59 protein-coding genes, 1 pseudogene and 1 riboswitch (2 of these 61 only partly in view) are annotated in these 57,472 nt (G+C 41.6%); of the genes and pseudogenes, 15 read left to right on the forward strand and 45 right to left on the reverse strand.

From position 1 onward, the window contains the following. The 7 genes from C6Y02_RS03295 to C6Y02_RS03325 form a co-directional block, all read right to left on the reverse strand. Positions 1-48, reverse strand: partial view of a hypothetical protein gene (locus tag C6Y02_RS03295; protein WP_106030640.1) — the 5' portion only. The gene continues 435 nt to the left of window position 1, outside the view; the window shows 48 of its 483 coding nt (coding positions 1-48); it begins with the start codon at positions 46-48; its stop codon lies off the left edge, out of view. 19 nt (positions 49-67) lie between these two features. After that, positions 68-658 (reverse strand): hypothetical protein, encoded by a 591-nt coding sequence (locus tag C6Y02_RS03300; protein WP_106030641.1) that lies wholly within the window; start codon positions 656-658, stop codon positions 68-70. 248 nt (positions 659-906) lie between these two features. Further along, positions 907-1,161, reverse strand: coding sequence for a hypothetical protein (locus tag C6Y02_RS03305; protein ID WP_008359596.1), 255 nt, complete (start codon positions 1,159-1,161; stop codon positions 907-909). Between the two features lie 187 nt (positions 1,162-1,348). Further along, positions 1,349-2,806, reverse strand: coding sequence for a sucrose-6-phosphate hydrolase (locus C6Y02_RS03310; protein WP_106030642.1), 1,458 nt, complete (start codon positions 2,804-2,806; stop codon positions 1,349-1,351). A gap of 19 nt (positions 2,807-2,825) precedes the next feature. After that, entirely contained in the window at positions 2,826-4,214 is a 1,389-nt protein-coding gene (locus C6Y02_RS03315; RefSeq protein ID WP_106030643.1) for a sucrose-specific PTS transporter subunit IIBC, read from the reverse strand. Between the two features lie 253 nt (positions 4,215-4,467). After that, entirely contained in the window at positions 4,468-5,301 is an 834-nt protein-coding gene (locus C6Y02_RS03320) for a PRD domain-containing protein (RefSeq protein WP_066031570.1), read from the reverse strand. Positions 5,302-5,353: 52 nt separating this feature from the next. Next, complete coding sequence (locus tag C6Y02_RS03325; RefSeq protein WP_066031569.1) at positions 5,354-5,632, reverse strand: hypothetical protein; 279 nt, start codon at positions 5,630-5,632, stop codon at positions 5,354-5,356. 500 nt (positions 5,633-6,132) lie between these two features. Between C6Y02_RS03325 and C6Y02_RS03330 the strand changes: the two genes are divergently transcribed. Beyond that, complete coding sequence (locus C6Y02_RS03330) at positions 6,133-8,559, forward strand: S8 family peptidase (protein WP_106030644.1); 2,427 nt, start codon at positions 6,133-6,135, stop codon at positions 8,557-8,559. 300 nt (positions 8,560-8,859) lie between these two features. Here the strand turns inward: C6Y02_RS03330 and C6Y02_RS03340 are convergent, their stop codons facing one another. The 3 genes from C6Y02_RS03340 to C6Y02_RS03350 all read right to left on the reverse strand — a co-directional run bounded on the left by C6Y02_RS03340 (position 8,860) and on the right by C6Y02_RS03350 (position 11,990). Continuing rightward, positions 8,860-9,864, reverse strand: coding sequence for an LLM class flavin-dependent oxidoreductase (locus C6Y02_RS03340; RefSeq protein ID WP_189318231.1), 1,005 nt, complete (start codon positions 9,862-9,864; stop codon positions 8,860-8,862). A 54-nt stretch (positions 9,865-9,918) separates the two neighbouring features. After that, positions 9,919-10,668, reverse strand: a complete 750-nt coding sequence (gene nfsA, locus C6Y02_RS03345; RefSeq protein ID WP_106030646.1) for an oxygen-insensitive NADPH nitroreductase — start codon at positions 10,666-10,668, stop codon at positions 9,919-9,921. Between the two features lie 110 nt (positions 10,669-10,778). Next, positions 10,779-11,990 carry an FtsW/RodA/SpoVE family cell cycle protein gene (locus C6Y02_RS03350; RefSeq protein WP_066031564.1) on the reverse strand — a complete coding sequence of 404 codons (1,212 nt, stop codon included), beginning with the start codon at positions 11,988-11,990 and terminating at the stop codon, positions 10,779-10,781. A gap of 476 nt (positions 11,991-12,466) precedes the next feature. On the opposite strand from C6Y02_RS03350, the gene C6Y02_RS03355 reads away from it, so the two are divergent. Further along, the gene (locus C6Y02_RS03355) at positions 12,467-12,733 is read left to right on the forward strand and encodes a spore morphogenesis/germination protein YwcE (protein WP_003215279.1); all 267 of its coding nucleotides are present in this window, start codon (positions 12,467-12,469) and stop codon (positions 12,731-12,733) included. 78 nt (positions 12,734-12,811) lie between these two features. Here C6Y02_RS03355 and qoxD read toward each other — a convergent pair whose 3' ends face one another. The 8 genes from qoxD to C6Y02_RS03395 all read right to left on the reverse strand — a co-directional run bounded on the left by qoxD (position 12,812) and on the right by C6Y02_RS03395 (position 22,082). Continuing rightward, complete coding sequence (gene qoxD, locus C6Y02_RS03360) at positions 12,812-13,192, reverse strand: cytochrome aa3 quinol oxidase subunit IV (protein WP_007497818.1); 381 nt, start codon at positions 13,190-13,192, stop codon at positions 12,812-12,814. A 1-nt stretch (position 13,193) separates the two neighbouring features. Next, positions 13,194-13,811, reverse strand: coding sequence for a cytochrome aa3 quinol oxidase subunit III (gene qoxC, locus C6Y02_RS03365; RefSeq protein WP_007497820.1), 618 nt, complete (start codon positions 13,809-13,811; stop codon positions 13,194-13,196). After that, positions 13,811-15,769: a cytochrome aa3 quinol oxidase subunit I gene (qoxB, locus tag C6Y02_RS03370; RefSeq protein ID WP_034660406.1), complete on the reverse strand. Its 1,959-nt coding sequence runs from the start codon at positions 15,767-15,769 to the stop codon at positions 13,811-13,813. Before qoxB ends, qoxC begins: the two co-directional genes overlap by 1 nt. Before the next feature lie 27 nt (positions 15,770-15,796). After that, the gene (qoxA, locus tag C6Y02_RS03375) at positions 15,797-16,753 is read right to left on the reverse strand and encodes a cytochrome aa3 quinol oxidase subunit II (protein WP_095285740.1); all 957 of its coding nucleotides are present in this window, start codon (positions 16,751-16,753) and stop codon (positions 15,797-15,799) included. Between the two features lie 515 nt (positions 16,754-17,268). Continuing rightward, positions 17,269-18,351: a M24 family metallopeptidase gene (locus tag C6Y02_RS03380; RefSeq protein ID WP_106030647.1), complete on the reverse strand. Its 1,083-nt coding sequence runs from the start codon at positions 18,349-18,351 to the stop codon at positions 17,269-17,271. A gap of 4 nt (positions 18,352-18,355) precedes the next feature. Next, positions 18,356-19,876, reverse strand: coding sequence for a UDP-glucose--hexose-1-phosphate uridylyltransferase (gene galT / locus C6Y02_RS03385; protein ID WP_106030648.1), 1,521 nt, complete (start codon positions 19,874-19,876; stop codon positions 18,356-18,358). A 35-nt stretch (positions 19,877-19,911) separates the two neighbouring features. After that, the gene (galE, locus tag C6Y02_RS03390; protein ID WP_060597554.1) at positions 19,912-20,904 is read right to left on the reverse strand and encodes a UDP-glucose 4-epimerase GalE; all 993 of its coding nucleotides are present in this window, start codon (positions 20,902-20,904) and stop codon (positions 19,912-19,914) included. After that, positions 20,904-22,082 (reverse strand): galactokinase, encoded by a 1,179-nt coding sequence (locus tag C6Y02_RS03395; RefSeq protein WP_411266002.1) that lies wholly within the window; start codon positions 22,080-22,082, stop codon positions 20,904-20,906. The genes galE and C6Y02_RS03395 overlap by 1 nt, the downstream gene beginning before the upstream one ends. A gap of 181 nt (positions 22,083-22,263) precedes the next feature. On the opposite strand from C6Y02_RS03395, the gene C6Y02_RS03400 reads away from it, so the two are divergent. Continuing rightward, the gene (locus C6Y02_RS03400; RefSeq protein WP_034660412.1) at positions 22,264-23,109 is read left to right on the forward strand and encodes an AraC family transcriptional regulator; all 846 of its coding nucleotides are present in this window, start codon (positions 22,264-22,266) and stop codon (positions 23,107-23,109) included. A 35-nt stretch (positions 23,110-23,144) separates the two neighbouring features. Here the strand turns inward: C6Y02_RS03400 and C6Y02_RS03405 are convergent, their stop codons facing one another. Both C6Y02_RS03405 and C6Y02_RS03410 read right to left on the reverse strand, forming a co-directional pair. Then, positions 23,145-23,402 carry a hypothetical protein gene (locus tag C6Y02_RS03405; protein WP_003215318.1) on the reverse strand — a complete coding sequence of 86 codons (258 nt, stop codon included), beginning with the start codon at positions 23,400-23,402 and terminating at the stop codon, positions 23,145-23,147. 27 nt (positions 23,403-23,429) lie between these two features. Next, positions 23,430-23,813, reverse strand: coding sequence for a GtrA family protein (locus C6Y02_RS03410; RefSeq protein WP_012011676.1), 384 nt, complete (start codon positions 23,811-23,813; stop codon positions 23,430-23,432). Between the two features lie 456 nt (positions 23,814-24,269). Between C6Y02_RS03410 and C6Y02_RS03415 the strand changes: the two genes are divergently transcribed. The 3 genes from C6Y02_RS03415 to C6Y02_RS03425 all read left to right on the forward strand — a co-directional run bounded on the left by C6Y02_RS03415 (position 24,270) and on the right by C6Y02_RS03425 (position 26,065). Beyond that, on the forward strand, positions 24,270-24,410 hold the full coding sequence (locus C6Y02_RS03415) for an anti-repressor SinI family protein (RefSeq protein ID WP_008345506.1): 141 nt from the start codon (positions 24,270-24,272) through the stop codon (positions 24,408-24,410). A gap of 301 nt (positions 24,411-24,711) precedes the next feature. Beyond that, on the forward strand, positions 24,712-25,401 hold the full coding sequence (locus C6Y02_RS03420) for a class I SAM-dependent methyltransferase (protein WP_106030650.1): 690 nt from the start codon (positions 24,712-24,714) through the stop codon (positions 25,399-25,401). Next, entirely contained in the window at positions 25,394-26,065 is a 672-nt protein-coding gene (locus C6Y02_RS03425) for a glycosyltransferase family protein (protein WP_034660733.1), read from the forward strand. The genes C6Y02_RS03420 and C6Y02_RS03425 overlap by 8 nt, the downstream gene beginning before the upstream one ends. Positions 26,066-26,205: 140 nt before the next feature. Here the strand turns inward: C6Y02_RS03425 and C6Y02_RS19415 are convergent. The 4 genes and pseudogenes from C6Y02_RS19415 to C6Y02_RS19260 all read right to left on the reverse strand — a co-directional run. After that, a pseudogene (locus tag C6Y02_RS19415) lies at positions 26,206-26,355 on the reverse strand (transposase); the annotation flags it as partial. A 125-nt stretch (positions 26,356-26,480) separates the two neighbouring features. Next, on the reverse strand, positions 26,481-26,765 hold the full coding sequence (locus C6Y02_RS03430; RefSeq protein ID WP_017360144.1) for a hypothetical protein: 285 nt from the start codon (positions 26,763-26,765) through the stop codon (positions 26,481-26,483). Continuing rightward, a complete protein-coding gene (locus C6Y02_RS03435) occupies positions 26,755-27,882 on the reverse strand; it encodes a Rap family tetratricopeptide repeat protein (RefSeq protein WP_106030651.1) in 1,128 nt (375 codons plus the stop codon). Before C6Y02_RS03435 ends, C6Y02_RS03430 begins: the two co-directional genes overlap by 11 nt. A 331-nt stretch (positions 27,883-28,213) precedes the next feature. Continuing rightward, on the reverse strand, positions 28,214-28,381 hold the full coding sequence (locus C6Y02_RS19260) for a hypothetical protein (protein WP_155758699.1): 168 nt from the start codon (positions 28,379-28,381) through the stop codon (positions 28,214-28,216). 607 nt (positions 28,382-28,988) lie between these two features. Here C6Y02_RS19260 and C6Y02_RS03445 point away from each other — a divergent pair. Further along, complete coding sequence (locus C6Y02_RS03445; RefSeq protein ID WP_126268974.1) at positions 28,989-29,567, forward strand: hypothetical protein; 579 nt, start codon at positions 28,989-28,991, stop codon at positions 29,565-29,567. Positions 29,568-30,033: 466 nt separating this feature from the next. On the opposite strand, the gene C6Y02_RS03450 is transcribed toward C6Y02_RS03445, so the two are convergent. Next, positions 30,034-30,411, reverse strand: a complete 378-nt coding sequence (locus C6Y02_RS03450; RefSeq protein WP_106030652.1) for a hypothetical protein — start codon at positions 30,409-30,411, stop codon at positions 30,034-30,036. A gap of 177 nt (positions 30,412-30,588) precedes the next feature. Continuing rightward, the gene (locus tag C6Y02_RS03455; RefSeq protein ID WP_106030653.1) at positions 30,589-31,377 is read right to left on the reverse strand and encodes a YkgJ family cysteine cluster protein; all 789 of its coding nucleotides are present in this window, start codon (positions 31,375-31,377) and stop codon (positions 30,589-30,591) included. A 353-nt stretch (positions 31,378-31,730) separates the two neighbouring features. Here C6Y02_RS03455 and C6Y02_RS03460 point away from each other — a divergent pair, with 353 nt between their 5' ends. Next, complete coding sequence (locus tag C6Y02_RS03460; RefSeq protein WP_034660734.1) at positions 31,731-32,045, forward strand: DUF485 domain-containing protein; 315 nt, start codon at positions 31,731-31,733, stop codon at positions 32,043-32,045. Beyond that, positions 32,042-33,583 (forward strand): solute symporter family protein, encoded by a 1,542-nt coding sequence (locus C6Y02_RS03465; protein ID WP_106030654.1) that lies wholly within the window; start codon positions 32,042-32,044, stop codon positions 33,581-33,583. The genes C6Y02_RS03460 and C6Y02_RS03465 overlap by 4 nt, the downstream gene beginning before the upstream one ends. A 26-nt stretch (positions 33,584-33,609) precedes the next feature. On the opposite strand, the gene C6Y02_RS03470 is transcribed toward C6Y02_RS03465, so the two are convergent. The 4 genes from C6Y02_RS03470 to cidR all read right to left on the reverse strand — a co-directional run bounded on the left by C6Y02_RS03470 (position 33,610) and on the right by cidR (position 36,503). Then, positions 33,610-33,984, reverse strand: coding sequence for a nuclear transport factor 2 family protein (locus C6Y02_RS03470; RefSeq protein WP_066031559.1), 375 nt, complete (start codon positions 33,982-33,984; stop codon positions 33,610-33,612). 134 nt (positions 33,985-34,118) lie between these two features. Next, positions 34,119-34,787 (reverse strand): thiamine phosphate synthase, encoded by a 669-nt coding sequence (thiE, locus tag C6Y02_RS03475; protein ID WP_066031558.1) that lies wholly within the window; start codon positions 34,785-34,787, stop codon positions 34,119-34,121. Then, on the reverse strand, positions 34,774-35,598 hold the full coding sequence (thiM, locus tag C6Y02_RS03480; RefSeq protein WP_106030655.1) for a hydroxyethylthiazole kinase: 825 nt from the start codon (positions 35,596-35,598) through the stop codon (positions 34,774-34,776). Before thiM ends, thiE begins: the two co-directional genes overlap by 14 nt. A 17-nt stretch (positions 35,599-35,615) precedes the next feature. After that, complete coding sequence (gene cidR, locus C6Y02_RS03485) at positions 35,616-36,503, reverse strand: cidABC operon transcriptional activator CidR (RefSeq protein ID WP_003214744.1); 888 nt, start codon at positions 36,501-36,503, stop codon at positions 35,616-35,618. Between the two features lie 165 nt (positions 36,504-36,668). Between cidR and C6Y02_RS03490 the strand changes: the two genes are divergently transcribed. Next, positions 36,669-37,052 (forward strand): CidA/LrgA family holin-like protein, encoded by a 384-nt coding sequence (locus tag C6Y02_RS03490; RefSeq protein ID WP_012011691.1) that lies wholly within the window; start codon positions 36,669-36,671, stop codon positions 37,050-37,052. After that, entirely contained in the window at positions 37,046-37,726 is a 681-nt protein-coding gene (locus C6Y02_RS03495) for a CidB/LrgB family autolysis modulator (protein ID WP_034660418.1), read from the forward strand. Before C6Y02_RS03490 ends, C6Y02_RS03495 begins: the two co-directional genes overlap by 7 nt. 35 nt (positions 37,727-37,761) lie before the next feature. Here the strand turns inward: C6Y02_RS03495 and C6Y02_RS03500 are convergent, their stop codons facing one another. After that, entirely contained in the window at positions 37,762-38,943 is a 1,182-nt protein-coding gene (locus C6Y02_RS03500; RefSeq protein WP_106030656.1) for a class I SAM-dependent rRNA methyltransferase, read from the reverse strand. 118 nt (positions 38,944-39,061) lie between these two features. On the opposite strand from C6Y02_RS03500, the gene glxA reads away from it, so the two are divergent. Then, positions 39,062-39,445, forward strand: coding sequence for a glyoxalase GlxA (gene glxA, locus C6Y02_RS03505; protein ID WP_034660421.1), 384 nt, complete (start codon positions 39,062-39,064; stop codon positions 39,443-39,445). A gap of 110 nt (positions 39,446-39,555) precedes the next feature. Here glxA and C6Y02_RS03510 read toward each other — a convergent pair whose 3' ends face one another. The 3 genes from C6Y02_RS03510 to C6Y02_RS03520 form a co-directional block, all read right to left on the reverse strand. Then, the gene (locus C6Y02_RS03510) at positions 39,556-40,284 is read right to left on the reverse strand and encodes an amino acid ABC transporter ATP-binding protein (RefSeq protein ID WP_060597561.1); all 729 of its coding nucleotides are present in this window, start codon (positions 40,282-40,284) and stop codon (positions 39,556-39,558) included. Then, positions 40,281-40,925: an amino acid ABC transporter permease gene (locus tag C6Y02_RS03515; protein WP_003215015.1), complete on the reverse strand. Its 645-nt coding sequence runs from the start codon at positions 40,923-40,925 to the stop codon at positions 40,281-40,283. The genes C6Y02_RS03510 and C6Y02_RS03515 overlap by 4 nt, the downstream gene beginning before the upstream one ends. Positions 40,926-40,994: 69 nt before the next feature. Beyond that, positions 40,995-41,759: a transporter substrate-binding domain-containing protein gene (locus C6Y02_RS03520; RefSeq protein ID WP_034660424.1), complete on the reverse strand. Its 765-nt coding sequence runs from the start codon at positions 41,757-41,759 to the stop codon at positions 40,995-40,997. Between the two features lie 528 nt (positions 41,760-42,287). Between C6Y02_RS03520 and C6Y02_RS03530 the strand changes: the two genes are divergently transcribed. Continuing rightward, entirely contained in the window at positions 42,288-43,373 is a 1,086-nt protein-coding gene (locus C6Y02_RS03530; protein WP_060597562.1) for a Rap family tetratricopeptide repeat protein, read from the forward strand. Between the two features lie 19 nt (positions 43,374-43,392). Next, entirely contained in the window at positions 43,393-43,533 is a 141-nt protein-coding gene (locus C6Y02_RS19265; protein ID WP_162839379.1) for a hypothetical protein, read from the forward strand. Between the two features lie 48 nt (positions 43,534-43,581). Here the strand turns inward: C6Y02_RS19265 and ywaC are convergent, their stop codons facing one another. The 5 genes from ywaC to C6Y02_RS03555 form a co-directional block, all read right to left on the reverse strand. Next, entirely contained in the window at positions 43,582-44,214 is a 633-nt protein-coding gene (gene ywaC, locus C6Y02_RS03535; protein ID WP_003215004.1) for a GTP pyrophosphokinase YwaC, read from the reverse strand. A gap of 94 nt (positions 44,215-44,308) precedes the next feature. After that, complete coding sequence (locus tag C6Y02_RS03540; protein WP_106030657.1) at positions 44,309-45,322, reverse strand: ABC transporter permease; 1,014 nt, start codon at positions 45,320-45,322, stop codon at positions 44,309-44,311. Next, positions 45,319-46,815, reverse strand: coding sequence for a sugar ABC transporter ATP-binding protein (locus C6Y02_RS03545; protein WP_106030658.1), 1,497 nt, complete (start codon positions 46,813-46,815; stop codon positions 45,319-45,321). The genes C6Y02_RS03540 and C6Y02_RS03545 overlap by 4 nt, the downstream gene beginning before the upstream one ends. Before the next feature lie 69 nt (positions 46,816-46,884). Further along, entirely contained in the window at positions 46,885-48,003 is a 1,119-nt protein-coding gene (locus C6Y02_RS03550) for a sugar ABC transporter substrate-binding protein (protein ID WP_106030659.1), read from the reverse strand. A gap of 168 nt (positions 48,004-48,171) precedes the next feature. Further along, positions 48,172-48,281: riboswitch (SAM riboswitch) on the reverse strand. Positions 48,282-48,397: 116 nt separating this feature from the next. Next, a complete protein-coding gene (locus tag C6Y02_RS03555) occupies positions 48,398-49,825 on the reverse strand; it encodes a right-handed parallel beta-helix repeat-containing protein (protein ID WP_106030736.1) in 1,428 nt (475 codons plus the stop codon). 368 nt (positions 49,826-50,193) lie between these two features. On the opposite strand from C6Y02_RS03555, the gene C6Y02_RS03560 reads away from it, so the two are divergent. After that, the gene (locus C6Y02_RS03560; RefSeq protein WP_003215056.1) at positions 50,194-51,285 is read left to right on the forward strand and encodes a branched-chain amino acid aminotransferase; all 1,092 of its coding nucleotides are present in this window, start codon (positions 50,194-50,196) and stop codon (positions 51,283-51,285) included. A 314-nt stretch (positions 51,286-51,599) separates the two neighbouring features. Here the strand turns inward: C6Y02_RS03560 and C6Y02_RS03570 are convergent, their stop codons facing one another. The 6 genes from C6Y02_RS03570 to C6Y02_RS03595 all read right to left on the reverse strand — a co-directional run. Then, on the reverse strand, positions 51,600-51,998 hold the full coding sequence (locus C6Y02_RS03570) for a hypothetical protein (RefSeq protein ID WP_034660737.1): 399 nt from the start codon (positions 51,996-51,998) through the stop codon (positions 51,600-51,602). Positions 51,999-52,116: 118 nt separating this feature from the next. After that, the gene (locus C6Y02_RS03575; RefSeq protein WP_106030661.1) at positions 52,117-53,445 is read right to left on the reverse strand and encodes a 6-phospho-beta-glucosidase; all 1,329 of its coding nucleotides are present in this window, start codon (positions 53,443-53,445) and stop codon (positions 52,117-52,119) included. Further along, complete coding sequence (locus C6Y02_RS03580; RefSeq protein WP_034660431.1) at positions 53,442-53,768, reverse strand: PTS lactose/cellobiose transporter subunit IIA; 327 nt, start codon at positions 53,766-53,768, stop codon at positions 53,442-53,444. Before C6Y02_RS03580 ends, C6Y02_RS03575 begins: the two co-directional genes overlap by 4 nt. A gap of 26 nt (positions 53,769-53,794) precedes the next feature. Beyond that, on the reverse strand, positions 53,795-55,144 hold the full coding sequence (gene celB, locus C6Y02_RS03585; RefSeq protein ID WP_060597567.1) for a PTS cellobiose transporter subunit IIC: 1,350 nt from the start codon (positions 55,142-55,144) through the stop codon (positions 53,795-53,797). Positions 55,145-55,158: 14 nt separating this feature from the next. Next, positions 55,159-55,464, reverse strand: a complete 306-nt coding sequence (locus C6Y02_RS03590; RefSeq protein WP_034660433.1) for a PTS sugar transporter subunit IIB — start codon at positions 55,462-55,464, stop codon at positions 55,159-55,161. A gap of 122 nt (positions 55,465-55,586) precedes the next feature. After that, a protein-coding gene (locus tag C6Y02_RS03595) for a BglG family transcription antiterminator (RefSeq protein ID WP_095285630.1) crosses the window boundary here: on the reverse strand, positions 55,587-57,472 show its 3' portion. Its footprint extends 58 nt past the window's final position; only the last 1,886 of its 1,944 coding nucleotides appear in the window; the start codon falls outside the window, past its right edge; its stop codon occupies positions 55,587-55,589.

The following is a 57,472-nucleotide window of genomic DNA, read 5'->3' on the forward strand; positions in this document are numbered from 1 at the left end:
TACATATCTCTCTTCATTTTCTATATAAATATATGTTTTAATTTTCACCTTATAATCTCCTTTAACATTAAGATTTAGGATATAACTGACGCATATGACCATTAGAAACGCCTAGGACATATTTCACTCCATCTACTTTACCTTCTACTTGTCCTGAAACTTTTATTTTTGATAACTTCGTTCTATTTTGTTTTGCCACATTAATTGCTATACGTTCTATATCCTTAACAGAAAGTCGACTATCAAAAAAAGTTTGGGTCTTTTTAGATGTTCCATTCCAATACTTAGGATGATGCCTTTCTAACATATGCTTCATATCACTCTTCGTTATCTTATACGTTTTTGATCCTGCTTTATATGTAGCACCTTTATAATTTTTCAAACTATTTACAACTTTTGACTTAGGTGCTTTTTTAAACGTTTTCGTTCCTACTTTAATTAATTTAGAGCCACCTTGCAATACTAAACGACCGACTAACACCCAAAATGCGTCAGTTTCTTTATAGCCAATTTCCAAATGACTATTTTCTTGACCGAGAACTAAAGCCATTTTTGATGGCGGCATCGAGTAGTCATCATTTTCTTTAAGATAAACAGAAGGTGCAAATAAAGAAATCATTAAAGTAAACAAAAGAACGACAGCTATTTTTTTTCTCATTAATACTACCTCTTTCTTAAAATAGTGAAAAACAAAACTACAAATTATTCCCTACCATTTTAGGTAAATATTAATTTTAACATATTCGTAAAAAAAGCCCAAATCATATAATTTTATGAATTGGGCTTTCTCTCTCTTTTCTAACTAAAATGAAAAATCTTAATGATAAATCACAGGCTAAGATAGTTATAAATAATTTTTTTCCACACTATAACTTAAATAAAAATGAAACAAAACATCACATTTCGTTACTTTTGCTGATCAGATTCTTTCGCCATTTTTCGAATAAAGGCTTCAATGGATTCAACAAATAAGGCATATTCTTTCATTTGTTTATACGTATCTGACAGCTTCTCTTTTAATTCTTCCTGCTCTAGAGAAGGTTCACCGAGAATAGATTGGACTTGAATGAGCAATTCTTTATATTCTTCACGTTTATCTTCAACATGATCTGCCATTGTCTCCAAGCGTTTTCTAGTCGTCGGCTGCTGTTTTGAATTCAAGTAAACAACCCCTTTTTGTCCTTCCGCATTTGGATAAACGTCAGCCTCAGCTGTATATATTTTAAAATGATACCATAATTCCACTTGTTATCATATATGTAAAACGTCATCAAACCGCTTCAGACCACCCTTGTATATACACGTTATAGGTTCTAAGATACAGGCGGATTTCACTAGAAAAAGCAGATCATTGATCTGCTTTTCTTTGTAAATGCCATGTTTTCAGTTTCAGCTTTGTTTCATTTCTGCCACTGATCGAGATTGATTTATTTCCCGGGGAAGGAAAGTAACGTGCAGTAAATACTTCTCGGCCTCCGTTTACAAAAATCTCAATCGACGATGCATCGATAAAGATGTGAAGGTCGTGTAATTCCTCTATTGCCACTTCTCGAACTTCTTTTGTTCGATCTTCAAATCGATCTCGCTCTAATGTTAATTTGCCTTCATCTTTATCATAAATGATACGGGCTGCCGCTCGAATACAGCATTCAAACCCTTTTTGTGTGTCAATTTGATCAATGAATACCTCTGCGCTTGTAATATCATCTACAGGAATCGATTGGACGGAGCGTTTGATATGAAAAACATTCTCTTGTTCATTGGTTCTCATCGCCTGGAGCTCAGTGACTGGTTTTTGAATCAGATGTCCGTTATCATCTAAACGCAGCTCTCTCGGGATCGTGAGGCAGTGTATCCATTGATACGAAATCGTTGGATGATGCTCTTCTCCTTGATCAGGCACCCCCATCCATCCGATTAAAAGACGTCTGCCTGATTCGTCTAGAAAGGTTTGCTGCGCATAGAAGTCAAAGCCGCGGTCCAGCTCCTCAAACGCTCCGTGCGTATATTGATAGGTATGATCATCCAATCTCCCAACAAAATAGCCTGATTGATGTGTATTATGATATTTTAAGCCATCCGACTTTAACCCTTGCGGCGACACAATCAATACTTCCCGGCCATCTAATTCAAATAGATCTGGACATTCCCACATATAACCGAAATCCTCTAATCCATTTTTTCCACTGCCAGCAATCATGCCTTGAAACGTCCAATTGTCTAAAGTATCAGAGGTAAACAAGACGAGATTCCCTTTCAGGTCCAGGCTTTGTGCACCAAGAACCATGTACCACTGGCCATTTCGCTTCCATACTTTCGGATCACGAAAATGGGCGGTGAATCCTTCTGGCAGCGTCGCCACGACACCTTTTTTCTGAAAATGAATGCCATCTTCTGAAACAGCTAAACATTGATATGTCTCACGGTTTCCTTGTTCATCGCGAACGTTTCCAGTGTACATCACATACATCTGTCCATCGTCAATGACTGCGCTGCCAGAATAACAGCCGTTTTGATCAAACCAATCACTTGGGGCAAGGGCGGCTTCCTCGTGCTGCCAATTCACTAGATCTGTCGATGTGTAATGGCCCCAAAATTTTGCGCCGTGTCCCGTTTTGAATGGCTGCCACTGATAAAAAACGTGGTAAACCCCTTTCCACTGAATCAACCCATTCGGGTCATTTAAAAGACCAACTGGCGGCATTAAATGAAAATGCTGACGGTACACATCTTTTTTCACCAAATGCTCATAGTTTCGAATACGGTCTGCTACCTTTTGACGAAGTGCTGCGTCAGTTGTTGTCATGACTGTGACCACTCCTTGATTATTTTTCTACTTCTTTTACTTTAAAGATGATGGTGAGAGTAAATGAAACAGCAACAGCGATTAACATACCAATCACATAATTCACCACATTCTGCACACCGTATGGCGCGGCAATCGCAATCATCGGAATACCCGTTAAACCATAGGCGTTGGCTGCAACCTTCGTGAAGACAACAAATGCCCCGCCTAATGCGCCTCCGATCATCGCGGCAATAAACGGCTTACGATAGCGGAGGTTGACACCGAATATGACAGGCTCGGTAATACCTAGGAAAGCTGAGAAAGCTGCAGGAAGTGCGATTTCTTTTGTTTTCGCGCGTTTCGCTAAGAAAAAGACAGCCAATCCCGCCCCGCCTTGAGCTACGTTGGACATGGCCCAAATTGGCAGCAAATAGTTACGCCCAATATCATTCAGCAGTCCTGCTTCAATCGCATGGAAGCTATGATGAACCCCTGTGAGCACAATGAGAGAGTAGGCTCCTCCGAAAATGAGTCCTGCTAAGAAGCCTGCATGATCATAAATAAATGTCAATGCATTCGAAATTCCAGTACCGAGCATTCTTCCAAGCGGTCCAACTGCAATAAACGTCACAAATCCAGTCACAATCACCGTCACAAACGGGGTCACAAGTAAATCAATACTGTTCGGAACCACTTTTCTTAAATTCTTTTCAACAAGACACATGATGTACACAGTCAATAAGACTGGAATGACTGTTCCTTGGTAACCAAGAAGAGCAATATCAAAATTGAATAAATGCATATACTCTGGTTTCGCATCCGTCAGCCCCCACGGGTTGAGCAGGTTCGGGTGAATCATAATCCCCCCAATAACGGCTCCTAAATACGGATTTCCACCAAACTCTTTCGCTGCACTGACCCCAATTAAAATCGGCAAAATGATAAAGGCTGCACTTGAGAACATATCAAGCATTTGGAAGATCGCAGAGCTTGGGTCAGCCCATTTGAAGGCTTTCATCATGCCTAATAGGCCCATTAATAAACCGCTTGCAACAATTGCTGGAATGATCGGTACAAAAATATTTGATAACGTCTTTGCAAAACGTGCAAGTGGATTCATTTTTTGTTTCACTGCTTCATCATGGCTGACAGGCTTTTGTTTCTCGTCTCCTGTCTCAAGACCAGTCTCACGAGCAAATGGTTCATATACTTTGTTGACTGCCCCCGTTCCAAAAATGATTTGGAATTGTCCCGAGCTTGAGAAAGCCCCCTTCACCCCTTCAAGTTCCTCAATGGCTTCTTTGTCAATCAGTTCCTCATCTTTTATCACCAATCTGAGTCTTGTTGCACAATGCGTGGCACTGATGACATTTTCTTTGCCGCCTAATCGTTTTGTTAATTCTTTGGCTGTTTTTTGATAATCCATGTTGTCTCCTCCTTTTTAAAGCAAAAAAGACCTAAAATTCACCAACGATAAAAGGACATACACGTCCCCTCGTTACGCAAATTTTAGGTCTTGCCTGCCTGGCAGTCACAATCCCACGATATCAAATTTTGATTACGCTTTCATCATAGTATAAGAGAGAGACGTGCGTCAACCTCTTTTTTCGAATCAATTGACCCATATACACTAATAAGAGTAGTGTGCATAAAAAAAAGCCTGCATGCAGGCACAACCACTAAACCAATTCGGCATCCTGCAGACGCTGGACATGCAGCGTGATGTAGCCGATCTCCGATTCAGGGAGATGAAGTTCATATTCATTTTTCAACAAATCAGCGAGTCCACGTGCACACCGGTAAGCCAAATCATACTTTGTTTGGATAAAACTCAGCATGTCATCGTCCATGATTTGAAATGCCTCATTTGATTCCAACCTGCCTAATGCATACCTCAAATGTGTCACAAGCCGCTGATAGGAAATACTATCCTCATCAATTGAATGCTGAAAATAGCTTTCTATATGCTCGATCATTTCTTTGATCATCGTTGTATATTTCACGGTCTTTTTCATAGACTCCGTATTCATTTTGGCCGTATGAATATGGAGTGCCACATATCCTGCCTCATCGTCCGGCAGTTCAACCCCAAGCCGATCCTTTACATAACGAATGGCATACTTTCCAATATCATATTCCTGCTTATATAAGACTTTGATCTCACCAAGCAATTTATTATATAGCACAATGCCCTTTTGAATGCGCTCAATGGCAAAGGATAAATGGTCAGTCAGTGATATATGAATATGATCACTAAGCGGCATCATCAGTTCACCCTCTGCATAACTGATGATATGCTCTGCCACCTCAATATGCGCTTCTGGCAATGTCGCAAGAATTTGTTTGAATTTCTCATTTTCTTCACGCACAACAAAGATTTTCTCTATTTTTTGAACGGGAACGACGTCATTTTTCCCCTTCTGAAAAGCAATTCCAGGCCCCATCACAATTTTCTCCTGATCACCTTCCTTTACAATCACTGCATTGTTATTCAATATCTTATATATCTTCAAGGGGTATCCTCTCCCACCAGATAACGTTTCTTATGTGGGATTTTACCCTGTTTCATCTCCCATGTAAAGGTAAGAGCGGACCAGCACGCGCCTCTCTCGCCGTCTTCTCATCAAGCATCATCAGACTTTGCTTAAACGCTCTCTCTGACCTGCGCTTCTTCTTCTTTTCTTCTGCCAGCTTCTCTAGCTCTCTCTCTTTCACGACTTGAAAGAAACGATCATCCACCGCGGCCGCCTGAAAACGTTGCTGCTTCATCATCACACTAGGATTCACAAGCACATTCATCATGAAACCAAACCATACACTCAACCAGTTTTTGAATTTCCTCACTGAACATCCCTCCGCTTTTCTTAGAATCTAGCAGTTCTAGCAAAACAACTGCTCCTATCATATCCCGAGAAAAAAGAGAGGTTTGTCACAATCTGGGTGAAAAAACAAACTAGTTTTCAGAAGTTTTGTTGAAAAGTGCAGAAGATCATCACGTACGATGATGTTTGAATAAAAATTTTATACACACACTATCCAAAAGATAAGCACACCTTATCAACAGAGTTTATCCACATATCAACACCCCATTACTAGATTTTGTGTATGCGATTTTTTTATTTTCCATATATATATCTAAATAATTGAGTTATCAACAGGAGTTTGTGCATAAGTGAGACTTTATAAACAAAATAGCTCTTTATAACTATGTAAAATAAGACCATTTTAGTAAAGGAATTGTTTTCATCGTATTGAATACTTAATAACGGGCAGTGAATCTTTCCTATTTATCCACAAAAAGAAAGGCTATCTCCCTAAAAACACAGCTAGAAAGGGGAAAATTAATGAAAAAGGTCATCTCTCGTTCTTCTGTTCTATTGTTCTCTACTATTTTTATTTTATCCACATTCTTTACAGGTCAACAGGCTGCTGCCGCTCCATCGAACAAACAGGTGGAACTAGAAAAAGCAGAAATCTTCGGTGAAATCAATGTCAACTCTAGAAAACACACCACTGTCATTGTTGAATTAAAGGAAAAATCCTTAGTTGAAGCCAAGCAAGAAGGCAAAGCTCAAACAAAGGCCTCCCTCAAAAAATCTCGAACAAAAGTAAAAAATGCAGCACTCAAAGAAATTGATAAAGCGAGTGTTCGTCAAGAATATGAAAAAGTCTTCTCTGGTTTCTCTATGAAACTTCCTGCAAACGAAATTCCGAAGCTGCTCGCAGTTGACGGAGTAAAAGCCGTTTATCCGGATGTTACATATAAAACAGATGAAGTGAAAAAGGAAAGCATTCAACTTCCAAATGAAGATGTCTCCCCTCTTATGGATAAAAGCGCTCCATTTATCGGTGCACCAAAAGCTTGGGATGCCGGCTACTCTGGAAAAGGGGTAAAAGTCGCTGTCATTGATACTGGAGTAGACTATACCCACCCTGATTTAAAAGGAAACTTTGGTTTATACAAAGGCTATGATTTTGTTGATAACGATTATTCTCCGCAAGAGACGCCTAAAGGAGACCCTAGAGGTGAATCGACAGACCATGGCACACACGTCGCAGGAACAATTGCTGCCAATGGACAAATTAAAGGTGTCGCAAAGGATGCCACACTTCTTGCGTACCGTGTACTTGGACCAGGCGGGTCTGGGACAACTGAGAACGTTCTTGCAGGCATCGACCGCGCTGTTACTGATGGAGCAGATGTCATGAACCTCTCTCTCGGAAACAGTGTGAATAACCCTGATTATGCCACAAGCATCGCACTCGATTGGGCCATGTCTGAAGGCGTTGTCGCTGTCACATCGAATGGAAACAGCGGACCGAACAGCTGGACAGTCGGTTCTCCCGGCACGTCAAGAGATGCCATTTCTGTCGGAGCAACTCAACTTCCGTACAGCCTTTATAGTGTGAAATTCCCGAACTATTCTACTGCAAAAGTGATGGGCTACTACCAAGAGAGTGATTTAAAAGCACTTGACCAAAAACAAGTCACACTCGTCCATGCAGGTATCGGTGACGAAAAAGCATTTGAAGACATCGATATTAAAGGAAAGGTTGCCGTGATCGAACGAGGAGCCATTGCCTTTGTTGATAAAGTAGACAATGCAAAAGCTGCTGGTGCAATCGGCGTTGTGATGTATAACAACACCGATGGAGAAATTCCAGTCGATGTACCGGGTCTCGCTCTTCCTACGATTAAGCTTTCAAAAGCTGAAGGAACGGCGCTTGTCAAAGCCATTGAGGCTGGAAACAATACAACAACTTTCTCCATTCAATTTGTCAAAGAACTTAGTGAGCAAGTCGCTGACTTCTCATCTCGCGGACCAGTTGTGGATACTTGGATGATTAAGCCTGATTTATCAGCACCTGGCGTCAGCATTGTGAGTACGATTCCAACGCATAACCCTTCTCAGCCTTATGGATATGGCTCAAAGCAAGGAACAAGCATGGCTTCACCGCATGTGGCAGGGGTCGCAGCGATCATCAAGCAAGCAAAACCATCGTACACAACTGAACAGATCAAAGCACTGATGATGAATACAGCAGAAAAACTATTTGATGCAAATGGCAGCCCATTCCCTCATAACACACAAGGGACAGGCAGTGTTCGAATCATCGAATCACTCCAAGCGTCATCTATCGTTTCTGATGCCAGCTATTCTTACGGCACTTTCTTGAAAGAAAAAGGCGTTCAAATCAAAACGAAGAAATTCAAGGTAGAAAACCTTTCAAAAGCACCGAAAACGTATACCATTGATTACAAATTCAATGGCAGCGGCATCAGCACAAACGGAACGAAAAAAATCACTGTCAAAGGGAATTCCACTGGGTCCTTTACTTCCGCGGTACAAGTGAAATACGGTAAAACCAAAAAAGGAACGTACCAAGGCAGCATTACCCTTCGTGAAAATGGCAGAAAGGTCACAGAGATTCCTACTTTATTGATTGTAAAAGAGCCTGATTATCCGCGCGTCACTTCGGTTTCCGTCGAGCCGGATAACCGTGCTGGAAGCTATGTCATTAGCAGCTATCTGCCTGGTGGCGCTGAGAACCTTGCATTTCTCGTCTACTCGACAGATGGAGAGTATATAGGTGAAGCAGGTGTTTATCAACATGTTGATAAAGGAGAACACCGCGTAAAATGGAATGGCACGATCAATCAAGGTCAAAAGCTGGAACCTGGTGAGTATACAATGCTTGCGTATGCAAGTTTGAAAGGGAAATCAGACACTGTTCAAACGAAGGAACCCTTCGATATTTATCCTGAATAAACGTGAATCACAAGAAAAGCCTTGTATGAGCGGATTAGCTCATCAAGGCTTTTCGATTATATATGGAGGAAAGAGAGTCTGATGTTGATATTGCTATGGATCGTTTCTTTTTTGACTGCTTTTTTTCTAACGATCACTTTGGTGTATTTTTTCACCCTTTTACACGCGAAACATCCTCGTCCTTTTCATCAAGCATGCGAGCTGACGGTCTATGTGTCCTTCATTTACCCGCTTAGTTTGCTGGTGACAGCCGCGTTTATTTTCATCATGATGCTCCTTTTCCCCCTAGACATACATACGTTATGCATCAAAGGCTTCTTTTAATAAACGATACGATGTGAGCCGGTCTTGCATGTGGTGAGTGATCGTCACAGCGATTACTTCATTTGTACGATACGCTTTCGCTAGTGCCGTCAGCTGCTTTTTCACAGAAGATGGCGTTCCAACCACCATCCTTTGACGATTGGCAGCCACTCGTTTTTGTTCATATGGACTGTAGGAATAAGCTTGTGCCTTTTCATATGAAGGAAAGCCCCCGAGGTTTTGCCCCTGTTCATTGGCGAGTAAGGATAAATCTAAGCTGACTGCCAGTTTTTCTGCCTGTTCCTCTGTTTCAGCACATAAAACGAAGACCGCAAGACTGACGCGCGGCTCATCACCGAATGCTGAAGGTTCGAACCGGTTGATGTATTGCTCCACAGAATCTTCTCCGCCTTCGCCATTGATAAATAGAGCAAACGTATAGCCTGCACCTGCTTTCGCCGCAAGTCTTGCACTCCCTCCAGAGGAACCAAGCATCCATACCTCTGGTGCAGTCTCTACCTTCGGAGAAGCGGTTAAATGGGGCAGCGGGTAAAATTCATCCGCTAGGTCGTGTAAATAGACCTTCAATTCTTCTACCTGCTCAGGATATTGATCACCTAGTCGTTTTCGTTCACCATGATGAAGGGCAATGGAGGAAATGGGCATACCACCAGGAGCACGTCCAATCCCAAGATCAATTCTGCCAGGAGCCATTGCTTCGAGAACCCTGAAGTTCTCTGCTACTTTATAGGCACTATAGTGAGGCAGCATCACACCGCCTGAGCCAATACGAATATGTGACGTAACGGCTGATAAATGACCGAGAAGCACCTCTGGACTCGACCCTGCAAGCCGGTTTGAAAAGTGATGCTCTGATACCCAAAAACGGTGATAGCCCCACTTCTCTGCCTGCTTTGCCAATTCAACCGTTTGCTTCAATGCTTCAGCAGGTGTTGCATCTCCGATCAAAGGAGATTGATCCAGTATACTTAATTTCATCATGCTGCACCTCTTACAGAAATCCCCCTCTCTCAATCGAAAGGGGGGATGTCTTATTTATTTTCGATTAAAGCCCTTCTCTTTAACAAATTCTCCAAGGAAGGCACGCTTTGGCTGACTAAAGCCGCGAAGCATCTGCTTAGACCAAGTATCTTTTCTCTCTCCGTTTGTTCGTTCTTCATAATATGATGAAATACGATCATCGTATTCTTTTAAATAACGAGCCACATGCGCTTCATCTTGTTGATATGCATTTTCATGATAAATGAGTTCAACTGGCAGCCGTTCCTTTTGTGACGATTGACTCGCTGGATGTCCGACAGCCAGACCAAATAACGGCAGCACATAAGATGGCGTTTCAAGTAATTCAGACACTTCTTTCAGTTGATTACGCAGACCGCCAATATAGCAGATCCCAAGTCCCATTGATTCTGCGGCTACACTCATATTTTGCGCAGCGAGCGCCGTATCAATGACGCTAATGAGAAAGGCTTCCGTATTCTCAAGCGCCTCTTGATGATTTTCCCCTGCTTTTTTTGCAATATCATCATGGCGTTTCAAGTCTGCACAGAAGACAAAGAAATGCCCATTCTTCTTAACGTATGGCTGATTCCCGGCTAGTTCAGCAAGCTTGGCCTTCTTCTCTTGATTTGTCACACCAATAATACTGTACGCCTGTACATAGCTTGATGTCGAAGCAGCCTGTGCACTTTTAATGAGTGTCAGCACCTCTTCTTCGGACAAACGCTCGTCTGTAAACGAACGGATGGACCGATGATTTAATATCGTTTCTATCGTTTTGTTCAATTCGAAGACCTCCTTCACTTGTACTATCATATGACAAAGACATATGGCTTTTCAAAAATTAAAACTCGCATGAAAAAAGACAGTCTATACTTAGACTGCCCTTACCCGTTTTATTTAAATAAATAACTTTGGTATTTCGTTAATTGAACACTTGCGTTATAAGCAATCCCGAATCCAATAAGGACAGATAAGACAGAGCTTCCTCCGAAGCTGATAAATAGGAGCGGAATCCCTGTTACAGGCATCACGCCTATGTTCATTCCAATGTTCTGGAACGTATGGATCACAATCAGTGCTGTATATCCTACACAGAAGAATGACGCAAACCGGCTATATGGATGGATACGGTCGATCAGCACGACAAGCCGGTAGATCAAGAAGAAGAACATGATCACAACAAACGCACATCCGACAAAGCCAAAGGCTTCTCCTATAATGGAGAAAATCATATCTGTTTGTGCTTCTGGGACATAGACTTTTAAGTTTTTAACCCCATTCCCAAAAATCTGTCCAGCACCAATAGCCATAATGGCCTGGTCTACTTGATATTTATCAGACCCAGACGCATCCTGAGTCTGCGCTTGGTTGGCTGACGTAGAGCTATCAGGCAGCCAAGCGGTAATCCGGTTAATCTGATACTGCTGAATGCCAATTGTTTTCGCAACATCAGGGAAGAGAATGATCACGGCTAACACAGCGGCAACTAAAAGCACAACCACAGAACCGATGAGAGAAATCAGCTTCCAATTGACCCCTGATAAAAACACCATCACAACGACAATAAACATACAGACAGCTGCCGTACCTGCATCCTGTAAGAAAATCAGTCCAACTGGAACGGCTGCTACACCGGCAATTTTTAATAGTAGGAAGATATCATCTTCTAATGTCCGTTTTCCTCTAGGGCTTGACTTACCGATGACAGATGCAAGCATCATAATCAAACCAATTTTCATAAACTCTGAAGGCTGAAGTGTCCCAATCCCTGGTATCACAAACCAGCTTTTTGCACCATTTTTAATTGGAGCAAAATCATGACCTCCGATTTGTGCAGGAGCGACTTTCAGAAAAAGTAACAACAGTATGCCACCTATAAAAATATAGAGGCTTAGCTTCTCTAATTGCTCCAAATCAAAGTAATTTATGGCTACAATACATATAACTCCGACCATGTAGTAAATAATCTGCCTCGTCCATGCATTAGATCCATACTGTCCAAATTGACCCGCAGCATAAATCGCAATGACACTGATGGCAAAGAAGGCTAAAAATATAAAAATTAAATCCCCTTGATAGTACGGAGATGTATTCTGCTTGTTCATGAACTAACCACCCTTATTACAAAACATAAAAGCCCTTATTTATATTAGATTGAATTTTTCACAAAAGCAACTCACCTTAAATATGACGGAAGATACATCCGAAAGGTTCCAATCATTTTTCAAAAAATGAAATACTTTTCTTTCTAACAATAGGAAAAAATTCCTCTATACTCTTTCCATTCATCCGATCATGAGTCCTTTAAAAAGATTATTTTACAGATATTAAGGGGAAAATTCAATGACCTATGTGGCGATATGACAAGCAATTATCAAGCCAGCATAAGCTGTACGGAGAGAAAAGGAAAAAGCCACTTTCTACGGAATAAGGCCCATTTTCCAATTATTGAGTTTACTTCAAAGTCAATTGTGGTATAATACTTGTAACAAAATGTTCACAATATCTCCTAAAAACAGACACAATTGCATCCTGACCTCTCATTTGATTTGGATATCAACTTACAAAGGAGTTGGATACGATGGATATGTTCTTTGCGTACCTATGTATTGCAACGGCTACACCCCTGTTTTTATGGCTTGAAAACAGAAAAATTGCACTAGCTTCTATTCCACCCATTATGATTATGTGGATTTTCTTCGGTCTTTACATGACGAGCAGTTTATCTCCAGCAGGACATACCTTCATGATCGCATTCTTTGCCATTAACGTCATTTTGGCACACATTGCAGCGTTTCTCATTTATGGACTTCCATTCATTCGCAAAAGATTCAGCAGCACCAGATAAATCACGCACCACCTATTGGAGGCGTAATCAACATCATGATAAAAACCACTCACCTTTGAGGGATGAGTGGTTTTTTTATTATTTCTCTGAATGCTCAGACTGCTTTGGCGCAGAAGGTGAATAACCGTCTTTGCTGTTCTCTCCGTGGCTGTAGTGAGCCGCAAAGATCCAAACAGATCCGATAACGAAGATAATCGCACAAAACAGACCAAACAATGTATTTCCGACTTGAACAGTTCCGTTCTCGCTTTCTGTCATGTGCATAAACATGAATAGCTGCAAGAACGCTTGAATGAAGGCAAAACCAAAGATAATCCATAGTTTTGCAGAACTGCCAATTTCAGCTCCAATGGCAATCCAGAATGCTAAGATTGTTAGCACAATGGATAGGATGAAGCCAACTACGTGTTTCCAAGGGAAGTGTTCGTGCTCTGCTGAGGAATGTGTTTTTCCAGCCATATCACAAAAGCCCCCCTAATCCGATCAAGTAAACAGCTGTGAAGATGAAAATCCATACAACATCAAGGAAATGCCAGTATAGACTTGAGATAAAAATCTTCGCTGCTGTTTGTGGAGTTAATCCACGTTTTTTAATTTGGAACAAGACCCCGGTAATCCAGAAGATACCGATGGATACGTGTAGTCCGTGAGTTCCTAAGAGTACAAAGAATGCAGACCAATACGCACTTGTATGGATACTCGCACCCTCATGTACATAATGGAAGAACTCGAAAATCTCAAAGCCAACGAAGCCTGCACCTAGAAGCAGTGTCAGAATCGTCCAAATGACAACCCCTTTTGTACTTCCACGGCGCATTTCATGAACAGCAATCCCGCATGTAAATGAACTAACCAATAACAGGAATGTCATGATCAATACAAGCTTCATATCAAACAGTTCAGCTGGTAAAACGCCGCCAGCTGTTCTGCCATGAAGAACAAAGTAGGTCGCAAAAAGTGTTGAGAATAACACGATTTCCGCGCCAAGGAATATCCAGAAACCAAGGATGTTTAAACGTCCTGTTTCAGACTGATATTCAAGCGGTGCATTTGCATAGCTGCTATCATTATGTCCCATTACTTCTGCGCCTCCTTATTCTTTTTCTCTGTTTCAATCACTTCTTCAACAGGAATATAGTAGCCATCGTCATATTCAAATGAGCGTAAAATCATTGTTGCGAATACACCGATTAAGCCAATAACGCCAATCCAGTACCATTCAAATACAAGACCGAATGCACCAAGTCCGAAGAATGCAGACATGATGAGTGGTCTGCCTGAATTGTGCGGCATGTGAATTTTCTTGAATTCTTTTTCAGGATGAACGTCTACGTTGTTTTGCTTCCAATGATGGAATGCATCTGGTGTTGTCACTTCTGGAAGTGCTGCAAAGTTATAATGCGGCGGAATTGCAGAAGATGTCGCCCAGTCAAGAGTACGTCCATCTCCCCAGCTGTCTCCAGACACTTCACGTTTCGCGTGTCTCCAGCTGTAGTAGATGTTGTAGCAAAGGATGATGAATCCGATACCCATCATAAATGCACCAATTGTTGAAATAAAGTTTAGTGCAGTCCAGCCATCTTCTGGTCCATACGTATAAATACGTCTTGGCATTCCTTGCAGTCCTAAGAAGTACTGCGGGAAGAAACAGATGTTAAATCCGATCATGAATACCCAGAAGAACCATTTGCCGATTCTTTCGTTTAACTTGTAACCAAACATTTTTGGATACCAGAAAACAAGGCCAGCAAAACAAGCAAAAACAGTACCTGCGATTAATACATAGTGGAAGTGGGATACAAGGAAGTACGTGTTATGGTACTGGTAATCCGCAGCTGCCATCGCAAGCATAACCCCAGTGACACCACCGATAACGAAGTTCGGGATGAAACCAAGTGCCCAAAGCATTGGTGAAGTAAAGCTGATACGGCCTCGATACATCGTAAAGAGCCAGTTAAAGATTTTCACACCTGTTGGTACAGAAATCGCCATTGTTGTAATCGAGAAGAATGAGTTAACCGCTGCACTGTTCCCCATTGTAAAGAAGTGGTGAACCCACACAAGAAAACTAAGAACAGAGATTGCCACAATCGATACAACCATCGCTTTGTAACCAAACAGCTGTTTTCTTGAGAACGTCGCAAAGATTTCTGAGAAAATACCGAAAGCCGGCAGGATGACAATATATACCTCAGGATGTCCCCAAATCCAGAAAAGGTTCGCCCAAAGCATTGGCATACCGCCTGCTTCGAGTGTAAAGAATGCAGAACCGAATAAACGATCAAATGTCATAAGTGCTAAAGCAACTGTTAATACAGGGAATGCGAATACGATGATGACAGACGTAATCAATGTTGTCCATGTAAACATTGGCATACGCATAAGTGTCATACCTTTTGTACGCATTTTTAAGATGGTCACCATGAAGTTAATACCTGTCATAAGTGTACCAATACCTGCAATTTGGAGCCCGAGCAAGTAATAGTTCTGTCCAGGTCCTGGTGAGAAATCATTTCCGGCTAGCGGCATGTAACTCGTCCAGCCTGCACTTGGTGATCCTCCAATGACGAAGGAAATGTTGAACAGCATCGCTCCAACCATGAATGTCCAGAAGCTAAGGTTGTTCAAATAAGGGAATGCAACGTCACGTGCACCAATTTGAAGAGGAACAACGACGTTGATTAAACCAATTAAAAATGGCATCGCCATGAATAGAATCATGATCGTACCATGCGTTGTGAAAATTTCATTATAGTGGTTGGAATCTAAAAACGTATTATTAGGAAGCGCCAGCTGTGCGCGCATCATCAGTCCGTCTACCCCACCGCGGAAGAACATAATCACAGCAGCAAGGATATACATGATCCCAAGCTTTTTATGATCAACTGATGTTAGCCATTCTTTCCAGAGCCATTTCCACTTTTTAAAGTAGGTTAAAACAAACACGATAGCAATGGAAGTAAGAGCGATAGAAATTTGCGCACCAAGAATTAATGGGTCTCCAGTTACAAAAAACTCATCCCATTTCAAATGCATAACGGCCTCCTCCTTTCCTTAGTCAGTTTATTCATTATCTAGTTTTCTTTTATAGTTCTTCACATTCTCGAAAGGATCTGTTTTGGAATGCGGAGAAACTGATTGGTAACCTAAACGTTTGCGTGCTTGGAGTGCGTATTCAGAATCCTCTCCATGCTTCGCAAAGGATAAATGTGTTGATGAGAATGTCTGCACATCTGCAGCATCCGGAAGCATCAAGTAGTCATACGTTTTCTTCGTTAACTTTGGTGCTTCTTTCTTCGTTTTGCTTACCCATTTATCATAGTCAGACTGCGTCATCGCATTGACTTTGAATTTTTGCTGAGCAAAGCCCTCGCCTGTGAAGTTGGCGTTTCTTCCTTCATATGTGCCAACTTGATCAGCTTGAAGATATTGTTCCATCTCCATTCCAGCCATCGCATACTTCTCCCCGCCTAGCTGAGGAATCCATAGTGATGCCATTGTATCAGCGGAAGTGATTTTGAATAAAACCGGCTGATCTTTTGGAATGTTTAAGTAGTTCACTGTCTCAATATTTTCCTCTGGATAGCTAAAGATCCATTTCCAATCAACAGCTGTAGCATAAACGACAAGTGGATCTTTATGGCTTGTTGCTTGAGGTGCCTCTTCCAAAGAGTAAATTGTTTTTACAGTTGGAACCGAAAGGGCAGCAACGATTAATATTGGGATCACTGTCCAGATAACTTCTAGAAGCGTATTCCCGTGTAGTTCTGGGTTATAAGAGGCGTTTCCAACGTCCTTACGCTCACGGTATTTAACCAAAATGATGGTAAACAGTACAAATACCGCACCAACGATAAAGAGCATGAATCCAATGGATAAAAGGATTAAGTCTTTTTGTTGTGCTGCGACAGGTCCTTTAGGATCTAAAACAGCGATATTGCTGCAACCTCCTAATAAAAAAACACTCACGAGCATCGCTAATAAAAGCATAGGTTTAATGGCTCTGAACAAGAAGATCACCATCCTTCCTTAGATAATGTATAAATTGCTGAATAATTGTGAAAAGCCATCTGCCTTCGAAAACTTTTCTTCCCTTTGTAATGCTATCAAAATCTGTTAGAGTTAGCTTCCCTTTTTTCAAAAGTTCATTTATTTTTCAACAGATTTCTATTAAAATGTCATAAATTCGACATAAATTTATATTATTGCACACACAATAAATTTCTAGGATTTTGAAAAGTTGAGAGTTGAAGGCAAAGGACAAACAATCAAGAACTTTGTCAAATTTAGGTTTACCACAATAAAAAAGTTTGGTCGAATTTCAATTTAACTTAATGAAATTTTATCTAGGTAAACAATTTTGAAATAGGTATCCCCACATTTAACAAAAACCTTACTCATTTTAACGCAAGTTCACAAGAAAAGAAAGTATCGATTCTCTGCGATACGCTGTAAGAATTGGTAATGATGCTGAATTAATGGAATCTCGCTAAAGACTTCCAGCAAAAAACCGGCTCAGCGCCGGCACTCTGCATTTATTCATCTCTCACTAAGATGTCAGGTCGTCTATAGATCTCTCCCTCATGTTCAATGTCCATGTACGTCCACTTGCCTGTATAGGTTAAAAAGCGGTTGCCCTCTTTTTCTACTACTATCGTATCCTCTGATTTCAGTCCAGGCAATGAAGGATTCCACGTAAACACTTGATGTAGCTGAATTTCTTCCTTCGATGAGGGAACAGCAATGATTTCCCTAGATACAAATCCCGTCTTTCCCCCTTGATGAAGCTTTTTCCAGCTATCAGGGAAGCCCTCTTTTTCATACTGAGCAATACCTGCTTTCAGTACATCTCCTAATGTTTTACCAGGACGTGTGGCGGCATTCATGACTGTATCAATTCGTGCAAGCCGCTCTTTGTTCTCTTCAAGCTCCTTTGGAAGCTGACCAAAGTAAACAGACCTTGTGACATTCGCTACGAGCCCGTGCCGTTCTGCACAGAGGACAACAAGCGCGTGCTTTTGAAGTGCTTTCTCTGTTGGAATCGGGTGACGGTATTGATGGATCCGGTCATCCGTTGCCACAAGCAGGACTTCTATCGTCATCCCTTGTGCAATGGCTCTTTGAGCAATAAGCGAAGCAATTTCGTGTTCGGTCTGCCCTGGCACGATTTCTTGACAGACACTTTCTACAATGACCGCTGTTTCATGACAAAGGATTTCATATTGACTGAGCAGCGAGGCAGTAAGGATCGATCGAACATGTGACAAATCCGGCTCGATCCATTCGAATCCATCCATTTGAATGTCCGCCCCAATTCGTTTACCTTTTGTGAGTTCTTGAATGTAGGGGGTCTCATCCTCATACCAATCCATTGTGACCACCTGAAAGGGATGATCGACATACGCCATTTCCTCTTCAATGATCCGCTTTTCTTCCATTTGATTCACAATGAGGACGAGGTCGTCTTTTAAGACGAGCAGCTGGCACACGCCCTCTGGCGTATTTAACACAATGTGATTCCTTCTTCCGCCTGTCAGCCAGGAGAAGTTATTTCGCTTTTGAATCAAGACACCATCAAGCTGCTTTTCTTCCATTAGCTCTCTTACTTGTTCAATCATCTAATCACCTGCCTGTATGAAGTGTTTGAATGAAACGGTTAAAAGCTGTTTTCCCTTGCTCAGTTCTTTTAAACACACCCGCCTGCGAGAGAATTCGAGAAAAAATAGAGCCAATTTCTTGTTGTAAAATGGTTTCGATATTGTCCTCTGTAAAGGTGTTCTCTTCAAGCAGTCGCTTTGCCCATGTTTCGTGTTTCATGATAGCAGGACGGGCTTTGATTTCTTCAAGAGGACTTTCGGATAGCAGTGCCTCTTTTAATTGGCTTAACTCCTCTGCTAATCTGCCAGGAAGGACAGCAAGGCCCATGACTTCAATTAATCCGATATTCTCTTTTTTAATATGGTGGACTTCTTCGTGCGGATGGAAAATGCCGTCTGGGTGCCGCTTGTCTGTACGGTTATTACGCAGCACTAAATCTAATTCATAGTCATCCCCGTGGCGTCGCGCAATAGGTGTAATGGTATTGTGCGGAGTCTCTCCTGTATGAGCGATCAGCCCCACCTCTTCATCTGAATACAATTTCCACTCATGTAAGATAAAGTCTGCTGCGTCCGCGAGCGACTGCCGCTCGCTGCTTCGAAGGCGGATCACAGACATCGGCCATTTCACAATGCCAGCTCGCACATCCGGAAAGGCTTTGAGAGAAAAGACTTCTTCCATCTCTGCTTTCGCCATCGGAAATTCATGTGCACCGCCCTGAAAATGGTCATGACTTAATATACTGCCTCCGACAATCGGAAGGTCGGCGTTCGACCCGATGAAATAGTGCGGGTATATAGATATGAAGGAAAGCAGTCGTTCAAAGGTTTTTTTGGTGATGCTCATTGGCTCATGTTTACCTTTGAACACTATGCAGTGCTCGTTGTAATACACATAAGGTGAAAATTGCAGAAACCACGATTCACCTGAGAGTGTCACAGGAATAATCCGGTGATTCTGTCTCGCTGGATGGTTGATCCGCCCCTCGAAGCCAACGTTTTCTTTACAAAGGAGACAAAGAGGGTATTGCTTTTGACTGAGCTTCTTAGCTTCAGCGATGGCTTTGGGGTCCTTTTCCGGTTTTGATAGATTAATGGTGATCTCCAGCACACCATCGTCTGTTGGTGTAAACCACTGTACATTTTTGGCGATCCTGCCTGTATGAATATAGTGGGCATGCTGCTGCATCGCATAGAACCAGCTTGTAGCTGCCTCTGGTCCCTCATGTTGGCGTTTTTCTTCAAACTTCGCATAGATGACACTTGGAGGTGCCACCAAGCAGCCCATGATTTTCGCATCTAGTAAATCACGATACGTATCCGTCCCCTCAGGAATAAGGCCTGTTTCTACTGCCCAATCCAGCATCGGCATTAAAATGTCTTCAAGGTCTCCTTCTCCTGAGACTGTTCTTGCTTCAGCGTCATCGAGCCCGAGCACCTCAAGCAGCCGATTTCTCGTATAATCGATATCTAGTGATGTCATCAGCTCTTTATTGATCCCGTATTGAATCAGCTGTTCCAATTTTTCAAAAATATCAATCGCCATTCCCTCTGTCCCCTCTCTTGCCTGCCTGTTACGCTTTATTCACTTTGGTAGCCATCTGGATGCTTCTGAAACCAATCCCACGCGCTCTGAATGATCGTGTGAAGGTCAGCATATTGAGGTGTCCATCCCAATTCTTGCAGCGCTTTTTCAGAAGAAGCAATCAGCTTTGCTGGATCTCCCGCGCGTCTTTTTGCCACTTGTGCCGGGATGGCATGCCCCGTGACTTTTCTGACAGCTTCTACGACCTGCTTCACGGAGAAACCTGTTCCATTCCCTAAGTTGTAGGTAGCACTGCCTTTTCCAGCACGCAGCCGATCAACGGCTAAGATGTGTGCCTCTACTAAGTCCATCACATGAATGTAATCTCTAATACACGTGCCGTCCTCTGTCTCATAATCATCACCGTAAATCATGATCTGATCCCGTTTTCCTAAAGCAACTTGCAGAATAATTGGAATGAGATGTGTCTCAGGCTGATGATCCTCTCCGACAAGTCCTTCTGTATGGGCACCAGCTACATTAAAGTACCGAAGCACCACGTATTCTATTCCATACGCTTGCTCAGACCACTTCAGCATTTTTTCAATCGCTAATTTTGTTTCTCCATAAGGATTCGTTGGGTTCGTTTCATCCGTTTCAACAATCGGCACGCACTTCGGTTCACCGTATGCAGCAGCAGTTGAAGAAAAGACGATGTGTTTCACATCAAATTCATTCATTATTTGTAGTAAAGCGGTTGCTCCGCCGACGTTGTTGTCATAGTACTTAAGCGGGTCTGTCACACTCTCCCCGACAAGTGAATCTGCCGCAAAGTGCATGACCGCTTCTATTTGATGCGTTTTGAAAACCTGTCTTAAAAAGACGTGATCCCGTAAATCTCCCTCCTCTAAGACAGCTCCTTCCAAAACAGCTTCTTTGTGGCCTGTCTGCAAATTATCCACTACCACTACTCGTTCACCTTTCGCTAGAAGAGCCGCCACCGCATGACTACCTATGTACCCTGCTCCTCCACAAACTAAAATTGTCATCACACTTCCTCCTTTGTGAGTTCTCTTGCGCCGCCTCCAATTCCAGCTGTGTAAAAAGAGGCTTGAATGCCTGTTTTCTCTTGATATATCGCACCAGTTTCTTCTATAAATGAACCCAGCAGTTCTTCTTTCACAATGCTGATCGTGCATCCGCCAAAGCCTGCACCTGTCATACGGGAGCCAATCGTCCCCGGGTGCCGCCAAGCTGCTTCAGCCAGTGCATCTAGTTCAAGTCCTGTTACTTCATAATCATTCTTTAAAGAAAGATGAGAAGCCTTCATGAGCCCACCTAGTTCTTCCATTTTATCATCTTTCAGAAAATTTACTGCTTTCATCGTCCGCTCGTTTTCCGTCACGACATGTCTTGCCCGTTTGCGGCATATGTCATCTTCAATCAAGTGGGCATGTGCTGCAAATTCATCCGCAGTGAGCTCACATAAGTGGGTGATGTCGATTTTTTTCCGAAGATCATTTAAAGCTGATTGACACTCTACCCGACGCTCATTGTATTTGGAATCAGCCAGTGTCCGCTTTTTATTTGTATTGGCGATGACAAGCGCCAGTCCCTCTTGCCGAAAAGGACTGTATTCAAAGGCAAGGGTGTCACAATTGAGCAAAATGGCGTGATCTTCTTTTCCAAGGGAAATCGAAAACTGATCCATGATCCCGCAATTGACGCCAATAAATTCATTTTCTGCACGCTGTGAGAGGAGGGCAAGACGGGCATTTGAAACGCTGAATGAATGCCATTCGTTGATGAGAACAGCGGTGACAAGCTCAATGGAGGCAGAGGAAGACAGACCTGCGCCATTTGGAATATTGCCGCTGTACACAATGTCAAAGCCTTCTTCTATCTTCATCCCTGCTTCTATAAACTGATTGAACACACCCTTCGGATAATTCGCCCAGCTGTCCGATTCCACGTAAGCGATTTCATAAAGGTTGAATTCTTTCACACCATCGCTATCAAAGTTCAAGGAATACATTCTCACGCGGCCATCTGAACGCTTCGCACAAGCAGCATACGTTCCGAGAGTAAGTGCGCATGGAAACACATGGCCTCCATTGTAATCTGTATGTTCACCAATCAAGTTCACTCTTCCTGGGGCAAAAAAATAGCGAAGTTCTTCTCCATCTCCAAATTGCTGGTGAAATGCCGCGCGTAACGTCTCGATCATATCCATTCCCCTTTTCTCTTCTGATACTTTTATTTTAGTTGTCCCAGCAGCATCAGTTCAATGGTAAAAAAACCGTTAAAAAATACCCTTTTTTTGCTGTGAATGGTACGATGTGATATGAGGTGTAACATGATTCTAAATAGAAAAAGGTTGTTTTTTGCTGTGAAGGAGGGTTTCCAATTTGAAGAAGGAAGCATTTGCATTTCGTTTTCACCATTCTGATGTGACATTGCCGGCGCAAATATGGTCTGTTGGCTGGGAAGTACAATCATCTTCGTTATATAGCTGGAATGGCGTGGAGCGGAAAGATCAGGGCAAGTGCATCTTTCAGCTCACACTGTCTGGACATGGCATGATTGAAATCGGAGAGAAACGTTTCAAAGTGTTGCCGGGTCAGGCCTTTCTCGTGAAAAGCCCAAGTGCCTATCAATATTATTTTCCAGAGGACAGTGAGCATTGGGAATTCCTTTATTTAACGCTTTACGGGGAAGCCTGCGATCTTTGCTTTGACCAATTTATTGACCAAGGAAAGCAGGTCATGCGTTTTCACCCAAATTCCAGACCGATCCGCCTGCTCAAGAACATTTATGATGAAGCCAGTGAAAGACGGATTACCAATCCATTTGAGGGGTCTAGCCTTGCTTATCAATTTGTCATGGAACTATATTCATATTTGCCAAAGCTTGAGGGACAAATGGAGAAATGGCCCGAGCCCATCGTTCAAGCTGCCTTGTTTGCCAGCCATCATTTTCACGAGGAAATTGGCCCGGACGATATGGCAGCTGCGGCACGTTTATCCAAAAGTCATTTTACGAGGGAATTCAAAAAGGCCACTGGCTTCACACCTATTCACTATCTAACCAATATCCGGTTAGAAAAGGCGGAAACGTTACTGAAAACAACAAAATACTCGATTGAAGAAATCGCCATACAGTGCGGCTACCGAAATGCGAATTACTTGAATAAAGTCTTTCGAAAGAAAATCGGCATGTCTCCAAAGCAACTGCGGGAAACAAGCGATGCATAATAAAAAGCAGCCGCTTTCACAATTGGCTGCTTCTTTTACGCTTTCGTCAGGTCAACATGAATTCTCCCTTGTCTTAAAACAATGGTCATTTGCGTGTCAGGTGTCATTAAGTTTTCTAAAATGTCCGTTGCCGTTTGAAGCGCAATGTCCATTCGGTTGATCTTTTCCTTTTCTTGTTCCGAAAACGCTTCTGGATGTGCGGTCATTTCTTTGACTAGCCTCAGCACTTGTTCATGCTGCTTTTCTGTTTGCTGATATATAACATCATATAATTCGTCTGGCCTGCTGCTCATTTCACATCACCTATCTTTTTTCATGTGTTAAATCGCATCTTCTTTTGTTTTCTTGAAGACGAACCATTTACTGGCGACATAATTCACGACCACAATCACAAAGTTGACAAGAATTTTTGCGACGGTTTCATTGAGCGCCATTTGGCTCACAAATAAAATCATCAGCCCCAGATCTACACCTAGAGACATGAGACGAACACTAAAAAATGAAGAAAGCTCACGCATAAGGCTTTTCGTATCACGAGCCTTTTGCTTGAAGACATACTTCTTATTGGTGATATAAGCAAAGAGAACAGCAAATACCCATGAAACAACTGTAGCTGTTTTATAATCCATGGAAAACATCTCAACGAATAAGTAGAAGCTGACTATGTTGACAATGGTTGTACACACACCCATCACAAGATACATGACAACTTCTTGATACTTTTGAAAAAGGCTATACATGTCTTTCTTCATTCCTTCTTGGTGGTTTCTGTTTCTTTTAGAATACCATCTTGAGAAGAACTTCCCAAACGAACAATATGTACGTCCTGCACAGATGAAATTTGTTCTACTTGATGGCAAATGTCAACCTAATTGGTTTATATAAGCCAAATGATTTAGGTCTTTTTCATTATTTTAATTTATAATCTTTTAACTGACTTTACAATTGTTTATTATTAGAAGTAAGAAATCAATATTTATGGGTTTTTTAGTCATTTTTTTAGGAACGTGGTAGGTGATAGATTTTACAAAATAGGTTAAATGTCATCATTTTTCGACAAAATCTATTTTGCGCTGTTTTCATCCACACGTACAGTTACTAGACGGTTTGTTCAAGTCATTGGTTGCAGATGAATATGTCTTATTGAACTGGAGGATATTATGGATACGCAAGTGAAAAGAAGAGTTGACGAAGAGTGGGTTTATTTGATTCAGGAAGCGAAAAAAATTGGACTAGGCATCGAAGAAATACAAGCTTTTTTAACATCCAACGGTGATCAGAAGATGATAAACAAACCGTAAATCAACGCCGTTATCCTTTGTCTTTCAGACTGCTTTGGCTAAAAGTTCTGACTTGTCAATTGACCTTTTGAAAATCCTTTCATGACGATACGCTACAGTAATTGAACACCCCTTCATACCAATCCCTTCCACTCATGGGGTTCTGTCTTTCTATATTAGGAGGACAGTCCGTTTCCCGTTCTTTATATGATCCCTTTATAGCCGCTATTCATGAAAATTGTCATTCTCACGTTATAAAACCAAGCTCCCCACCCATATATTAAGCATGAAAACAATGAGAAAGCAGAAAGGTGGGTAGAGCGTGAGTTCAGATTCCCTTTCCTATTATCACCAAAAAAAGGATCAGTATTATCATGGCTTGAACCCGGTCATTGTCAGCCGTATTCGTGAGGAATGGACGTCTTTATTGGATATCGGATGCGGCACAGGCAAACTTGGAAAAGTCCTGAAACAAAAGGGCCGGACCATTTATGGAATTGAATCGTTTGAGGATGCAGCAAAAGATGCTGAGCAAGAGCTAGATCATGTTCTATGCGGAAATATTGAACAGATGACTCTCCCTTACGAACATGAACACTTTGACTGCATCATTTTCGGAGATGTCCTTGAACATTTATTGGATCCGTGGGCCGTTTTAAAGAAGGTCAAACCCTTCCTTAAAAAAGAAGGAGCCATCCTGTCATCCATTCCGAATATCGGTCACATATCAACAGTTTTAGAATTACTAGCCGGCAGATTCACTTATACAGATGCAGGATTAATGGATCAAACACATTTACGTTTCTTCACCCTTCATGAAATTCATGCACTCTTTCATTCAGCAGGCTTTCGTATTCGCGAACTCGAAACCATTCGCGTACAGCATCCTTCCTATGCAAGCGTGATGAGTGATTTACATGAATTACTCATCAAGCATGGCATTCGTTCAGATTTTCACGAGGCCGCTACCGCCTATCAGTATGTGGTTGAGGCGGTTCAGCTTCATGAGTAACCCCACCATCCTGTTTGTTTTATGTGTAAATGATGAGTCCATGTTTCAGGCTTGCTTTCGGCAGCTCGCTTCACTTCCTGCTCCTCATGGATATCATGTAGAGGTTTTGCCGATTAGACATGCATCCAGTATGACCTCTGCTTATAATGAAGCGATCACCCATCCAGCTCAGTTTAAAATTTATCTTCATCAAGATACATTGATTGTCAAACAGCATATGCTGCTTGAGTTGATCCCGCTTTTTTTACAGCATCCATCACTTGGGATGGTTGGGGTCATAGGTGCAGAAAGCGTGCCTGACAATGGGATTTGGTGGGAGAGTTCTCATTGCAGGGGGAAAGTCATTGAATATCGTCACGACACCTATCAGCTGCTTTCGTTTGAAAGAGGTCGTCAACAACAGGCGGAAACACAAGATTATATCAACGCTTCGGCGATTGATGGTCTTTTCATGGCGACGCAGTATGATGTGAAGTGGCGTGAGGATCTCTTTGATGGCTTTCATTTTTATGATGTTTCGCAGTCCTTTGAATTCGTCCAGCAGGGCTATGAGGTTGGAATTGCGAGACAAGAAGAGCCTTGGTGTATCCACAAATGCGGAGATCATTTTGATGCAGAAACATATGAAAAAGCGAGACAAACATTTCTTGCGAATTATCGATAGAAAGCACCCTTTTCGGGTGACCAGAATGTAGAGAAACTCATGTTTTTCTACATTCTTTTTTATTTTCCACGTCATGATGTTAGGTACCCGAAAAACATCATTTTGAACAAAATAAGTGGATCGAGAGAAGGACGACCTTATTTCTCACTATAATACGGTTTTACTTTATCTATGATAAATGAAAAATCAATGTACTGATCAATTTTACGAAGCAAGTGATCGTGTTCAACCAATTGATCTAGTCATACAAATTCAGCTTCGTGCTGAGAAGAATGTCTAATGTGGAACATGAGAAAAACACCTTCCTTTAATATGCTTTTCTCTATTATAAAATGGGGAAATGTAAATTTTAAGGGGGAAAATAAAGCTGTCGAGATTTTCTCGACAGCCTGACCCTAAAGGTCTGTTTGATTCATCAAGTAGATAATCTAGAATCACGTGTTCCAAAACGAACATCAGGATTTTCACTAGAACGGGTTCCATTCCTCACAGCAAAATCGTTATCTTGTTGAGATAAAGTTATAAGAGGAAAATCCTCAGTAGTAACGCTACTGCCTGTAGCATTCCTTACAGTCAGATCAGTGGATTCTGGAGAAGTAGCATTTCTTGAATTCACATCAAAATCGACAGATGATAAAGAGATCACACCTAGCAATGCTGAAGCACTCAAAAAACCAGTAAGAACCGTTTTAAAATTCATATGAACAGTCGCCCCTTTGGATTTGTTTTCGGGCGTACATCACTTTTTCATACATTTTTACAGATTCATCCATACGCCCATTCTCATTATAGTACCGAGCCGCTTCAAGCGCTAGGTCTTCCATATATGGATAACCCCTCTCATTCTCTAATTTTTCCAACGAGCTCAAGACTTCACTTAGGTTTGCTGTTTTTAAAAATAAAATTTCCAATACCATCAGCAACGATAAAAACAGATCATTTTTTCTATTCTTCGCTTCTTCCAAGCCTCTTTTGAAAAATCTTTCACCCTCAATAAATTCCTTTTGACTCAAATGAAATAACGATAATTCATAAAAAACCAAAAGCAACTCTGTAGCATTAATAGGCTCTCCTTCTAGAATAACCTGATTAAAATAAGCTAGTGCCCTATTAAAATCACCTAATCCTTTATAACAACACCCAATATTAAATAATGACTTCACAATCATTGGCTTATTAGAAATTGCCTTAGATTTTTCTAAAGCTGACAATAAATGAGGAAGCGCCTTTTCTCTGCATTCAAAATCAATGAAATTACCTGCCATAACAGTTAGACAATTAATTTCTCGAATCATATAAAGGGAATTGCTCTTATGCGCCTTATAAGTATCATAAGAAAGACCAACGTAATACATAGACACATGTGTCTGTTTCATGTGATAAAACACTTCAGATAATTTGTAATAAAATTCCGCTCTTTCTAACTCATCCCCTACTTGCTCCAGGCGCTTTTCCGAGCGCTTATAGAACACAATAGCTCTAATAAACTCACCATTTTTGAATTCATACATGCCTTGAAAAAAATTAAAATAGTATTCAAGAATGGCTGACATCTTTTTTCCTTGTCCTTCTACAGCTTTCAAGTAATCCGATTTTTCAAGTGGTTCTTTAGAAGGCTGCACATAGTCTGTCATCAATTGATGACGAAACTCCATCAACTGAAAATAAAGAACCGCCTGTTCATCTTCTTCCATGACATCTATATCTTTTCTAACCTCTTCCCTTAGCATCTGGGCCTCTTTAACATTGAATCTTTTTATATGCTTATACCATTCATTTATCTTGATCGCTACAACTGGAGACGGTATAGACGCCATCTACAATCCCCCCCTAGAAAACCAATTTTTAATAAATGTTAGCACAAGAATTCCTAATAAAACCCTATTTATCCATTCATATGTAAAATTTTCGGCATGACGCAAACACTTTTTAAGCAAGTAGGACACAAGACATATCGGTTTTTAGATGCTATCACAGCAGTTAACGCATTTAAATCCCATATAAGCGTTCTTGAAGCATCACACTATGAAAAACCCGAGCATAAATAAAGATGCTTAGAAACGAATATGAACGCTCTTGGTGGTGTTTTTAAAATAGGTGCCATGTTTTTTAAGAAACAAAAAAACAGGCTCTTTAGCCTGTTCTTTATTATCCAGTGATGACCATATTGATGAATGGGACACTCAGTAAAAAGTAAACAACGGCAAAAACAACTTTATAACCCATCTCTTTTTCTTTATTATTCTTACGTTTTTTCATATAAACAGCAAAATAAGAAGCACCAATTAACATCATCAATACTGGTATTACAGTCATCATAAATTATCCTCCCTAATAAAAGAACCTATATTGCGGTCACCGCAACCCAAAAAGAAACTTTCCATCACATTACCAATTATCAAGAAATAAATGGTAGCATGGAAATATATCAAAGAAAGTGAGTGATTCTTATAAATCCATGTCTCCTATGCTTCTTTATGCAACCATTTTTTTGACTCTCTTATGATCCCCCAAAATAGGAACCTGTACAGAATTACAAGCAAGAAAAAAGTATAAACAAACTCAAAGGGAGAGAATGGTTCATAATCAATTATGTATGCATTAATAAACACTATTACCAAAGAAAACAATTCCATCAAAGAATCTATAAATCTGTTTTCTTTGAACACGTCCCTTGTCTTTTTGAAATTAAAGATGTCTTTAATTTCCACACTAGAAAGTCCTTTGATTAAAGCTAAACCTATCAAGTACACACCAAAAGACATCTCAAAGGAAAAACTCAACATCTGTGTGATTACACAATAAATCAAAGTGAATAAGAATAAATACATTTTATTACTCTCCTTAACCTCTAAGTATTCCACCCCAATAGAAGGAAATATCATGTATGCGTTACCCCAAAAAACAAATAGGAGTGGTACGTATGTTTAAAAAATTTCTAGTAGTGTTATGTGTGCTTACTATTACATTTGGTTTCTCTTCTCCAATGATTAGTCATGCCAGTCAAGGTAATAATGAGACCCCTCCAGTCAGTGTAGATAAAAAACAATTGGAATTAGCAGAGAAACTATCTAATTACTTCGAATTAGATAAGGATGGAAATATTCATTTTACAGCTGATAAAGAAACCCTTATGGAAATGGGAATTTCAGAACACGACAGTCTACTAATGACTTCAATGAAGTCAGAAGAATTTAGCTTTGAAGAGAATGAGAAAAAAGGTGACATGCAGACTTTAGGTTTTGTAGGTTTACACCTCAAATTAGGACCGAAAGTTAGAAGCATGAATGCCATAGTAGCAGGTGGATTTGCAGCCGGATATATCGGTTGGTACACAAGTCGAATTGCTGCTGCCGGACCATGGGGTGCTGGAGCAGCTGCGGCTATTACTGCTGGAACTTCTGGTGCTGTTGCATGGGCAGTTAAAAACAAATATAAGAAAGTTGATGTAGGCGTAAATATTATGTTTGTTAATTTAGCATATACTGTAAAAATACCTTAAAAATAACTGTTAAGCAACAATAAATAAAAAAAGCAGGCTCCAGTAAGAGCCTGCTTACTCTTAATATAAGACTTCAACACAAAATTTTTGAAATTCCTGAAAATATTTTGGTTCTGCATTAATTAGTGGTAAGCGTATAGAAAGTGTTGCAGCGTGCAGACGATCGGTAAGCCCTCACATTCTTCTCCTAGTAAAACAACCCTTTTTACATAAAAAAGAAGCCATTAACGGCTTCTTATGTTGATTTTCACTTTTCCACTATTTTATATCCGAAATCTATAAGGCACAGTTGAAAACCTCTCTGGAATGAATTTTTATCATCTTTATCTAACATACCATCCTTGTATGTTTCAATAAAGATTATAGCGCGCGACTATTCCATTTCGGGTATGCCGGCGTGTACCGGTACTAATTTATATTCCATAATACGATTTTCTCCTTGATCCTCGACTTCAAAATACCCTTTTTATAAAGCTATTTCAATTACGGCCACATCTTCACCATTGGACTTTGTTATGAAAGAAACCTCTTCTTCTGGAATTCCCACATTTATTAAAAATGACTGAAAAGCGTGGCTGCCTTCGCCGTTATAATTACTGGCTAAACCTTGGTAAATAAATAATTTATAGGCAACAGTCTCCACATACGTATAATATCTCACTTTTTGACCATTTCTAAAATGCGTAATACGTGTGACCTTTCCTAATGTCGGCAACAATGCTAAAGCAAAGTCTAAAGTCGGTTGGCTACTCTGTTCCTGAATAATGATTGTTGCTTCTTCCTTTTGAAATGGTGGTTTAAATTCTGTATGCTGCTCTAAATATTGTTCTTTAATAATTGCCATGTCTAAATCCTCCTTTAAGTTTCATGTTAAAATAACGAATTTCAGTTTTTTGTTGTGTGGAGAGAATGCGAACAAAACAGCTGCCCTGGAAGATCCAAAATGAGCTAAAACACGAATGAAAAAGTGTGGCCAACTATACAAGCGAAACGATTTCACGAATATTGTCTTTTATCTCGTTTAAATCAGATTAAATCCTTTTAAAGTGTATAAGTTTGCCTGTTCAAGTGACTGATTAAAATTGATTGGGCTATCATAATGATTATACTGCGCTTCTTTTTTTCCGGTCCGATCGAAGAAAATCTTAAACCAGTAATAGATCGGATAGGGCCTTTGTTGAATTGTACTTCCGTCTGGCAAACGTAAATGTACATATTCAACAGTCTCTGCCGTTTCATCTTCAACATTAGGAGTCATTGCAGCGTGTTCCACAGAATCAGGTATATACTCGCATATCTCAACACGAGTATCTTGATTGATGCTATGATGAGTCGAACCAAAAGAACGGCAAATCAGAGGGCGAGAATCGTAAATTGAACATGATTTTGTTTCTGGATCAAGTAGTGGACAAGGAAAGCTATTCCGTCCAACTGCCATGTGCTTCTTCATTTGTTCAACAATTATTGTGCCATCGTTCGTTGTATATATCTCCAAATTTCTCCATGTGTCAGGTCTTTCATTTTTAATTGTTTCACACTGATCCAAAGCAGTATCATATATTTTTTCTGCTCGATCTTTGCTCCAAGTCTTCAACTCACGCATAATAAATTCAAACTCAATTTCAGTTATAGAAAAATCCTCATAGCAGCAGTTATAACACCCCTCTTGACATGGAGGAATATTACCTGTTGATTTTTGATAATCCTCTATTTTTCGTTCGTACTTTTTTTGTGTTTGGATAAGCCGTGCAGCTCTTGATTCAGGATGAATGTCACTATGACACTTTTTATATACAGAAACACGGGTCATTTCTTGAGATTGCCTTAACCATTTGCCTTTCCCCCTCTAACAACCGGATAAACCCATTAATTCCCAAACAATTTTATCATAGATTACTAAACCAGTACGAAGCAAAAAATACCGTCTTGCGCCTGCAAGACGGTCAGTAACCTTTCCATATTTCACTCTTCCAAGGCCGATATTTCATATAATAGAATGCTTGCCCCTTCTCGACTTAACACAATACCTCAAGATAAAGTCATGTTTTGATCAGGCTCAGCACCCTTTTCGGGTGCCTTTTTTATGATATACTGTCATAAACAACCAGATCGTCTCATATGCATTGGAGTACCTTGTCCCTAATTCGTACAAAGGAGGAAACAATGGCAGACAAAAAAGTTCATTATAAGAAGGTTGCCGCTTCAGAGGATTTTCGAAAACTTCTCGAGGAAAAACGCAGATTTATCGTACCGATGACGATTTTCTTTTTTCTCTTTTACTTTTCACTTCCGGTTGCTACATCCTACTTCACCTTTTTGAACACGCCGGCAATTGGCGCGATCTCATGGGCTTGGTTATTCGCCCTCACACAATTTGTGATGACCTGGGTATTATGTGGACTTTATGCGAGAAAAGCAGCTCAGTTTGACAAATATGTAAGCGCTTTAAAAACTGAATCAAGAGGTGATGACGAATGAGCATGACCGCTTTTATTTTATTCATAGCGATCGTAGGGCTCACATTGGTCATCACATATTTTGCTGCGAAAAAAACGAGCAATGCGAGCGATTTTTACACAGCAGGCGGAGGTTTGACTGGGTTTCAGAACGGCCTTGCCATCGCCGGGGACTATATGTCTGCCGCATCATTTTTAGGGATCGCTGGAATGATCGCGTTAAATGGATTTGACGGCTTTTTCTATAGCATTGGCTTTCTAGTGGCGTATCTTGTCGTTCTTTACGTTGTGGCCGAACCGCTTCGAAATCTAGGGAAATATACGATGGCCGATATGATTGCTGCACGATTTAAGCGTCCTGCCATTCGAGGGGTTGCCGCGTTTAACACAATCACAGTCTCTACTTTTTATATGATTGCACAGCTTGTTGGGGCAGGTGCATTAATCAAACTGCTTCTTGGCATTGATTACTGGATTGCTGTGCTGGTCGTAGGTGTCTTGATGACCATTTATGTCGTGTTTGGCGGCATGATCGCTACCAGCTGGGTACAGATCACAAAGGCTGTGCTTCTCATGCTTGGGACCCTGATTATTTCACTGCTTGTATTTGCAAAGTTTGATTTTAGTCTGCTGAAGATGTTTGAGGAGATGAAAACAGCGACCCCGCTCGGTGGGGCATTTCTTCACCCGGGAAATAAATATGATGTGCCTTTAGAGACACTGTCTTTGAACCTTGCTTTAGTGCTTGGGACAGCAGGTTTGCCGCACATTTTGATCCGGTTTTATACGGTAAAGGATGCCATTTCTGCGCGTAAATCTGTTTTATCCGCTACGTGGATCATCGGCATTTTTTATTTAATGACGGTTTTCCTTGGCTTCGGTGCTGCTGCCTTTGTTGGAACAGAAGCGATCACAGCAGCAGATGCAGCAGGAAATATGGCCGCTCCTCTGCTCGCCCAAGCCCTTGGAGGTGATTTATTATTTGCCTTTGTTTCCGCTATTGCCTTTGCGACCATTTTGGCAGTGGTAACTGGTCTCGTCTTATCCGCAGCGTCTGCCTTTGCCCATGACTTTTATAGTCAGATCATCCGCAAAGGGAAAGCGAGTGAACGGGAACAGGTGAAGGCGGCACGCTTTGCTTCCATAGGCGTGGCCATTCTTTCCATCATTCTTGCATTATTTGCCCAATCCTTAAACGTCGCTTTTCTTGTGTCACTTGCCTTCGCCGTGGCAGCAAGTGCAAATTTACCATTGATTATCTTCACTGTCTTTTGGAAACGATTTAATTCTACGGGTGCCATTGCAGGGAGCTTAGTAGGACTGTTGAGCGCACTGATCATCGTCTCGCTCAGTCCAAGCGTCTGGGACCCATCGGGAACAGCCATCTTTACAGGAGATCCGCTCATCCCGCTGTCGAACCCTGGAATTATCTCGATCCCACTCGGATTCCTTGCCGCTTACTTAGGCACGATATTCTCCTCTGAAAAAGCAGATGATGACACCTTTACGGAAATTCAAGTAAAGGCACATACAGGCATGCATATGGATACTGATTCATAAGGAAAAGCCGGCAGCGAGCCGGCTTTTTAATAGCGCTGAAATAACTCTGGATTTTTCGGAACGTTTTCTAAATAAACGATCTTTCCTTTGTCGTCCAGTTCTGCAATGTCAATTCCTTCTGCTGTATAGACACGGCCATCCGAAAGTTTCCCGCAAACAGCCCAGTTCGTTTCATACTTTCCGTCTTCTCTTTTTTTCCATCCATCCCACATATGCTTGATGTCTTCATGCACGTGGAAAAACGTGTTTAAAAACTGTGTAAACGCTTGGATGCCAGGCTTCTCGGCACCATTTAAGACAATCATGACATCGTCAGAAAACAATGCTAGCAATTCATTCAATTGCTCCTGTCCTTTTCCTGCTTCATCGTAGCGGCGAAAATACGTATCGAGCACTTCCATTGTTCATTCTCCTTTATTTACCTGTCATTTCGAAAATAATCGAACAATTTAATTGTACACAATTGTTTCTCACCTGTCTATTTTCCCAGAAATCAGAAAAGACATGAATTGAGTCAATCCATGTCTCCTACAGGTTAAAGAGATGCTTTTTCTGATGCAACAAGTGCTTTCAATTTTTCTGCTGCTTTTTTTGGATCAGCGCTCTGGCTAATGGCGCTAATGATGCTAATACCATCTGCCCCTGCTTGGATGACTGGTGCAGCATTGTCGTATGTGATACCCCCGATGCCAACAATTGGAATATGAAGACCATGACGACGTACTTCAGTGATCAAAGATACTCCTTGGACACTGCGTGTATCCTTTTTCGTTTCTGTTGGATAAACTGGGCCCATGCCGACATAATCTGCGCCGTCCTTCATGGCTTGTTTCACTTCATCTAGGTTATGCGTAGACACACCTAATATTTTATTCCCGATCCGTTGTCTGACGTCTTCTGCATTTGTGTCTTCCTGTCCAACATGAACGCCATCTGCATTAAGGTCTATCGCTAGCTGTACATCATCATTCACAATAAAAGGAACATTTGCTTCTTGGCAAAGCACTTGAAGTTGACGAGCCAATTGTTTCTTCTCTCCTCCTTGCAAGGCTCCCTCGCCCTTTTCTCGAAATTGAAACATGGTGATTCCGCCTTGAATGGCTTCTTTTACGACATCAAGCGGCGGTCTGCTTGTATTCGATGTTCCCATAATAAAATAAACCGATAATTGCTGTTTGATTTGCTGTTGATCAGCCTTTGTCATGTGAAATTCCCCCTATTCTCCCCAATGTCAACACATCATCGCCATTTGTTTGTGAGAGTGCATTTAAAAATTCCATTTGAAAAGTTCCTGGTCCTTTATCCTTTGTGTACTGAGCTGCCCTTTCAGCTGCGACACCATAAAACAGTAATGCAGCTGCTGACGCATGAATAGGCCGTTCACCCACTGCACAAAATGCCCCGATGACAGACGTCAGTAAACAGCCGGTTCCCGTCACCTTGGTGAGCCATTCATGTCCATTATGAATAGGCAACACGTCCTCTCCATCTGACACCACATCGACTTTTCCTGTGATCACCACAACGGTCTGAAGTGTCCTTGCCGCTTGTTTGGCTAGTGCCGATACATCTCCGTTCGCTGCTTTCGCATCAACGCCTTTTGACTCCCAGCCATCCACTCCAAGTAAATGAGCCATTTCTGCAGCATTTCCTCTGACAACGGTCATGTTCACTTGCTCTAACAGCTGTTTTGCCGCTTTCGTTCGAAACGTTGTCGCACCGACGCCGACAGGATCTAATAGAACAGGTACACCATTTTCATTGGCAGCTTGTCCAGCCAGAACCATGGCCTCCACCGTGTCCTTTGTCAATGTGCCGATATTGAGCACAAGTGCATCCGCCAACTGCGCCATTTCAGCCACTTCTTCTTTGGCATTTGCCATGACTGGCGAAGCGCCTAAAGCAAGCAGACCATTCGCTGTAAAATTCGTCACGACTTGATTGGTGATATTATGAACGAGTGGATTTTCCGCTCGAACCCTCTCCAATAAATGAGACACGCAGCTTGTTTTCATCCGTATCGTCCTCCCTTTTACTCTGCTCCCCACACATAGGATTTAGTATGCTTTAACCATTCTCTTGCCGCAAACGACAAATAGCGATCCTTTCGCCAAATGACTCCTAAATGCCACGGGATCGACGTGTTTAAGGAAATGACTTTCACCTTTTCAGGATCAAGATCACGGCAGATCCGCTCAGGCAGAAGACCAATTCCCAAGTTCTCGGCTACCATCTCACTAATGAAATCCCATTGAGACGTTTCATAAATGACATTGGGCCGGAATCCCGCATTCATACATTCATTCAATATCCGGCTATGCAGAACAAAATCTTCTCGAAAGAAAATAAAAGACTCTTCCTTTAAATCAGCTAAATCAACCTTATCACGACCTGCCATCGGATGTGATGGATGCGTCACGAGCTTCATGTCTTCTTTAATAATGGTGTACGTATGAAAAATTTTATCATTTGCAGGCAGAACAATGACACCAATATCTAACGAACCATCTTCGACCCCTTCCTCTACTTTAATAGAGCCGTGCTCCACCAATTGAAATGTGACATCTGGATACTGCTGGCGGAATTCTCCCATGACATTCGGGAAAAAACTCGATCCAATCATCGGCGGCAGCCCGATGCGAATATGTCCTTTTTTGACATTCATTAAATCATTTAGCTCGCTCGTTAAATTCTGAAATGATTGTGTGATTTCACTCGCCTGTGTATACATCGTTTGTCCAGCATCTGTCATTTCAACCTGCCGGCCATTTCGATAAAACAACTGCACCCCCAGCTCATCCTCGAGATTTTTGACCATCTTGGAAATGGTAGGCTGCGACACATAAAGAGATTGTGATGCTTTTGTGAAGCTTTTTAACCTCGCCACTTCTAAGAAATATGTTAAATGTCTAATGTCCACATGACTCACCCTTCCTATAGACAAAAGGAATACTAACTATTCGATATATGTATTTTACCTATAACTGAACGTGCTGTACACTTTAAAGTAAGCTAATCAATTGGAACGTTGTCATGTTTTTGTGAAACAGTGAACAATTTATATAAAAAAAGGAGTGAACAGAAAGTGAAATTGCTCAAAACGCCGCTGATTGCTGTCCTTCAGATTATGGCTTTGTTTGTTTTTGCGAAATTGATGAATGTGCTCGCGGCCTTTTTGCATTTAAGAATTCCGGGCACGATTTTAGGCATTCTGGTCATTTTCTTATTACTTCATTTTAAAATTATTCAATTAAAATGGATTGAACTTGGCGCCGTATGGCTGCTTGGAGAACTGCTGCTATTCTTTATCCCGTCAGCAGTTGGTGTCATTGATTATGGAACATTGCTTTCTCAATCTGGCACAAGTATTGTCCTTGTCGTCTTACTTAGTACCTTTGTCGTCATGCTCTCGACTGGTATCATGACGCAAATGATTGCGAAAAGAAAGGAGCGAAAAAAGCTATGTTAGTTGGCGCACTATTTCTGATCTTAACGGTTCTTTTATATCTCGGATCAAAAGCGGTGTATAAACGGCATCCGAAGGTCTATGTCTCCCCATTACTTGTGACGCCGCTTGTCCTTGTCGTCTTGCTATTAATCGTCAACATTCCTTACGATGCATACAATCAAGGCGGTAAATGGCTCACGAATATGCTTCAGCCTGCGACTGTTGCTTTTGCCATTCCTTTATATAAGTATTTTCACATTCTGAAGAAGCATGCAGTGGAAATTATTTTGAATGTGGCTTGTGGTTCTGTCATTGCGATCCTATCAACAGCATTTATCGCCAAGTTGTTTCATTTGGATACAGGCCTTATTGAAAGTCTTGTCCCAAGGTCGGTCACAACACCGGTGGCGATGAGTGTGTCAGAAATGATTGGCGGCATGCCGTCCGTTACGGCTGTATTCGTCATTTTAACCGCACTGTTTGGGTCAATCATCGGTCCAATGGTCATTCGTTATTTCCGTATTGATAATGACATTGCCATGGGCGTCCTGCTTGGAACAGGTGCACACGGGGCAGGAACATCGAAGGCATTTGAAATGAGCTCCGTCTCAGGGACGATCTCAAGTGTGTCGATGATTCTTTCAGCTATTATTACATTATGTGCAGCGCCTCTCCTCATGTCGTTTGCCTTATAAAAAAGCCATTTCCTTTATCGGAAAATGGCTTTTTCTTATGCTTGGATAAAGACAACCTTTAAATAATTTCCTTCAGGATAATTCTTCGTTGTACGGAAATCCTCAGGAAGTGTATATTCTTCAAGGATACGATAGGTTTGCCCTGATTCTTTAAAGGCCTGCGCAATAAATCCTTTGAATTTCTTCATACCAAATGCACTGCTATTCGTTGATGCCACAATGACGCCGTTCTCAGCTGTGATTTGGATGGCTTCTTTTAATAGCTTCTTATAATCCTTCGCCGCACTGAATGTGTGCTTTTTCGTGCGTGCAAAGGATGGCGGGTCTAAGATGACAAGATCATAAGTCCATCCTTTTTTCGCAGCAAACGGAAAATATTTAAAGACGTCCATGACTTTCATATCCTGCCCGTCCACATCTATATCGTTGACTTCAAACTGTTCAGCTGTTTTTTTCAAACTGCGGTTTGCGACATCTACACTTGTCGTCCGGCTCGCTCCGCCAAGCGCTGCTGCCACGGAGAAAGCGCCTGTGTAAGAAAATGTATTAAGCACGCTCTTTCCTTTTGCATAACGATCTCGAATCGCTTTTCTCACATGACGTTGATCAAGAAAAATGCCTGTCATCGCACCATCATTTAAGTAAACCGCTACGTTCATGCCATTTTCTTTCACGATGAGAGGAAATTCACCTTTCTCTCCCTTCACAAAATCATCATCTTCTATATACTGTCCAGACGTATCAAATCGTTTCTTTTCATAAATGCCTTTATAGTCTGGATATACTTGCTCAAGTGCAGCCAATACTTCCGCCTTTAATGTATAGACTCCTTCGCTATACCATTGGATGAGATAGAAACCGTCATAATGATCAATCTTGAAGCCGCCAATTCCATCACCCTCTCCGTTGAACACACGGAAAGCAGTCGTCTGCGCATCACGAAATAAATGCGTTCTGCTTTTCGCTGCCTGCTCAAGCTTGGAGACAAAAAAGGCTTGGTCTATTTTTTCGTTGGCATCAAATGTGAGTACCCAGCCGATTCCTTTATTTTGTACACCATAATATCCTTTTCCTAAAAAGGCGCCTCGCTCATCCACCCATTCAATCAGCTCGCCTTCTTTCACACCGCTTACATGAGATACAGCATCTTTGGAAATGAGCGGATATCCCTTTTTCACTTGTTCTGCAAATGTTTGTTTTAATGAGATTTTTTTCATTTGTGTCATCCTTATCCTAAATTGACTCTCTCTATCCTATCATATGAATGTATACGTTACTCCTATTATGATAAGATGAGGAGAAAAATATCAACACACCATAGAGGAGGCTCTTTTTTTGACGACATTACGATTAGATCATACAGGTATTATGGTCACAAATATTGATCAGTCCATTGATTTTTATGAAAAGGTCGTGGGCATGAAATTAAAGGATCGCATCACTCATACAAACGGAGTCATTGAGCTTGCATTTCTCGGTTTTAAAGATGAAACAGAAACGGAAATTGAGCTCATCCAAGGGTACAGCAGCGACCTGCCATCTGAAGGAAAGGTCCATCACCTTGCCTTTACAACAGACAATATTCATGCTGAATTCAATCGTATTCAAAAGCTGCAAATCGAATTAATTGATGAAGAAATTACGACGTTACCAAATGGATACTGCTACTTCTTTTTCAGAGGCCCAGACCAAGAATGGATCGAATTCTTCCAGCGCTAATATTTCCTAGGAAATGGGGCCAGTTACCTTTATCATCATATAAACTGCGATATTTCTTAGGCTCCATAAAAGAAAAAGAGTAAGAGCATCCATATGCCCTTACTCTTTTTTTATAACACCTTACTAAGAAATGATTTTGTCCGCTCATGCTGCGGGTTTCCAAAGAGAGCCTCCGGTTTGTCTTCTTCGACAATATATCCGCCATCCATAAAGAGCACGCGGTCTCCTACCTCTCTCGCAAAGCCCATTTCATGTGTGACCACAATCATTGTCATGCCTTCGACGGCTAATTGTTTCATAACTGCTAATACATCCCCGACGACTTCAGGGTCAAGAGCAGATGTCGGTTCATCGAATAATAACACTTTCGGGTCCATTGCCAAGGCTCTTGCAATGGCGACACGCTGTTTTTGTCCACCAGATAATTGGTTAGGGTAGCTTTTGGCTTTGTCTTTTAAGCCGACCTTTTCAAGCAGGTCTATTGCTTTATCGACTGCCGCCTTCTTGTCGGCGCCTTTTACCTTCATCGGTGCGATCGTGATGTTTTCTAAAACGGTTTTATGAGGAAATAAATTAAAGTGCTGAAACACCATCCCCACTTCTTGTCGTACTTTATTGATATTCACCTTTGGATCTGTAATCGTATGTCCGTGGACAACGACTTCGCCAGCCGTAATATCTTCTAATTTATTGAGACATCTTAGAAACGTGCTTTTGCCTGATCCAGAAGGACCAATCACACACACTACTTCCTTTTCCTCGATGACTGCATTAATGTCCTTTAACACTTCGTGATCGCCAAAGGATTTCTTTAAATTTTTCACCGTAATCATACTCATTTGATATCAAATCTCCTTTCTGCGTAGCTAGCCAGTAGAGAAAGTAAATAAATGATCACGAAATAAATGATACCGACAATGAGCCAGACATTCAAAGGATCAAATGTTGCCGATGCTTGTACTTGTCCCCGCTGCATAATATCGGCGATTCCAATAATCGATAAGAGAGACGTGTCCTTCAAGCTGATGATGGCTTGGTTTGTAATCGCTGGAAGCATGCGGCGGAATGCCTGCGGAAGGACGATAAAGCGCATGTTTTGTCCCCCTGTAAAACCTAAGGAACGTGCAGCTTCTGTTTGTCCTTTATCAATGGACTGAATTCCTGCACGAATAATTTCTGAGAAATAAGCCCCTGCATTAATCGCTACTGTAATAATCCCTGCCGGCACTCGATCAAGCGATATGAATTCAAGTGTATTCAAACCAAAGTAAATGAAGAATAGCTGTACGATAAATGGTGTGCCTCGAATGGCATTGACAAAGACAAGTGCGATGAAGTTTAAGATTTTAAAAGGTGACAGACGGAATAATGCCACAATCAAACCGATGATAAATCCTAAAATGATGGCAACAACAAAGATATATAAAGTGGTTTGCAAACCATCCATTAAATATGGAAATGCATTAATAATCGTGTCCATGTTTCTCCCTCCCTAATTCACATACGGTGCCACATAAAGAAAGCGCGCTCGGAGCGCGCCTCGCTTGTGTTATGACTTCAAATATTTATCAATAATTTTGTCATATTCACCGTTTTTCTTTAGGTTCTCTAGACCTTTATTGATCTTTTTCAATAGGTCTTGGTTTTTCCCCTTCATCACAGAAATACCATACTGGTCTCCATTCAATCGGTCTCCAACTGTTTTCAATTTTAAATCTTGTTGTGCGATTGCATACGTAATGACAGGATAATCCTCTATTAAGGCATCTGCATTTCCGTTTGAAACTTCTTGGAACATCGATGGGCTGTCATTAAATTGAACCACTTCATACCCATATTTATCTGCGTTATCTGATGCAAATTTTGCACCTGTCGTCCCATTTTTAACAGCTAGCTTTTTCCCCTTTAAATCATCAATTGATTTGATGCTGCTGTCCTTTTTCACAACAACTGTCAGTCCAGCGTCGAAGTATGGATCTGAGAAATCTACCTTCTTCTTACGCTCATCTGTAATACTCATCCCGCCCATTCCTACATCAAGCTGGCCTGCCTGCATTGCTGGAATAATGCCTGAGAAGTCCATAGCTTCAAGTTTCACTTTGAAGTCTTGGTCTTTCGCGATTGCGTTAATCAGATCAACGTCTATTCCTTCATATTTACCGCCCTTTTCAAATTCAAACGGCGGATATGTTGTATCTATCCCTATTTTATATGTGCCTTTGCCTTCTCCCGAACCGCTGTCAGATTTTGATCCACAGGCTGCCATGACGAGCACAACAATGAGTCCCATGATCAGTAACATCGATTTTTTCATAAAACACGACCCCCTATTATCAGTTTTGTCTAAATATTCGCAATACCAATAATACTATACCACGCTAAATCTATAGCGTGTGATATTTTTTATCAATACCAAAGATCCATACAATACTAGATCAATAGTCTCTTTAAATTTTACTTTTTTGCGAATAACTCATTTTATTCTAAAAGAAGAGTGATTCACAATCATGATGTGAGATAATCTTACGAAAAAACGAGACATCACCTTGAAAATCTCCGTTTTTTCTAACATACGAAAACAGACTCTTGAATTACCTTCTTCTCTCTATTGATATCGTAATATATTTTTTCCAAAACCCTCTTTTTACCTAAAAATATGTAAACGCATACAAAAAGATGGATGATCCCTATTTCTTTCACAACTGGTTGAATTTACATCAAAAAACATGTTTTACAAATTGCAAGAGAGCGCTTAAAATATAAGAAGATACTGAATATGGAAAGTGAATTCAGATGAATGGACATCGAACTAGATGGATAGATGAAGAAAGGAGGATATAAATTGGCCGAAACAGGTGTTTTGTCGTCCGTTGATGTAGCGAATATGTTAAATGACTGGTATGTCATGATGAAAAAAAGAGAAATACAAGGTGCGATCCAGCTAAAAGAAGAGATTCTTCAAGCGTTTGATCGAATGGAAGAGAATCAAGACGTCTTACTTTACTATCAATTGCTAGAGTACCGTTTTAAGGATCTCATCGAAGATACAGCTTCGTTGGATCATAGTCTTTTTGTTGATGAAAATGCGATCCGTACAGATGACATGCTCAGTTACTATTTCTATTTCTTTAAAGGGATGTATGAAATGCGCAGAGGCAATCAGGATACGGCATTTCACCTTTTAAAATTGGCCGAGGATAAATTAGATCTCGTGCACGATGACATTGAAAAAGCAGAATTTCATTATAAAACAGGGTGTCTTTACTATAATATAAGGTCCACGCTTCTCTCCATACACCACTTAAAGATGGCTTCATCTATTTATGACGCAGATCCATGTTATGTGAAAAAATCAATCAGCTGTCAAATGATGCTCGCTTTGAATTATGCTGATCAATCGAAATATGATGAGGCAGAGTCATTATTTGAAGAAGTGATTCATTCACTAGAACAAATGGAAGACCCAGATTTACTTGGTCACGCGTATTGCAATGCAGCTTTTATTAAAAGTCTTAGAAATGAATACAGTGAAGCTGTGCCGCTCCTAGAAAAAGCTTTATTGATCGAGACATTTGAAACGTCTTCTCCAGGCGGCTACTTACTTGCCATGTATGCCTATACAAAAGCACTGTTCAAGCTGAAAAAGCCTGGTTTGTTCCACTATTATGTACAGCTTTCACTACAAAAAGCAGAAAATTTAAAACAACGAAACATTTCACTTAAATTATCCATTTTAGAAACACTTATGCTTCAGCCAGACAACATGATGGAGCAAATCAAATCTTATTGTGATCAATTAGAATCTATGAATTTCCTTGTCGATCTTGAAGCCATCTGTCAGGATGCAGCTGCTTACTTAACGGATCTTGGACTTCATGAAGAATCCACTTATTTCTGGAACAAGGCGTTGTCCTTAAAAACTTGTTAAAAATATGGAGTGATGTATGATGAAAAAATGGTTTATCACAACTGCGATTTTGACACTCTTGATAACAGGTGTTTCCATTGGCGCTTCTATCCAAAAAGACAGCCAATCTGCACAATCTCAAGATATCATTCAAAAGAGAGACCGCGGCACCAATCCTTAAAAATGAAAAAGAGCAGCTGTGAATATAACAGCTGCTCTTTTCTATGCGCTAATCAATTTCTCGTTTAATATTTTGCATTTTTTCATCTAAGTAATGGGCGATATCTGCCGCTTCCTTCAATTCATCGGTCAGCTGATGAGGAACATCGTTTTGCAGTTTATAATAGATTTTATGTTCAAGGCTCGCCCAAAAATCCATCGCTATGGTCCGCACCTGAATCTCAACCTTCACATGCTCCACACGATTCGTTAAGTACACAGGGATTTCCACAATTAAATGAAGACTTCTGTAGCCATTTGGTTTTGGATGTTGAATGTAATCCTTCACTTCAAGGATTTTTAGATCCTCTCTTTGCCTCAATACATCCATAATATTATAGATATCTTGAATAAAAGAGCAGATGATACGGACACCTGCGATATCATGGATATACTCCTTGGCACATTGTGTTGTGATGTCGCATCCTTTTCTTGCTAATTTATTTACAATGCTTTCAAAGGATTTGATTCGTGATTTTGTATGCTCTATTGGATTGTGTCCATGGATTAAATTATATTCCTGGCTGATAATTGAAAACTTTGTATCCATTTCATCTAATGCAAATTTATATACTAATAATTCATTTTTCCAGTCTTCCATGACGTTTTTCAAATCTTCTACATGAGTTGCTGACATATTCATTTCTTTTTGTCATCTCCTTTTGGGAAACGGCGGCTGCACCGCTTTCCGTTTACTAGACGGAGAAAAGACTCAAAAGGTTTTAAAAAATACGTCGTCAGCCTCGCTGTTTGTAATACGTTAACGCCAGCGCAAGCGCGAGTACAGAGCCTTTCACAATATCCATCGCGTAATAAGGGACAGACATCATCACAAGTCCATTTTGCAAAATACCGATGAGCACAGCCCCAATAAACGTACCAAATGCATTTGGCTTTCCTGCTCCCATGACGGAAAAACCGATAAAAGCTGCCGCTACGCCATCCATTAAATAAGGTGCGCCAGCATTTATTTCCGCTGTCATCACCCTTGATGCCAGCACAATACCACCGATTGCTGCAAATAAAGCCGAGAGCAGATATGCTGCGATTTTATATTTGTTTACATGAATACCGGACAATCGAGCCGCTTCCTTATTCCCTCCAATAATGTACATAAATCGGCCGTGCTTTGTGTAGGTCATGAAAACATGTGCAAATAGCACAATGGCTGCCATTAAGAGAATGATATATGGCACCTGGCCGATTTTGCTGAAAAAGGCGGGGATTGTGCCCGTTGAGAATGTACCGTCAGACAGCACCATGTTTTCAGAAATGGTCGCCCCTTTCGTATACGTTTGAGCCAGTCCTTGAATGATAAACATCATAGCTAATGTCATGAGCATATCTGGAATTTTCATTTTGACAATCATCAAGGCATTGAGTAAACCAACAATAAGGGCAGCCGCTAGCGCAGAGAGGATCGCAATCAGCGGGTTTTGCGAAAACCACACGAACATAGAAATCACAATTGCATTCGATAACGTTGCGACTGATCCGACTGATAAATCAAAGCCGTTTACTGCCAATGAGATGGTAAGGCCCACCGCAATAATGGTCACAATGGAGATAGACCGTAATATATTGATGATATTCCCTGATTGCAAAAACGCTGGATTCGCTGCCGCAAATACCACAATCAATACGACAATGGTTAAGATCGTGCCATATCGATAAAAGAAATCAAATAGATGAAAGGATGGCCGCTGTTTTTTCATTTGCTGCACAGGGACTGGAATTTGTCGTTCACTCATAATTGTCCTCCTGTTGAATGATATAAAAGCTCTTCCTCAGTCGTTGGCGCAGTCATTTCCCGGGCAATGCTGCCATCATACAGCACGTAGACTCGGTCTGCGATACCTGCAATCTCCGACAGCTCACTTGACGCATAAATCACAGATTTCCCGCGGGCGGCAAGCTCTGCAATCAGGGTGAAAATATCTTTTTTCGCTCCAACGTCAACGCCTTTTGTTGGTTCATCAAAGAGATAGATATCCGCTTCAGCCAGCAGCCATTTTCCTATGGAAATCTTCTGTTGATTTCCACCGGATAGATGCTTCACCTTTGCTTCAAGAGATGGGGTTTTGACACCAAGCCGTTTGACGATTACGTCTGCTTCCCGCTTTTCCTTCGAACGATGTAAGAAGCTGAACACTCTTGAGAATGAACGAAGACTTGCAGCCGTTAAGTTCCATCCCACGCTCTCTTCTGTTAGAACCCCTTCCTTTCTACGTTCTTCCGGCACAAGGGCCATTCCAGCTCTCACGGCTTGATGAGGCGATGTGATGCGAACGGTTTGACCATGAAGCTGCACAGTTCCCGTCTTTTTTTCTGAGGCGCCGAAAAGGGCTTTACACAATTCCGTTTTTCCAGCACCGACAAGGCCTGCAATTCCGAGAATTTCTCCCTTTTTCACGTGAAGATGAATGTTGCGTAATTTATGCTGGTCGTTTAGCTGCTTCACTTCAAGCACAATAGGTGCATCCTTCAAAGGTGTACGGAGCGGGAATTGCTCCTCTAATGGCGCACCTAGCATTTCTTCAATAATCTGCTGCGGATTTGTATCTTGAACGAGGTGTTTTGCGACATCGGTTCCATTTCGCATCACTGTCAGTTCATCACAGATGGTGAAAATTTCAGGCATGCGATGGGAGATAAACACAATGCCCGTTCCATTCTGTTTCAGCCGATCAATCATTGAGAATAACTTGCTTGTTTCTGTATGACTAAGAGGGGCCGTTGGTTCATCTAAGATTAAAATGCTGCATTTAATCGAAACGGCCTTGGCAATGAGCACCATCTGTTTTTCTGCAAGGGTCAGATCACTCACAAGGCGTTTTGTGGAGATGTCGATGTCCATTTCTTTTAATAGTTGAGCTGCCTTACGGTGCAGCTCTTTCCAGCCGACAAATGTTTTTTTCTCAATCTGATGCATCATCATATTCTCACCAACACTTAAGTAGGGAACTAGCGCCGTATCCACTTCTTGATGGACCGTCTGCACACCATATGAGGCCGCATTCTTTGGGGTTTGAATGGATGCCGCCTGACCATTGATATGGATGCTTCCTTCATAGTGCGAATGAGCGCCAGAAAGAACTTTCATTAACGTGGACTTCCCAGCACCATTCGCTCCAATCAGCGCATGAACCGTCCCTTTTTTTAATGTAAAATTCACTTGATCTAACGCTTTTACTCCTGGGAATTCAATCGAAATATGTTTCATACAAACAAGCGGCGAAGTCATAGGTGTCCTCCTTCTCATGATCATCATCTGAAAAACGAAACACCCTCTATGGAAGAGAGTGCACGTCGTTTATTTTGTATAATGCTTCTTCAAGGTCTTCATCCAATCTTCTTCAAAAGCAGTCGATGAGCCGAACCCCTTCACTTCGTCTGCAAGATTGACCATATTGATGGCTTTTCCTGCTTGTTGAAGCTGATTTTGCGAGATGAGAGAGGCCTCAAGGTCATAGGAAGATGGTGTTTTCTCGCCCGCTATTTTCTTCGCAAGAATTCTCACGTCAACAGCGCCGATGAGCTTCGGATCAACCGCTGCTGTGTACTTCCATGGACTTTCTTTCGCTGTCATTTCTTGAAGATCAGCATTTGACACATCAATCCCGTAAATCTTCACCTCTGTTCTTCCTGCTTCCTTTAGCGCTCTTGCTGCGCCAATGGCAAAGGCATCCCACGTGGCAAAAATAGCGTCAAGTTTACCCTTTGGATATTTATTCAGCATGGCTGCTACTGCATTTTGCGTTTGAACAGACGTATCAGAGGAAGCAATGCCAAAGCGGTCAAGTTCCTTGATCCCTTTGTGTTGGTTGAGCGTTTCTTGATAGACCTTGTTTCGTCTCACCATTGGCGGGAACCCATCTACCCAGAGGTATGCAATATTTGCTTTTCCTTTAAAATCAGACACGAGTGCGTCTAGTGATTTTTTCGCTAATTGTTCGTCATCTTGAGACGTCACTGTGACCCCTTTGATGTCCTTCAGCTTAGGATTCGAATCAAACGCTACGACTGGAATGCCCTTCGCTGTGATCTTTTTCACGTCAGCGACGGTCGCCTCGTCGTCCCCATGAGAGATGATAAAGCCATCATAATTTTCTTCCAGCGCCTGAGAGATCGCATCATGGAATTTCGCTGTATCCCCGTTTGCGGTGTAGACATCTACCGTAAAGCCAAGCGCTTCACCTTCTGCCTTCGTCCCAGCTAAAAACTGCGCTGTATGATCATCTCCTCCGATTTTACGGATGACTTTAATTTTTGCTCCCTGTCCCTTTGCAAATCGCTTCGGTACATTGTCAAAGGAGACCTTTTCGTTCGCATTTGCCTTTGAGCCTGCACTTGATCCAGTGCCGCAGCCCGTTAATAGGATTGTCAATACCATTAATAATATAAGACATGATGTAAAATGCTTACGCTTCATTGCTGTTCCTCCTCAAGTTGTTTTTATTTTTCACATCGGAAAACTAGGTAAAACAGTGGGAAAACGCCAGTAAACTGTTCTTTCATTTGAAAAAGAGACGAAAAAAGCCTCTCCTGGAAAGAGAGGCTTGATCACCGTTGCATGAAACATGTATCGGGAAATCTTCCTCTCTTATCTGTCAAAGCTGTAACAGCTTTGCAGGAATTAGCACCAATTTCTATAGTAGAAACGGTTGCCGGGCGTCATAGGGCCAGTCCCTCTGCCTCTCTTGATAAGAGATCCGTTATGAAATTTTGTTTTAGTTAAAATGTCTTCTTTACCTTAATGTGATGTGACAACAATGTCAATGATTTTTTTGAAAATTTAAAACAATACATTTGTGGTTCATACATGCTTAACTTCCGATGATTTTCTTAGCAGGTGATGATTTCTTCAGGCGAAAGTCATATTTTTTCTCATTCACAAATTGTGGATTGAGGTGTGCTGATCCTTTATCTTGGCCGCTTTTCAAGAGATACGTTTTGTAGCCTTCCATCCATTTCCCGCGCCATACCCACTGTGATGCCTTTGCACCTTTTCGGTCGTCATACACGTTCTTCTGGAAGGTATTCTTTTGATTCACTCCATAAAGATTCACGACTAAGTAATGCGACGCACTCGCTGTCATAATATTATTCGTGATTCGATTGTTCACCGCTTGATATTGCATCAACAATTGACCGCCTTCTAAGCCGGCTGTGTCATTTTTGTACAAAATATTATGTGAGATCGTCGTATTTGTTGTTCCGCCTCGCTTTTTATCATAGCCGCCAATTGAAATACCTGTATAACGGTTCAAATACACTTGATTGTGTTCGATGCGAATGCGATCTGCCATTTTTCCTTTATGTTCACTTGTGACTTCAATCCCCAGGTCATTGTGATGTGTGATGTTATGATCAATCACAATGTCCTTTCCGCCATCAACATAAATTCCGCCAGCGGAGATGTCTTTGCCATAGGCTGGATTCCCTGCACTCGTAATCTCATATACTTTGTTTTTAGATACGACACCATTTCTGACTTGATCGTACTTTTTAGAAGGTGCTACGTTCTCAAAACCAATTAAATCAATGCCTATATTATCTGTGTGGCGAACCGTGTTATGTGTCACACGGAATTTTTTGACGTTCCCATTTAGCACAAGCGCTTCACTGAAGCCAAGCTTTAATTTTTCAACAGTGTTTCCTTTGATTTCAATGTCTTCAATGGCCGCAGGAGCTTTTGTTCCATAGACCGCAATACCGTGCGCATTCCCATTTTTGTGTGTCGTCTGAATGTCATACACTCGGTTGTTGAGCAGTTTGACGCCTTTGCCGCTTCCTTTGATGAAAATACCGACTGGTGTCACATCTTCCTTATTCGTCTTGAGATGTCCCACCGTCAGACCTTTGAGGGTGATGTAGCTTTTTTGATCGATCGTGACAAGACCGCCATCTGCTTGATTTCCCTTAAGAGAAGCCCCGCTAATGACAGGTTTTTCTTTTCCGTAAGCTTGAAAGATAACGGGTGCTTTCTTTGTACCTGAATGGCGGACAATCAATTTCTCTTTGTATGTGCCGCCTCTCATGTAAATGGCTGCCCCGGCTTTCGCCATACTTGCCGCTTTTTTCAGCGTGCGAAAAGGTTTTTGCTTCGTTCCTGGGTTTTTGTCGTTTCCGTTTGTCGCTACGTAATAGGCTGTGCTTTGCTTAGCGCCAGCCTCCTCTGTCATCGCTTGACAGCCGAAGCTGATCACGGTCATGAATAAAATAAGTAAAATGCCTAGTATCGCTCGTTTCATCTTCTTGTTTGCTCCTTTCACTTCTCTTCTTCCTTTATCGGTTAAAAAAAAGAGGATTAAAATATGAGAATGCCCCTTGCAATGTACTAGTCAAAAGGTGTATGGTTGAAAGAATATCTTACAGGAAAATCATCCGCTTTTAAATTGTCAGATTAATCAGTTAATAATGCATTTGGATTTTATTTCTTTATTAAAAAGGGGTGACATGAGGCAGACTGACGGCAGAGAGAAGGAAAGCGCTTTAACAGATTTTTCTTATCTGAATTCCAGAAAACCTATTGCTAATATTTTGTGAAGGTATAGAATAGAATCATAATTATTTCATATTATTAGAATTTTCAAATAATCAAACAGCAAGGAGATTTACGATGCCAAAACAACCCATCCGTGTTGAACTTAGTTCAACAAAAAAACCAAAACCTCAATCTGATCAACTTGAATTCGGAAAAATCTTCACAGATCACATGTTTGTGATGGATTATTCCATTGATCAAGGCTGGTACGATCCCAGAATTATACCTTATCAGGCCATTCCAATGGACCCAGCTTCGATGGTCTACCATTATGGGCAATCTGTTTTTGAAGGCTTAAAAGCTTATGTTTCTGAGGATCAGAAAATTCTCTTATTCCGTCCGGAAAAGAACATGGAACGCTTAAACAGATCCAATGACCGCCTGTGTATCCCGCAAATTGATACAGAAACGGTTTTAGAGGGCTTAAATGAACTCATTCGCATTGATAAGGATTGGGTACCTGATGCAGAGGGCACTTCCTTGTATATCCGTCCATTCATTATTTCCACTGAGCCGTATTTAGGCGTTGCGCCGTCAAGCACGTATAAGCTGCTGATTATCTTATCTCCAGTGGGATCTTACTATAAAGAAGGCATCCACCCGGTCAAAATTGCAGTTGAAAACGAATTTGTCCGTGCCGTTAAGGGCGGGACAGGAAATGCCAAAACAGCTGGAAACTACGCCTCAAGCCTCAAGGCACAGCAAGTCGCTGAAACCAAAGGCTTTTCACAGGTTCTTTGGCTTGATGGAGTCGAGAAAAAGTACATTGAAGAAGTCGGGAGTATGAATATCTTCTTTAAAATCAATGGAGAAATCGTGACGCCTGAATTGAACGGCAGCATTTTAGAAGGCATCACCCGTAACTCTGTACTTGAGCTGTTAAAACATTGGGGTATTCCAGTGACAGAGCGTAAAATTTCGATTGATGAGTTAATTGAAGCACATCAATCAGGTGAGCTTGAAGAAATCTTTGGAACTGGAACGGCGGCCGTCATCTCTCCTGTCGGGGAATTAATTTATCACGATCAGCCATATGTGATTCAAGATGGTCAAACAGGTGAAGTATCGAAGAAATTGTATGAGGCCATTACCGGTATTCAAAAAGGAACACAGCCAGATATCTTCGGCTGGACAGTAGAAGTCGACTCGGTCGTCAAGCAGGCATAAGCATGTAAAAGAACCTTTCAGTCATGAAGGGTTCTTTTTTTGTTTATTTACCCCTCCAATATACCTTATAATGGTAATCATACGTATAAGGAGTGATGGTATGTTTTTTACTTATCTACTAGCGTTCTTAGGTATTTGCATCGGATCGATGATCATAGCTACAGGTTTCGACGATTCACCGTTCCTCACCCGGTTTCTATTTAAGGTTCTCGGGATTTTTATCCTTGTTCTTTCCATTACTTTTGTAAAGGTTAGACGAAAGAGGCTACACAAAAAAAAGGCGAAATAGACTCAGATGTCCAGTCAGCCGCCCATCAAATCGTGCACCAAAACAAGACCGATACCCCCACAATCGCCCCTGCATATATCCACTGTTTCCTTTTTATGCTCCGCTTTCTTTCGATCAGTAAAAAGATCTCTGGTAAAAAGACGATGATGATTTCTAGGATAAAGACAAGATAATAAACAAGCGGCATGGGCTGGAAATCAAAGTCTCTTTCATCTCCACCAATCGTTGCGAAATACATCAACAGGTTGGTCACTGGAATGGTAAAACAAACGAGCAGGCGGAGAACATAAATCCACACATACTGTCTATGACGAATAAGACCAATAAATGAAGCAATGATGCCATACAAAAACAAGACCACTGTGCCGTAACTCATCAGTGGTTGAACGATAAAGCCGTAAAGCATTAAACCAATTGCAACCATATTCAAACAGTCCTTTCTTTGAAGCCATACATGCTGTTTTTTTCTATCATACACTTCTTTCTCGAATTTCCATATGGGGCAATGATAAAAAACGACCCCATAAAGGGGCCATTTTGTTTTACGCTTTGACTGATTTGAAGAATTGCGGTAAATATTCACGATGCGCTTCGAGCATTTCATCTAAAATTTGCTTTGCAATTTCATCAGATGGGACAAGCGGATTAATCGTCATCGCCACAAGAGCCGTCTCGTAATCTCCTGTTACAGCCGCTTCTGCTGCCACACGCTCGAATGATTTGATTTGTTGAACGAGCCCTCTCACAGCTACAGGCAGATCGCCCGTCGCAATTGGTTTTGGTCCGTCCTTCGTAATGATACAGTTCACTTCAACCGCTGATTCAGCCGGAATGCTGGCAATCGCCCCTCTGTTCACTGTATTGACAGGTTGGATGTCATGCTTATCATTATAGATGGAGCTGATTAAGTTACATGCCGCATCACTGTAATACGCCCCGCCTCTTTTTTCGAGCTGCGGTGGCTTAATCGATAAATCAGGATCTTTATAAAGCTCAAATAATTCTTGCTCGACTTGCTGTACAACCTCTGCTCTTGTTCCTTTTTCTTGGGCTGCTTTTTGCTCTTCTTCCAGCATATCTTTTGTTTTATAGTAATAGCGATGATACGGACATGGGATCACCCCTAAGCCTTTTACAAAAGAAGGTTCCCAGTTTTTCGCTTCAATGTTCTTCATAGACCACTGACTATTCGGATTTCCCAATTCATCGAGCACTTGATCCATAATGCTGACCCCGTCTAAATACACGTTTAATCCATAGACCATGTGATTGAGGCCCGCAAACTGTACCTCGATCCGTTCAACATCCACATCAAGCGCCTTGGCAATCCCCATTTTGATCCCAATTGGTACATTGCATAGACCGACTACTTTTTTTAGATTTGTGTAGCGCAGCACAGCTTCTGTGACCATGCCTGCCGGATTTGTAAAGTTCACAAGCCATGCATCTGGACAAAGTTCTTCCATATCCTTCACGATGTCTAGAATGACCGGGATGGTCCGAAGACCTTTAAATAAACCGCCTGGTCCGTTCGTTTCCTGACCGATGACGCCGTATTTAAGCGGGATTCTCTCATCTTTTGCCCGTGCTTCCAGCAGTCCTACACGAAATTGTGTCGTCACGAAATCTGCGTCCTTCAAGGCTTCCCGGCGGTCAAGCGTCAGGTGTACCTCAATCGGCAGACCGGCTTTTTCAACCATGCGTTTCGCAAGAGCGCCCACGATGTTTAACTTTTCATGACCCGCTTCAATATCCACTAGCCATAATTCCTTTACAGGCAATTCATGATATCGTTTGATAAACCCTTCGACAAGCTCAGGCGTATAGCTCGATCCTCCGCCTATTGTGACAATTTTGATTCCATCTTTCATGAATTGACACCTCCGAGTTGCTTCATTTTTTCATGGAGCTCGATGATTTCCGCTGCGAGCTCCTTGACGGTCATTGCGTTCATGAGATGATCCTGCGCATGGATCATTAAGAGACTGATGTCGGTCTTTTCTCCTCTAATTTCTCCTTGGATCAGCTCTGTCTGTGCGTGATGCGCCTCATTTAACGCGTCTTGTGCTTCCTGCAATTTTTGCTTCGCCTCATCAAAGTTTCCTTGCTTTGCACTTGTAATGGCCTCCATCGCAGAGCTTCTGCCATTCCCGCCATGTAAGATGAGTTGAAACACAATTTGTTCCATTTCCATCGGCCGCATCCCCCTTATTTCCTCTATTACATGCTGACGACATTTTCATCAGTTGATGCTTTTGTTTCTAGCTCACTTTCTTCTTTTAATTTCTGCTTATCCCACATTCTAAAGAATGGGTAGTATAAAGCGAATGACAACGCCAGGTTAATCAGCTGCATGACAGCACCAGAGATTTTGCCTCCTGTGGCGAGATAGCCTGAAATGATGGGCGGCATCGTCCATGGGACAGCAATCCCCGCCGGTTTTGCTACAAGTCCTGTGCTCATTCCGATATACGTGGTGATGATCATCATGATTGGCGTAAGGATAAACGGAATGAGAAGCATTGGGTTCATGACAATCGGCATTCCAAAAATGATAGGTTCGTTGATGTTAAAGATGGCTGGCCCAATGGCAAGTCGGCCAAGCTGTTTCATTTGTTTACTTCTGGCACGTAAGATCATCGTCAGCACTAAAGCAAGCGTTGCACCGCTTCCACCGACATTGATGAAGATTTCAAAGAACTGCGCTGTGAAGATATTTGGCAGCACTTCTCCTGCTTGGAATGCGAGACGGTTCTCATCCATCGCACCGAGCCAAATTGGGCCCATGACGCCGCCGACAATGGTTGCTCCGTGAATACCACATGCCCAGAGGAGCATTTGCACACCAATGGCGACAATACTTCCGCCTAAGCTTCCACCAAGAATGGAAAGCGGTGTGCCAATTAAGACCGTGATGATATTATGAATACTCTCAAATGGTGTCATCTCAATCACAAGTCTAACGACCCAGATCAGCGTGATGACCACAAAACCTGGAATAAGTGCGATAAACGATTTACTCACTGCTGGCGGTACACCATCAGGCATCCTAATGACGATATTCCGCTGGACAATGAATCGGTAAATTTCAGTTGAAAGCATGGCAATAATCATGGCAACGAATAACCCTTTACTGCCCATCAATGTGACTGGAATTCCCCCACCTACTAGGATGGCTTCTGTTGAGCCTTCAGGTGTGAAAGGAACTTGATATGGTGTCGCCAAAAGGAAAGCTGCAACAGCGATCGCACCAGATGATAGGGCATCCACTGCATACTTTTCAGCAAGCCTGTAGGCAATCCCGAAGGTGGCAACAAGTGCCATAATGTCAAAGGTTGCATTAACAGGATAGGATAGTTTCGTGGCCCATTCAGCTCCGAAGATACTTGCCATAAAATCGCTGTATCCTGGGATCGGAAGGTTGGCTAAAATGAGAAACAGTGAACCGACAATAATGAGAGGCATGGTTAAAACAATTCCGTCACGCAATGCTTGTAAATGTCTTTGAGCGGCAATCTTCCCTGCAAACGGCATGACCTTCTCTTCTAGAAATCGGTTGAATCCATTCATCCCTTCCGCCTCCTTTATCCGTTCACTAACTGTTCAGCAGATTTTAAAACCTCAGCCCCATTACATACGCCATAATGCACGGTATTAATGACGTCGACTGGAATTCCTTTTTCTTCTCCGAGCTTTTTCATTTGTGGTAATAAATATCGAACCTGTGGTCCTAATAAAAGCACATCGGCTTGATCAATATGACTTTTTGCTGAATCTCCAGATACTGCCCAAATACGATAGTCTTTTCCTTGTTCTTGTGCGCTTTTCTCCATTTTTGTTACTAGTAAGCTTGTTGACATACCTGCTGCACAAACCAATAAGATGTTCATGTGTAAACGCCCCCTTTTGAAAGTGTGAAGCTTTTCTTTACACATTCATCATATTATGAAACCGCTTTCATAAACACCTATACTTTTTCCTTTAGGAAGCGGAAAAAGTTAAGATCACACTGTTAGTTCTTGTACGAAGGGACCTTTTTATACATGGTATCCAGCATGTCTTCAAATGTATCACAGGCGATGAGATGCTGAATGAATTTCACATTATGCACAAGCTCGCCCAGCAGACGGTACATCCCTTTTAAATCTTTGGCATTCTCTTTTTCGACACAAAGCAAGCAGACAAATTGAACTTTTTTCTCTCCCCATATGATCGGTTTTTCTAATGTACATATCGCCCAAAACGTCTCTTCTGTCAGCGGCGTCATAGGGTGCGGAATGGCTGTATAATGCCCGAAGGATGTAGGAGCAGCCTCTTCTCTTTCCATCACAGAAGGTGTAAGCTCTGCTGGTGCTAAACCCATATCGATGATTTTTTCCGTGAGAAAGGTGATGACCTCTTCCTTTGTTTGAAAGGCGCATTTTGTAAAGACCAATTCCTTTTTCATATATTGAGAGGCCAATGTCACCCTTGTTTCACTCGTCAGGGCTTCTTCAATTTTTAAAAAGTCGCCGCCTCCTAAAATGGTGTTTACTTGTATGACTGGAATCGGTAAATCCATCTGAATCGGGACCGTTGTAATAATCAAATCCAGGGCATGTAAAGACACATGCGGAAACGAATAAAGCTCTGCTGTTCCTAAAATGGTCAGTTTTGACCCAAATTGTGACCGCAAACGATCCTGAAGCAGCCTTGCACTCCCTGCACCAGATGCACAGACAATGAGACATCGCTTCGGCGGAATCTCCATTTTCCTCCGCTCTAAAGCCGCACCAAAATGAAGCGCCATATATCCGATTTCATTCTCATGAATACTCAGCCCCTCCTCTTCTTCTAGGACCCTGCTGGCGATAATACCTGCTTCAAAAGCAAGTGGATACCCCGCCTTTATTTCATCAAGCATCGGATTTCTTAAGTTCATTCCATATTTACACCGGGTCATGGCTGGCTTTAAGTGCAGACTCAGTCCAATCATTAATTCCGCATCGCCGGCTAAATCAAGCTGCAGTTTTTGATCAATGGCTTGGAGCATAAGCTGAACAAGACGGCTCGTGTCATCATCCACAATTTGTTTTTGACCACTCGATGAAAAGGACTGTACCATTTTGGCTGTTCCTAATAAATGAATGGCGATATAGACGATCTCCTCTTGTGGAAAAGAGACGTCCAGCAGTCCTTCAAGGCATTCCACCATTTTTTTAGCGACCTTATATTCCTTTGCCTGTGGTATCTCATTGATTTCCTCTGGCAAAACAGATACATAGTTTCCGTGTCTAATCCGTTTGCAGGCAATCGCAACATGAACGATTAAATTATTCATGCAAATGTCTGATAGATTCATTCTTTCTTCATTGATATAATCAATCATTGTTTTCTGAATCAATTCCAATTCATGTTTTGGCAAAATGGTGACTGCTGTGTTCAGCATCGTTTGGCAGGAACGGCGTTCATTGAATAAATATTCTGACATACAATAACGAATTTTCATCTCCGATCCTTTGATTCGGCAGCCTTTATTCGGCTTCGCATCCAGCTTCAGATCAAAGGGCTCAAGCTTGCGTTTGACCCATTTCATATCGTTACTCATCGTCGATTTACTAATAAACAGCTGGCCCTGTAAGTCTTCCAGTTTCACATAAGACTCTGCGAGAAGCAGCTTCTTTAAAATAAACCGAACGCGCTCCTCCGGCAGAACAGCCAGTGGCTCTTCCTGTTCGACCTCCTCTTTCATAAAACGGCGAAAGGCATTCTCATCGTTGATCAACAGCTCATAGCCAGCTCCTCGAACAGCTGATACAGCCGCTTGATAAGGAGCGAGACGGTCGTTCAGTTCCTTGATGTCTGTACGAATGGTGCGGCTTGTCACTTGTAAGCTGACAGAAAGCGCAGCGCTTGTGA

The sequence above is a fragment of the Bacillus sp. NMCC4 genome, from assembly GCF_002998555.1.
Classification (GTDB): domain Bacteria; phylum Bacillota; class Bacilli; order Bacillales; family Bacillaceae; genus Bacillus.

Excerpts from the sequence above, each read along its gene's own strand:
- C6Y02_RS03300 (WP_106030641.1), bottom strand. The coding sequence starts at position 658 with ATGAGAAAAAAAATAGCTGTCGTTCTTTTGTTTACTTTAATGATTTCT.
- C6Y02_RS03310 (WP_106030642.1), bottom strand. The coding sequence starts at position 2,806 with ATGACAACAACTGACGCAGCACTTCGTCAAAAGGTAGCAGACCGTATT.
- C6Y02_RS03315 (WP_106030643.1), bottom strand. The coding sequence starts at position 4,214 with ATGGATTATCAAAAAACAGCCAAAGAATTAACAAAACGATTAGGCGGC.
- C6Y02_RS03330 (WP_106030644.1), top strand. The coding sequence starts at position 6,133 with ATGAAAAAGGTCATCTCTCGTTCTTCTGTTCTATTGTTCTCTACTATT.
- C6Y02_RS03340 (WP_189318231.1), bottom strand. The coding sequence starts at position 9,864 with ATGATGAAATTAAGTATACTGGATCAATCTCCTTTGATCGGAGATGCA.
- C6Y02_RS03350 (WP_066031564.1), bottom strand. The coding sequence starts at position 11,990 with ATGAACAAGCAGAATACATCTCCGTACTATCAAGGGGATTTAATTTTT.
- C6Y02_RS03355 (WP_003215279.1), top strand. The coding sequence starts at position 12,467 with ATGGATATGTTCTTTGCGTACCTATGTATTGCAACGGCTACACCCCTG.
- qoxD (WP_007497818.1), bottom strand. The coding sequence starts at position 13,192 with ATGGCTGGAAAAACACATTCCTCAGCAGAGCACGAACACTTCCCTTGG.
- qoxC (WP_007497820.1), bottom strand. The coding sequence starts at position 13,811 with ATGGGACATAATGATAGCAGCTATGCAAATGCACCGCTTGAATATCAG.
- qoxB (WP_034660406.1), bottom strand. The coding sequence starts at position 15,769 with ATGCATTTGAAATGGGATGAGTTTTTTGTAACTGGAGACCCATTAATT.
- C6Y02_RS03380 (WP_106030647.1), bottom strand. The coding sequence starts at position 18,351 with ATGATTGAACAAGTAAGAGAGCTAATGGAAGAAAAGCAGCTTGATGGT.
- galT (WP_106030648.1), bottom strand. The coding sequence starts at position 19,876 with ATGGCGATTGATATTTTTGAAAAATTGGAACAGCTGATTCAATACGGG.
- galE (WP_060597554.1), bottom strand. The coding sequence starts at position 20,904 with ATGACAATTTTAGTTTGTGGAGGAGCAGGGTACATAGGTAGTCATGCG.
- C6Y02_RS03395 (WP_411266002.1), bottom strand. The coding sequence starts at position 22,082 with ATGATCGAGACGTTACGCGCGGCATTTCACCAGCAATTTGGAGATGGA.
- C6Y02_RS03405 (WP_003215318.1), bottom strand. The coding sequence starts at position 23,402 with ATGAGCAGCAGGCCAGACGAATTATATGATGTTATATATCAGCAAACA.
- C6Y02_RS03410 (WP_012011676.1), bottom strand. The coding sequence starts at position 23,813 with ATGTATCTTGTGATGGGTGTGTGTACAACCATTGTCAACATAGTCAGC.
- C6Y02_RS03415 (WP_008345506.1), top strand. The coding sequence starts at position 24,270 with ATGGATACGCAAGTGAAAAGAAGAGTTGACGAAGAGTGGGTTTATTTG.
- C6Y02_RS03425 (WP_034660733.1), top strand. The coding sequence starts at position 25,394 with ATGAGTAACCCCACCATCCTGTTTGTTTTATGTGTAAATGATGAGTCC.
- C6Y02_RS03430 (WP_017360144.1), bottom strand. The coding sequence starts at position 26,765 with ATGAATTTTAAAACGGTTCTTACTGGTTTTTTGAGTGCTTCAGCATTG.
- C6Y02_RS03435 (WP_106030651.1), bottom strand. The coding sequence starts at position 27,882 with ATGGCGTCTATACCGTCTCCAGTTGTAGCGATCAAGATAAATGAATGG.
- C6Y02_RS19260 (WP_155758699.1), bottom strand. The coding sequence starts at position 28,381 with ATGACTGTAATACCAGTATTGATGATGTTAATTGGTGCTTCTTATTTT.
- C6Y02_RS03445 (WP_126268974.1), top strand. The coding sequence starts at position 28,989 with ATGTTTAAAAAATTTCTAGTAGTGTTATGTGTGCTTACTATTACATTT.
- C6Y02_RS03450 (WP_106030652.1), bottom strand. The coding sequence starts at position 30,411 with ATGGCAATTATTAAAGAACAATATTTAGAGCAGCATACAGAATTTAAA.
- C6Y02_RS03455 (WP_106030653.1), bottom strand. The coding sequence starts at position 31,377 with ATGACCCGTGTTTCTGTATATAAAAAGTGTCATAGTGACATTCATCCT.
- C6Y02_RS03460 (WP_034660734.1), top strand. The coding sequence starts at position 31,731 with ATGGCAGACAAAAAAGTTCATTATAAGAAGGTTGCCGCTTCAGAGGAT.
- C6Y02_RS03465 (WP_106030654.1), top strand. The coding sequence starts at position 32,042 with ATGAGCATGACCGCTTTTATTTTATTCATAGCGATCGTAGGGCTCACA.
- C6Y02_RS03470 (WP_066031559.1), bottom strand. The coding sequence starts at position 33,984 with ATGGAAGTGCTCGATACGTATTTTCGCCGCTACGATGAAGCAGGAAAA.
- thiE (WP_066031558.1), bottom strand. The coding sequence starts at position 34,787 with ATGACAAAGGCTGATCAACAGCAAATCAAACAGCAATTATCGGTTTAT.
- thiM (WP_106030655.1), bottom strand. The coding sequence starts at position 35,598 with ATGAAAACAAGCTGCGTGTCTCATTTATTGGAGAGGGTTCGAGCGGAA.
- C6Y02_RS03495 (WP_034660418.1), top strand. The coding sequence starts at position 37,046 with ATGTTAGTTGGCGCACTATTTCTGATCTTAACGGTTCTTTTATATCTC.
- C6Y02_RS03500 (WP_106030656.1), bottom strand. The coding sequence starts at position 38,943 with ATGAAAAAAATCTCATTAAAACAAACATTTGCAGAACAAGTGAAAAAG.
- C6Y02_RS03510 (WP_060597561.1), bottom strand. The coding sequence starts at position 40,284 with ATGAGTATGATTACGGTGAAAAATTTAAAGAAATCCTTTGGCGATCAC.
- C6Y02_RS03515 (WP_003215015.1), bottom strand. The coding sequence starts at position 40,925 with ATGGACACGATTATTAATGCATTTCCATATTTAATGGATGGTTTGCAA.
- C6Y02_RS03520 (WP_034660424.1), bottom strand. The coding sequence starts at position 41,759 with ATGAAAAAATCGATGTTACTGATCATGGGACTCATTGTTGTGCTCGTC.
- C6Y02_RS19265 (WP_162839379.1), top strand. The coding sequence starts at position 43,393 with ATGAAAAAATGGTTTATCACAACTGCGATTTTGACACTCTTGATAACA.
- ywaC (WP_003215004.1), bottom strand. The coding sequence starts at position 44,214 with ATGAATATGTCAGCAACTCATGTAGAAGATTTGAAAAACGTCATGGAA.
- C6Y02_RS03540 (WP_106030657.1), bottom strand. The coding sequence starts at position 45,322 with ATGAGTGAACGACAAATTCCAGTCCCTGTGCAGCAAATGAAAAAACAG.
- C6Y02_RS03545 (WP_106030658.1), bottom strand. The coding sequence starts at position 46,815 with ATGACTTCGCCGCTTGTTTGTATGAAACATATTTCGATTGAATTCCCA.
- C6Y02_RS03550 (WP_106030659.1), bottom strand. The coding sequence starts at position 48,003 with ATGAAGCGTAAGCATTTTACATCATGTCTTATATTATTAATGGTATTG.
- C6Y02_RS03555 (WP_106030736.1), bottom strand. The coding sequence starts at position 49,825 with ATGAAACGAGCGATACTAGGCATTTTACTTATTTTATTCATGACCGTG.
- C6Y02_RS03560 (WP_003215056.1), top strand. The coding sequence starts at position 50,194 with ATGCCAAAACAACCCATCCGTGTTGAACTTAGTTCAACAAAAAAACCA.
- C6Y02_RS03570 (WP_034660737.1), bottom strand. The coding sequence starts at position 51,998 with ATGGTTGCAATTGGTTTAATGCTTTACGGCTTTATCGTTCAACCACTG.
- C6Y02_RS03575 (WP_106030661.1), bottom strand. The coding sequence starts at position 53,445 with ATGAAAGATGGAATCAAAATTGTCACAATAGGCGGAGGATCGAGCTAT.
- C6Y02_RS03580 (WP_034660431.1), bottom strand. The coding sequence starts at position 53,768 with ATGGAAATGGAACAAATTGTGTTTCAACTCATCTTACATGGCGGGAAT.
- celB (WP_060597567.1), bottom strand. The coding sequence starts at position 55,144 with ATGAATGGATTCAACCGATTTCTAGAAGAGAAGGTCATGCCGTTTGCA.
- C6Y02_RS03590 (WP_034660433.1), bottom strand. The coding sequence starts at position 55,464 with ATGAACATCTTATTGGTTTGTGCAGCAGGTATGTCAACAAGCTTACTA.